At 57.5% G+C, this 57,671-nt stretch carries 49 protein-coding genes (1 of these 49 cut by a window edge); 13 read left to right on the plus strand and 36 right to left on the minus strand.

Annotated features, from left to right (window positions below; all coding sequences use genetic code 11):
* Window positions 1-36: 36 nt before the first annotated feature.
* Window positions 37-723 (minus strand): GntR family transcriptional regulator, encoded by a 687-nt coding sequence (locus ACQ5BM_RS25515; protein WP_429817421.1) that lies wholly within the window; start codon window positions 721-723, stop codon window positions 37-39.
* Between the two features lie 88 nt (window positions 724-811).
* On the opposite strand from ACQ5BM_RS25515, the gene ACQ5BM_RS25520 reads away from it, so the two are divergent.
* Window positions 812-1,975, plus strand: coding sequence for a mandelate racemase/muconate lactonizing enzyme family protein (locus ACQ5BM_RS25520; RefSeq protein WP_429817648.1), 1,164 nt, complete (start codon window positions 812-814; stop codon window positions 1,973-1,975).
* A gap of 139 nt (window positions 1,976-2,114) precedes the next feature.
* On the opposite strand, the gene ACQ5BM_RS25525 is transcribed toward ACQ5BM_RS25520, so the two are convergent.
* The 8 genes from ACQ5BM_RS25525 to ACQ5BM_RS25560 form a co-directional block, all read right to left on the minus strand.
* A complete protein-coding gene (locus ACQ5BM_RS25525) occupies window positions 2,115-2,741 on the minus strand; it encodes a DUF1349 domain-containing protein (RefSeq protein WP_429817424.1) in 627 nt (208 codons plus the stop codon).
* A gap of 483 nt (window positions 2,742-3,224) precedes the next feature.
* Window positions 3,225-4,520, minus strand: coding sequence for an NAD(P)/FAD-dependent oxidoreductase (locus ACQ5BM_RS25530; protein ID WP_429817426.1), 1,296 nt, complete (start codon window positions 4,518-4,520; stop codon window positions 3,225-3,227).
* Window positions 4,521-4,539: 19 nt separating this feature from the next.
* Window positions 4,540-4,737: a tautomerase family protein gene (locus ACQ5BM_RS25535; protein WP_429817428.1), complete on the minus strand. Its 198-nt coding sequence runs from the start codon at window positions 4,735-4,737 to the stop codon at window positions 4,540-4,542.
* A 46-nt stretch (window positions 4,738-4,783) separates the two neighbouring features.
* The gene (locus ACQ5BM_RS25540; RefSeq protein ID WP_429817649.1) at window positions 4,784-6,139 is read right to left on the minus strand and encodes a Glu/Leu/Phe/Val family dehydrogenase; all 1,356 of its coding nucleotides are present in this window, start codon (window positions 6,137-6,139) and stop codon (window positions 4,784-4,786) included.
* A gap of 172 nt (window positions 6,140-6,311) precedes the next feature.
* Entirely contained in the window at window positions 6,312-7,004 is a 693-nt protein-coding gene (locus tag ACQ5BM_RS25545; RefSeq protein ID WP_429817430.1) for a dimethylsulfonioproprionate lyase family protein, read from the minus strand.
* Between the two features lie 129 nt (window positions 7,005-7,133).
* Entirely contained in the window at window positions 7,134-8,255 is a 1,122-nt protein-coding gene (locus tag ACQ5BM_RS25550; RefSeq protein ID WP_429817432.1) for a tyramine oxidase subunit B, read from the minus strand.
* Between the two features lie 41 nt (window positions 8,256-8,296).
* Window positions 8,297-9,571, minus strand: a complete 1,275-nt coding sequence (gene eno, locus ACQ5BM_RS25555) for a phosphopyruvate hydratase (protein ID WP_429817434.1) — start codon at window positions 9,569-9,571, stop codon at window positions 8,297-8,299.
* A gap of 1 nt (window position 9,572) precedes the next feature.
* Window positions 9,573-10,991 (minus strand): glycerate kinase type-2 family protein, encoded by a 1,419-nt coding sequence (locus ACQ5BM_RS25560; RefSeq protein ID WP_429817436.1) that lies wholly within the window; start codon window positions 10,989-10,991, stop codon window positions 9,573-9,575.
* Between the two features lie 194 nt (window positions 10,992-11,185).
* On the opposite strand from ACQ5BM_RS25560, the gene ACQ5BM_RS25565 reads away from it, so the two are divergent.
* Window positions 11,186-11,866, plus strand: a complete 681-nt coding sequence (locus ACQ5BM_RS25565) for a GntR family transcriptional regulator (protein WP_429817438.1) — start codon at window positions 11,186-11,188, stop codon at window positions 11,864-11,866.
* A 188-nt stretch (window positions 11,867-12,054) separates the two neighbouring features.
* On the opposite strand, the gene ACQ5BM_RS25570 is transcribed toward ACQ5BM_RS25565, so the two are convergent.
* The 9 genes from ACQ5BM_RS25570 to ACQ5BM_RS25610 form a co-directional block, all read right to left on the minus strand.
* Window positions 12,055-13,782 carry a dihydroxy-acid dehydratase gene (locus tag ACQ5BM_RS25570; RefSeq protein WP_429817440.1) on the minus strand — a complete coding sequence of 576 codons (1,728 nt, stop codon included), beginning with the start codon at window positions 13,780-13,782 and terminating at the stop codon, window positions 12,055-12,057.
* A 119-nt stretch (window positions 13,783-13,901) separates the two neighbouring features.
* Window positions 13,902-14,729 carry a transporter substrate-binding domain-containing protein gene (locus ACQ5BM_RS25575; protein ID WP_429817442.1) on the minus strand — a complete coding sequence of 276 codons (828 nt, stop codon included), beginning with the start codon at window positions 14,727-14,729 and terminating at the stop codon, window positions 13,902-13,904.
* A 285-nt stretch (window positions 14,730-15,014) separates the two neighbouring features.
* The gene (locus ACQ5BM_RS25580; RefSeq protein ID WP_429817444.1) at window positions 15,015-15,839 is read right to left on the minus strand and encodes an SDR family NAD(P)-dependent oxidoreductase; all 825 of its coding nucleotides are present in this window, start codon (window positions 15,837-15,839) and stop codon (window positions 15,015-15,017) included.
* An 80-nt stretch (window positions 15,840-15,919) separates the two neighbouring features.
* Window positions 15,920-16,588, minus strand: coding sequence for an amino acid ABC transporter permease (locus ACQ5BM_RS25585; protein WP_429817446.1), 669 nt, complete (start codon window positions 16,586-16,588; stop codon window positions 15,920-15,922).
* 4 nt (window positions 16,589-16,592) lie between these two features.
* Entirely contained in the window at window positions 16,593-17,261 is a 669-nt protein-coding gene (locus tag ACQ5BM_RS25590) for an amino acid ABC transporter permease (RefSeq protein ID WP_429817448.1), read from the minus strand.
* Window positions 17,262-17,276: 15 nt separating this feature from the next.
* Window positions 17,277-18,044, minus strand: coding sequence for an amino acid ABC transporter ATP-binding protein (locus ACQ5BM_RS25595; RefSeq protein WP_429817450.1), 768 nt, complete (start codon window positions 18,042-18,044; stop codon window positions 17,277-17,279).
* 171 nt (window positions 18,045-18,215) lie between these two features.
* The gene (locus ACQ5BM_RS25600) at window positions 18,216-19,055 is read right to left on the minus strand and encodes a sugar phosphate isomerase/epimerase family protein (protein WP_429817452.1); all 840 of its coding nucleotides are present in this window, start codon (window positions 19,053-19,055) and stop codon (window positions 18,216-18,218) included.
* Entirely contained in the window at window positions 19,052-20,785 is a 1,734-nt protein-coding gene (locus ACQ5BM_RS25605) for a hydantoinase B/oxoprolinase family protein (RefSeq protein ID WP_429817454.1), read from the minus strand. The genes ACQ5BM_RS25600 and ACQ5BM_RS25605 overlap by 4 nt, the downstream gene beginning before the upstream one ends.
* A gap of 22 nt (window positions 20,786-20,807) precedes the next feature.
* Window positions 20,808-22,880 carry a hydantoinase/oxoprolinase family protein gene (locus tag ACQ5BM_RS25610; protein WP_429817456.1) on the minus strand — a complete coding sequence of 691 codons (2,073 nt, stop codon included), beginning with the start codon at window positions 22,878-22,880 and terminating at the stop codon, window positions 20,808-20,810.
* A 417-nt stretch (window positions 22,881-23,297) separates the two neighbouring features.
* On the opposite strand from ACQ5BM_RS25610, the gene ACQ5BM_RS25615 reads away from it, so the two are divergent.
* The 5 genes from ACQ5BM_RS25615 (at window position 23,298) to ACQ5BM_RS25635 (ending at window position 29,081) form a co-directional block, all read left to right on the plus strand.
* On the plus strand, window positions 23,298-23,948 hold the full coding sequence (locus ACQ5BM_RS25615) for a TetR family transcriptional regulator (RefSeq protein ID WP_429817458.1): 651 nt from the start codon (window positions 23,298-23,300) through the stop codon (window positions 23,946-23,948).
* Between the two features lie 810 nt (window positions 23,949-24,758).
* The gene (locus ACQ5BM_RS25620; protein WP_429817460.1) at window positions 24,759-25,781 is read left to right on the plus strand and encodes a LacI family DNA-binding transcriptional regulator; all 1,023 of its coding nucleotides are present in this window, start codon (window positions 24,759-24,761) and stop codon (window positions 25,779-25,781) included.
* Window positions 25,782-25,824: 43 nt separating this feature from the next.
* Window positions 25,825-26,889, plus strand: a complete 1,065-nt coding sequence (locus ACQ5BM_RS25625; protein WP_429817462.1) for a sugar phosphate isomerase/epimerase family protein — start codon at window positions 25,825-25,827, stop codon at window positions 26,887-26,889.
* A 282-nt stretch (window positions 26,890-27,171) separates the two neighbouring features.
* On the plus strand, window positions 27,172-27,933 hold the full coding sequence (locus tag ACQ5BM_RS25630) for a sugar phosphate isomerase/epimerase family protein (protein ID WP_429817464.1): 762 nt from the start codon (window positions 27,172-27,174) through the stop codon (window positions 27,931-27,933).
* Between the two features lie 11 nt (window positions 27,934-27,944).
* The gene (locus tag ACQ5BM_RS25635; RefSeq protein ID WP_429817466.1) at window positions 27,945-29,081 is read left to right on the plus strand and encodes a Gfo/Idh/MocA family protein; all 1,137 of its coding nucleotides are present in this window, start codon (window positions 27,945-27,947) and stop codon (window positions 29,079-29,081) included.
* Between the two features lie 199 nt (window positions 29,082-29,280).
* Here the strand turns inward: ACQ5BM_RS25635 and ltnD are convergent, their stop codons facing one another.
* The 6 genes from ltnD to ACQ5BM_RS25665 all read right to left on the minus strand — a co-directional run bounded on the left by ltnD (window position 29,281) and on the right by ACQ5BM_RS25665 (window position 36,283).
* Window positions 29,281-30,183, minus strand: a complete 903-nt coding sequence (gene ltnD, locus ACQ5BM_RS25640; RefSeq protein ID WP_429817650.1) for an L-threonate dehydrogenase — start codon at window positions 30,181-30,183, stop codon at window positions 29,281-29,283.
* Between the two features lie 484 nt (window positions 30,184-30,667).
* Window positions 30,668-31,744, minus strand: a complete 1,077-nt coding sequence (locus ACQ5BM_RS25645) for a Gfo/Idh/MocA family protein (RefSeq protein ID WP_429817468.1) — start codon at window positions 31,742-31,744, stop codon at window positions 30,668-30,670.
* 4 nt (window positions 31,745-31,748) lie between these two features.
* Window positions 31,749-32,636, minus strand: a complete 888-nt coding sequence (locus ACQ5BM_RS25650) for an ABC transporter permease (RefSeq protein ID WP_429817470.1) — start codon at window positions 32,634-32,636, stop codon at window positions 31,749-31,751.
* Between the two features lie 86 nt (window positions 32,637-32,722).
* Window positions 32,723-33,649, minus strand: a complete 927-nt coding sequence (locus tag ACQ5BM_RS25655) for an ABC transporter permease (RefSeq protein ID WP_429817472.1) — start codon at window positions 33,647-33,649, stop codon at window positions 32,723-32,725.
* A gap of 44 nt (window positions 33,650-33,693) precedes the next feature.
* The gene (locus tag ACQ5BM_RS25660) at window positions 33,694-35,196 is read right to left on the minus strand and encodes a sugar ABC transporter ATP-binding protein (RefSeq protein ID WP_429817474.1); all 1,503 of its coding nucleotides are present in this window, start codon (window positions 35,194-35,196) and stop codon (window positions 33,694-33,696) included.
* A 67-nt stretch (window positions 35,197-35,263) separates the two neighbouring features.
* The gene (locus ACQ5BM_RS25665) at window positions 35,264-36,283 is read right to left on the minus strand and encodes an ABC transporter substrate-binding protein (protein ID WP_429817476.1); all 1,020 of its coding nucleotides are present in this window, start codon (window positions 36,281-36,283) and stop codon (window positions 35,264-35,266) included.
* A gap of 548 nt (window positions 36,284-36,831) precedes the next feature.
* Here ACQ5BM_RS25665 and denD point away from each other — a divergent pair.
* Entirely contained in the window at window positions 36,832-37,818 is a 987-nt protein-coding gene (gene denD / locus ACQ5BM_RS25670) for a D-erythronate dehydrogenase (RefSeq protein WP_429817478.1), read from the plus strand.
* Between the two features lie 377 nt (window positions 37,819-38,195).
* On the opposite strand, the gene otnC is transcribed toward denD, so the two are convergent.
* The 6 genes from otnC to ACQ5BM_RS25700 all read right to left on the minus strand — a co-directional run bounded on the left by otnC (window position 38,196) and on the right by ACQ5BM_RS25700 (window position 43,936).
* Entirely contained in the window at window positions 38,196-38,858 is a 663-nt protein-coding gene (gene otnC / locus ACQ5BM_RS25675; RefSeq protein ID WP_429817480.1) for a 3-oxo-tetronate 4-phosphate decarboxylase, read from the minus strand.
* On the minus strand, window positions 38,855-40,120 hold the full coding sequence (gene otnK / locus ACQ5BM_RS25680; RefSeq protein ID WP_429817482.1) for a 3-oxo-tetronate kinase: 1,266 nt from the start codon (window positions 40,118-40,120) through the stop codon (window positions 38,855-38,857). Before otnK ends, otnC begins: the two co-directional genes overlap by 4 nt.
* 185 nt (window positions 40,121-40,305) lie before the next feature.
* Complete coding sequence (gene gfa, locus ACQ5BM_RS25685) at window positions 40,306-40,869, minus strand: S-(hydroxymethyl)glutathione synthase (RefSeq protein WP_429817484.1); 564 nt, start codon at window positions 40,867-40,869, stop codon at window positions 40,306-40,308.
* A gap of 51 nt (window positions 40,870-40,920) precedes the next feature.
* Window positions 40,921-41,757: an S-formylglutathione hydrolase gene (gene fghA, locus ACQ5BM_RS25690; RefSeq protein ID WP_429817486.1), complete on the minus strand. Its 837-nt coding sequence runs from the start codon at window positions 41,755-41,757 to the stop codon at window positions 40,921-40,923.
* 2 nt (window positions 41,758-41,759) lie between these two features.
* A complete protein-coding gene (locus ACQ5BM_RS25695) occupies window positions 41,760-42,887 on the minus strand; it encodes an S-(hydroxymethyl)glutathione dehydrogenase/class III alcohol dehydrogenase (RefSeq protein WP_429817488.1) in 1,128 nt (375 codons plus the stop codon).
* 53 nt (window positions 42,888-42,940) lie between these two features.
* Window positions 42,941-43,936 (minus strand): LacI family DNA-binding transcriptional regulator, encoded by a 996-nt coding sequence (locus ACQ5BM_RS25700; RefSeq protein WP_429817490.1) that lies wholly within the window; start codon window positions 43,934-43,936, stop codon window positions 42,941-42,943.
* 407 nt (window positions 43,937-44,343) lie between these two features.
* On the opposite strand from ACQ5BM_RS25700, the gene ACQ5BM_RS25705 reads away from it, so the two are divergent.
* The 4 genes from ACQ5BM_RS25705 to ACQ5BM_RS25720 all read left to right on the plus strand — a co-directional run bounded on the left by ACQ5BM_RS25705 (window position 44,344) and on the right by ACQ5BM_RS25720 (window position 47,343).
* The gene (locus ACQ5BM_RS25705; protein ID WP_429817492.1) at window positions 44,344-44,790 is read left to right on the plus strand and encodes a nuclear transport factor 2 family protein; all 447 of its coding nucleotides are present in this window, start codon (window positions 44,344-44,346) and stop codon (window positions 44,788-44,790) included.
* A gap of 62 nt (window positions 44,791-44,852) precedes the next feature.
* Entirely contained in the window at window positions 44,853-45,827 is a 975-nt protein-coding gene (locus ACQ5BM_RS25710; RefSeq protein WP_429817494.1) for an acetamidase/formamidase family protein, read from the plus strand.
* A 498-nt stretch (window positions 45,828-46,325) separates the two neighbouring features.
* Window positions 46,326-47,093, plus strand: coding sequence for a 2-oxo-tetronate isomerase (gene otnI, locus ACQ5BM_RS25715; protein WP_429817496.1), 768 nt, complete (start codon window positions 46,326-46,328; stop codon window positions 47,091-47,093).
* A 67-nt stretch (window positions 47,094-47,160) separates the two neighbouring features.
* Complete coding sequence (locus ACQ5BM_RS25720; protein WP_429817498.1) at window positions 47,161-47,343, plus strand: cupin domain-containing protein; 183 nt, start codon at window positions 47,161-47,163, stop codon at window positions 47,341-47,343.
* 211 nt (window positions 47,344-47,554) lie between these two features.
* Here the strand turns inward: ACQ5BM_RS25720 and ACQ5BM_RS25725 are convergent, their stop codons facing one another.
* The 3 genes from ACQ5BM_RS25725 to ACQ5BM_RS25735 form a co-directional block, all read right to left on the minus strand.
* A complete protein-coding gene (locus ACQ5BM_RS25725; RefSeq protein ID WP_429817500.1) occupies window positions 47,555-49,003 on the minus strand; it encodes an aldehyde dehydrogenase in 1,449 nt (482 codons plus the stop codon).
* A gap of 93 nt (window positions 49,004-49,096) precedes the next feature.
* Complete coding sequence (locus ACQ5BM_RS25730) at window positions 49,097-50,443, minus strand: aspartate aminotransferase family protein (RefSeq protein ID WP_429817502.1); 1,347 nt, start codon at window positions 50,441-50,443, stop codon at window positions 49,097-49,099.
* Between the two features lie 104 nt (window positions 50,444-50,547).
* Entirely contained in the window at window positions 50,548-52,005 is a 1,458-nt protein-coding gene (locus ACQ5BM_RS25735; protein ID WP_429817504.1) for an APC family permease, read from the minus strand.
* A gap of 130 nt (window positions 52,006-52,135) precedes the next feature.
* Here ACQ5BM_RS25735 and ACQ5BM_RS25740 point away from each other — a divergent pair, with 130 nt between their 5' ends.
* On the plus strand, window positions 52,136-53,167 hold the full coding sequence (locus ACQ5BM_RS25740) for an AraC family transcriptional regulator (protein WP_429817506.1): 1,032 nt from the start codon (window positions 52,136-52,138) through the stop codon (window positions 53,165-53,167).
* 389 nt (window positions 53,168-53,556) lie between these two features.
* On the opposite strand, the gene ACQ5BM_RS25745 is transcribed toward ACQ5BM_RS25740, so the two are convergent.
* From ACQ5BM_RS25745 to pcaF, 3 genes are all read right to left on the minus strand, one after another.
* The gene (locus ACQ5BM_RS25745; protein WP_429817508.1) at window positions 53,557-54,987 is read right to left on the minus strand and encodes an NAD(P)(+) transhydrogenase (Re/Si-specific) subunit beta; all 1,431 of its coding nucleotides are present in this window, start codon (window positions 54,985-54,987) and stop codon (window positions 53,557-53,559) included.
* A 19-nt stretch (window positions 54,988-55,006) separates the two neighbouring features.
* Window positions 55,007-56,593 carry a Re/Si-specific NAD(P)(+) transhydrogenase subunit alpha gene (locus ACQ5BM_RS25750; RefSeq protein WP_429817510.1) on the minus strand — a complete coding sequence of 529 codons (1,587 nt, stop codon included), beginning with the start codon at window positions 56,591-56,593 and terminating at the stop codon, window positions 55,007-55,009.
* A gap of 96 nt (window positions 56,594-56,689) precedes the next feature.
* On the minus strand, window positions 56,690-57,671 hold the 3' portion of the coding sequence (pcaF, locus tag ACQ5BM_RS25755) for a 3-oxoadipyl-CoA thiolase (RefSeq protein ID WP_429817512.1). The gene runs 227 nt beyond the window's last position; only the last 982 of its 1,209 coding nucleotides appear in the window; the start codon falls outside the window, past its right edge — the gene reads right to left on this strand; the stop codon is at window positions 56,690-56,692.

Genomic DNA, 57,671 nt, shown 5'->3' on the forward strand with positions numbered 1-57,671 from the left:
AGTGGTGGCAGGCTACTGGCAGACTCCTTTGCAGTCCTATGCAGATTTTACAGAGGGGTTGCTGCGCAGGAGTGTAACCAGACCTTCACGAATGTGATCGATGTGCCAATAAATCAACTGCGCTCCTCGTTCGAACTCACCTTGCTCGCAAAGGCGCAACAACTCCGCGTGCTCGGCGACGGCGCGCTCCCGATCACCACGGATATTCGAGAGCTGAATCCTTGTGTGGCGATCGCATTCCATCAAGAGGTTTTGCACCGTCAGGATAATTCGCGGACTGTCGGCGTGACAATAAAGCAGAAGATGAAACTCGGTATTTAGCTCGTTCCAGACATCCATCTCAAGCTCATCAATCGATTTTGCGTAACGGTCCAGTACCGCGTGCAGGGCTGTGAAATCTTCATCAGTCAGACGGGGTGCCGATCGTTTGAAAAGAAACGGCTCCAGAAGGATCCGCATGTTGAACAGTTCCTCAATCTCGTCGGCCGTCAACTGGGCGACGACCGCGCCGCGATGTGGAAGGATTTTGAGGAGCCCTTCGCTTTCTAGCTGGACCAAGGCCTCGCGGATCGGAATGCGGCTCATACCGAGATCGGCCGCCAGGCCATCCTGCCTGAGCTGGAGCCCTGGCGAATATACGCCCGAAAGAATCCTGTTACGAATTTCCTCGGCGGCAGCCGACGCCATCGTCTTGTGTTTTAGACCTTTGCCAACTGAGGCCATTCGCCAATCCCGCGTTTCCTAATCTGCCTATAGCTTGAGCGCGCCCTCCCCTCAATGCCAAGGGGTGCGATGCGGCACAAGGTTGGTCGTGCTTGACGTCCCGATTTTATATTTTATACAATTATCGAAAAGGAGAAATCGTATGAAAATCATCGGAATTGACGTTTTTAGTTATGAAGTCGGGTACGCCCATGGCACCTACATCATGTCGGGTAACCGCATCGCAACGGCCGAGGATGGGACGGTCGTGCGCATCCGCACCGACGAGGGTCTCAGCGGTTGGGGCGAAATCACCACGCTTGGCAAGATCTATCTTCCGACCTTTCCGGATGGGATCCGCACCGCTCTCAAGGACCTTAGCGCGGCCTTGATCGGTGCAGATCCAACCAACATCGGAAAGATCGCCCGCATCATGAATGGCACGCTCATGGGCCAGGAATTTGCCAAGAGCCCGATCGACATCGCCTGCTGGGACATTCTGGGCAAATCGCTGAACCGGCCAATTTCGTCGCTGATTGGCGGCGTCCTAAACGAGCGCTTTCCAATTTACGAAGCCGTGCCGCTCGATCGCCCGGAAGTAATGGCGGAATTCATTGGCGAGCGCCGCCGCGCAGGCATCAATCGCTTCCAACTGAAGGTCGGCAACAATCCGTTCGACGACATTGCCCGCACGCGCGCCAGCGTCGAGGCGGGCGATTCCGAGACCGTGATTGTCGCCGATTCCAACGGGGGCTGGTCGCTGGCGGCCGCCAAGCTGGCTCTGCAGGGCCTCAACGGCCTGCCCGTCTATGTCGAGCAACCCTGCCGCAGCACGGCCGATTGCATTCTGGCACATCGCGGATCGACCACCCCGCTGGTGCTCGACGAATCCATCGTCAGCCATGACGAGGTGTACCGCGCCAAATACCAAGCCAACGCTGTCTCGATCAACCTGAAATTCGGAAAGCTAGGCGGCCTGACGAATGTTGTAAAGGCCCGCGACCTCCTGCAGGAACTGAACATGGCTGTGTCGGTAGAGGATATGTGGGGCGGCGATATCATCACGGCCGCGACCTCGCATGTCGCGGCTACCACCCGACCGGAATCGCTGCTGATGACGCCGTTCTTCAACGACTGGACGGATGGCCATCTGGCAAACCACATGCCCCGTTCATCGAACGGCTTCGGCTCCGCGCCACTCGGCGCTGGCCTCGGCATCGAGATCGATGTTTCGCGGCTCGGTGCGCCGCTGTTCACGGTCGGCGCGAAATAACGGAGCGAACTGGGTAACGCATGGAGAGGTGGGCTCGGCAAAACGGGGTCCGCCTTATCTTCTCGTCACCTAAGGACCAGTGAAATGTTTGAGGTGATGCTCCAAAGTGCATCAGAAAGGAATCCAGGTTCGCGAAGCGTCAACTACCGTTTCTAAAGTCCGCAAGCGAAACGCCCGTTAGCGAACAGGCGCTGAATGAAACATTGCAGCCGTCTGCGGTCGGTGATTGAGCCTCGAACCCGATCTGAAGATTTTTGTCATCAATTTCGAACGCAAATATGCGGACGAGAGTCCACGATTCATCGTTGTTCGTAGCATGGAAGGCAAAAACGCCATCCTTCCGGGAAATGCGCAGCTTCACCTCTCTGCCGTCGACGATGAAGGCATTGGCGTCGTCGGACGTGCCGCCTTTGTTGACGACGGAAACGACCATCGGCTTCAGATCAGGGGAATACTCGAAGCAAAGTTTAGCCCAGTGAGTCTCGTTGATTTTCAAAAACAAGACGCCCGCATCGAATGCTGCGGCGAATTCTACATTAACCGTGGCGCCGAACTGAAAGTCGCCTTCGAGGGGATTTGTCATCAACAGCGCGGCATTGTGGCGGCTGGCGGTCGCCGTCGGTTGGCCACCCTTGTGCGGATCGATAAAGATGTCGCTCAAGGCGGGGGCACGCACGCTTATCCGACCGGCCTCACCGTCGATCTCCCAGACTGTTCCCTTAGAAGGGGTAAACTCTCTCGGTTGGCTGCTGATGATCAGTTGCATTGGTAGCTGCCCTCAATGGTGATGTCTCTCCCGGCCATCGCTCAACATACCGCGAAGGAAGCCTCCACCATCGAGGTTCGTAGCAATCATTTGGCCGCAATCAGTTCTACGAATGATATTGGCGGCACCAAGCTCGCGTGCCCCCTCCTCCACTTCGTCAGAGAGTTCATAGGCAGGCTCCTTGAATGGAATGCTCGTTTAAAAGCAGCCCAGCCGGTTCTGAAATCCTCTGGCGTCATATGCACTGGCACCATAATCGCATCGATCCCTCGCGCTTCGAATAGTGGATTCATCACCTCCGGGGTTCGAACGTGATCAATCGGGTGAGCGACCATGTAGAAGATTTTCGTCTTGCCAGAGATCATTTCTCGCACCTCCATCACAGCCCTTTTCTATGACGCGCCGAATACCCTGGATCGGTCGGTGACGGCGCACAAAGGTAGCTGTCGCCGGCGCTGATCACATGATGAGTGGACGCCTCGGCTAAAGAGGTGCGAGTGCCGCGACCTGCGCCGCCCTCAAACTCTCCGGGCTATGGTCGCCAAACCGCGAAGCATTAAATGGTCCGAGTTCCAATGATGGTCTCCGGCCAGTAACCAAGTCGGCAACGATTTTCGCAGTTGTGGCTCCCAACGTCATCCCGATCTGACCATGCCCAAAGGCCAAAACCACGTTCTGATGATGCGGCGCGCATCCAATGACCGGCATCGAGTCGGGCATCGAGGGATGAGGACCCATCCATTGCTTGCCGCCGGCGATCTGCAATCCCGGCAAGATATCCAGTGCCTTTCGCGTGATGATGTCAGCACGGGATAAGTTCGGCTTAGAGTCGGGGTGGGCAATCTCGATTGTACCCCCAACGCGGATCCCGCTCTGCATCGGGGTCACAACGAAACCGCCATTCGCGTAAAGCACCGCATTGTTCAGTTTTATCCCCGGATGCGGAAGATGGTTGTGGTAGCCTTGCAGCGCAGCCACCGGGATTCGGATGCCTAAACTCTTTACCAGCCTTCCGCTCCATGCCCCCGCACAGACGACCAGTTGTTTCACCTTGACAAACTGGCCGTCGGCAAGACGCACTCCAGTGGCTCTTCCTCCGTCGACTTCGATGCAGTCGGCGTTTCCGATGCGGATCCGTCCACCATACGATACGAAGAATTGCGTCAATCTTTGCCATACGAGGCCAGGTTCGCTAAACCGCAACCATCCCTCCAAAAGGGCACCGCATGTGATCCTGCCCTGAAGCGCTGGCTCGATTGATCGAAGATCACTCAAGCCCAGGAAGCGATGCTTGAGGCCGTGCCGCGCACGTAGGTCCCAGGTGAATTTGTCCTTTTCATAGTCAGCCCTCGAATTGAAGGCCATGATAGTTTCAGTAGAAATGAGCGATCCTGCAATGTTAGTCTTTTCGAGAAGCTCTCGATAATCGTCTTCCGCGTGTTGTAGCAGCGGCGCCAAAGCGTTCGCGATCTCGAGAACCCTGGAGCGCCTACCGGCCCAAAGGAATTCCATCAGCCACGGTATCTGACCTAGAAAGTCGCGAGGGCGGACGAATAGTGGGCCGTGAGGGTCGAGCAACCACTTCGGAATCTTAGTAAGAATTCCAGGCCTTGCTAGCGGAACGACCTCGCCTGCCGCTAAGATACCGCAGTTGCCGTAAGTGGCTCCTTCTTCGGGCAGACCCCGGTCAATGATTTCGACGGAGTATCCTTCCGCCTGCAACGCGATGGCGGAGCAAACACCTATAATGCCGCCACCGATAACCGTAATGTCCGCCACGTCGGTATCCCCGTTGGATCTACTGGTTGGAAATCTGACTTTCCGAGAAAACGCCGCCTACGGCCCAATTCTTGCGCTCAACGTCCACGAACACGATTTGGACGTCGTCTCGGGAGCATTTAGCGATGCGTGAGAGTTCGCGCGTAAAGACCTCGGCGACTTCCTGTTTTTGCTCCTGGCTGCGGCCGGCGAGCCAATCGACACGGATGACGGGCATTTTCTTCTCCTAAGACGCTGGCGACATGGGACCAGCACACTCGTGCTCAGATACCGATGGCCTGGTAAGCATCGGCGATTTTTCTGATTGCTATGACATAGGCTGCGGTGCGGAACGTCTTGATATTCGGAGACGAGCGCTTCACCTCCGCAATGTTCTGGTAGGCATTGCGCATCACGTCCTCCAGCCCCGACCTGACCAGATCGATTTCCGCGCCACCCTCAAGAAATTCATCGCGGATGTCGCTGGGGAATGTCCGCTCCGTCATCGCTTCCAGAGCGTGAGTGATATGAAGGTTTCTTCGCTCGCGGCGGCGGCGCTCCATCAGCCCGAAGGGGATGTGCGTGATGTTCTTGACCCATTCGAAATAGCTCACGACGACACCGCCGGCATTAACGAAGAGATCAGGCAACACGACGACGCCGCGGTCCGCAAGTTGCTGTTCGGCCTCGAAGCTGACGGGACCGTTTGCACCTTCGGCGATCAATTTCGCTCTAATTCGACCGACGTTTTGGAGCGTGATCGCGTTCTCCATGGCAGCCGGAATGAGGACGTCGCAGGGCAGTTCCAAACCTGCCGCACTGTTGGCGATGCTTTCAGCGCCAGGAAACCCGAGGATGCTCCCGTGTTCGCGATGATGGCGCTTGAGATCCTCGATCGGCAATCCATCGGCGTTAGTGACATACCCGTCACGCTCAACGACTGCGACAATCTTGGCACCGTCGTCTTCACTCAGGAACTTGGCAGCGTGATATCCGACATTGCCAAACCCCTGGACAACCACAGACATGGTCCGCAAATCCCTGCGTCCATCGATGCCATTTTCGGAGGTGTCGCGAAGATAACTTTGAATAGCGTACTGAACACCCCGGCCTGTAGCCTCGGTCCTTCCAGCGATGCCTCCGCGAGCAAGCGGTTTGCCAGTTACGCAGGCATTAGCGTTCATAACATCGGATGGGCCAGTGCGCTTGTACTCATCAGCCATCCAAGCCATTTCTCGTTCGCCGGTTCCCATGTCGGGCGCTGGGACGTTACGCCCCGGGCAAATAAGGTTTCGCTTGGCTAGTTCTTGGGTGAAGCGGCGCGTGATGCGCTCTAGCTCGTGGGCGTCCCACTCGGTGGGATCAATTTTGAGAGCGCCTTTCGATCCTCCGAACGGTACATCGACAACCGCGCACTTTAGGCTCATGAGCGCCGCAAGCGCCTCGACCTCCTCCTGGTCGGAAAGAATGGAGTACCGAATTCCCCCCTTTGCCGGCTCGACGTGCTCACTATGCACCGAACGCCACCCTGTGAAGCTGAACATTCTGCCGCGCAGCCTGACGCCGAAGCGGACCGTGTAGGTGGAGTTGCAAGCTTTAATCCGCTCAGCGAGTCCCTCGGTGAGAGATAAATGAGTCATTGCATTGTCGATGTAGGCCTCAACGCTCTGAAGAAACGGGACGTCACTGGGATTGTCTCGAGGGGCACTTACGGCATCCATATTGCAGTCCTCCACGTTGAGGTCGCGGCGTTAAAGTCGGAAGCGGCAAGCAGGCTTCCGCTTCAAGTGGATCAAAAGCGAGCGGAAACAGTCAGCTTGCAAGCCTCTGGCACCACAGGGAAAGAAGCGGTTGCGACGTGCAACGCATCGCAAACTCACGACCTGCAGCGCAGATGAGTGGAGAACTAATTTGGTTGCGTTTCCACTCGCCGCTGATCGATTTGTATTCTCCCGGAGAGAGAGGGAACATCACCCGCGGGAACCGCACAACGTAATCCGGAAAGCGGGTGTACGGCGCCATGATCGTGATGCCGAGCAACACGTGCTCGCCTTCATTCATCTTGCTGGGCGCGCCTAAAATGGCATGGGCGTGATTGCGCTCAAAATTCACGCTGGCAAACGGGCCGCTCTTAGCGGAATACCAGACCAGCCCATCTTCAAGCTCACTCAACGCTGCCGCCAGAAATCGGGAGTTTGGACCTTCGTCCGCCAAAGTATTCAGAGCCTTCCTGAACTCGGCACGAAGCGGCAGCTCGGAACGCGAAAATCCGGTTACGCTGCGAACGCCGGTGGACTGAAGGAGATTGAGCATCTTACAGGCCGGAAGCGTGCCAGGAACGCCAAGGTTTTGCCCCAGAAGGCTATCCTCCATCGCTCTGATAACTTGTTTCAGAGCCTTGGTCCGCTTCCCGCGGGAGCCATCCTCAACATGTAACTCAGATATGGATGGACCGAAGAAATGATCCGTGCAGGTTGCTTGAACAGGGTCGGCCAACGAAAGCATGAGCAGTCCTCACAATGAATTGCACTCAATCGGCAGAGCAGCGCGCCATGAACTAGCATTAGCGGTGGGTCTCCCGGTTCGTTGCACTAGGCGGCCACGCCGTCTTCTCCCGACGTGACCGCCGTTCGATCAAGCGAGCGCCGGCTTGTCCCAAAGATTAAGGGACTGCCCGATCCCCTTCTTCTTGGCGTTCTCGTACACCTCGAAGCCCCAGCTGATATCGAAGACGGCCATTCCGCAAGCGATGAAGATGACGCGGTCCGTCGCGCTTTCGCGTCCAGGCTTCTTGCCATTGACGACGTCGCCGAGGCCGGTCGAGTCCTTAAGGGCCGGCAACTTGCCAACGTCGATCAGGCGGAAGAACGGACCACCAATCACGCCGCCGTAGTAGGCTTCCTTGTTGCCTGAAGCAATGGCGTCCTCGACGTAAGCCTCCTGAAGGGCCGTATGGTCGTAAATGATCTTCGCACCAGTGAGGAAGGATTCGTCCGTGTTGAACGGGCCGGAGACCAGGATGGTCGCGCCTTCCTTGATCCACTCGTCCTTGAAGTAAAGCGGCTTGAGGCGCGAGGCCGCGACGGTGATGACGTCAATGTCGCGGAACCCCGCCTCGGCCTCGTCGACGCCGACCGCCTCGACCTTGTAGGTCTCCGCGACCCAGTTGGCGAGTTCGTTGGCCTTATCCAGAAAGACGTCGAAGCAGACGACCTTCTCGACGGCGCCAAGCTGCGTCATGATGGCGCTGAAGCAGGCCTTGTTGATCGGGCCGCATCCGACAATGGAAACGATCTTCGCATCCTTATTAGCGAGATGCTTGGCAGCGACACCGGGTACGGCGCCGGTGCGGGCGGCGCTGAGCAGGTTCGCCGACATCAGCGCCAGCGGCGCACCGGTGTCCTTGTCGTTCAGCATCATTGTCAGGATCGAGCGCGGCAGGCCCTTCTGGGTATTGGCGTGATTGGAGCCATACCACTTGTTGCCGCAAACGTCGAAGCGGCCGCCGAGATAACCGGGCATGGCGGCGAAACGGCGGTCCGGGCCGGCGACGGGCATGTTCGGGAACTTCGTCTCCTTCGGAAAGACGATATTGAGGCCGTGGCTGTTGTGGTTGGCGCCGCCCATGAGGTAGTCGCCCTCGCCGAGTAGGCTGAAGGTCTCCTCGCAGATCTCCACGCAGCGCTTTGCGTCGTTGACGCCGGCGGCGATCATGTCGGGTTCGGAAAGATAGAGGAAATCGATTTTCGTGGACATTGATGGGCTCCGTCTGGATGAGGGTTCGATCGGCTGCGGTCTCAGAATTTCAGGAGAGGCTTGATATCGTAGAGGCGGCTTCCGGCGCTGCGGGCATTGGCGCGCATCAAGAAATTCAGCTTCTCAATGCGCTCACCTGAGCGAGGCGCCCCGTTTTTCTGGAACGGAACTTGGAGACCGACGGAGAAGTCCATCACTACGTCGTCCACGACGCCGCCGGACCGCCCGGACGGCACCGCGATCATCCCGTGATCGACTGCATAGCGATAGGCGTCCATTGCCTCGGTGATGGTGCCGACCTGATTGGGCTTCAGGATAAAGCCTGCAACAGCCTTGGTGTCGAAGGCTCGCTTCAGGAATTCAAGCCGAGTCACTGTCAGGTCGTCACCAAGGATAATGGTTCGGCCGAGCTCTCGGTTCGCCTTTGCGTAACCTTCCCAATCATTCTCATCGAGCAGGTCTTCTATGAAGACGAAATCGTATCTTTCCGTCAGGCGTTTCGCGTAGCCGATCATTTCGTCGCTTGTGACGCGCGCGCCCTTAAGGAGATAAGTGCGGCTTTCGGCATCGTAGAACTCGCTCGATGCGCAATCGAGCGCGAAGGCAATGCGTCCGGTGTAGCCGCAAGCGTCGATAGCTTTCTGCATTAGATCGAGAAGCACTTCCGGATCGTCGGAGGGCGCTGCGTAACCGTAGGAACTGGCGACCTGCGGCTCGTGGCCGAGATGCTTCGTAAGGACATCGGCGAGCTTCTGGAACACCGTGACCGCCATCTCGATGGAGACGTCGACGCTGTCGGTTCCGTAGGGAACGATCAGGAACTCGTTGAACGACTGGACGAAGCCATCATATTTTCCGCCGTTGATGACGTTGAAGCAGGGGACTGGGACGGTCTTGATCTCGCCACCAGCGATGTGGTTGTAGAGCGGAACGCGGCGTGCATCGGCCGCGGCACGGAACGCGGCGATAGAGGTCGAGTAGATGGTATTGCCCCCGAGGTTACGCTTGTCCGGGGTACCGTCGATCGCGATCATCTTCTCGTCTATAGCGCGCTGATCGAAGACATTCATGCCGATCAGCGACGGGCCGATGACCTTCTCGACCGTCTTTACCGCCTTGTGGACGCTGAGGCCGCCGTAGCTCGAGTTGTCGCCGTCTCGAAGCACGAAAGCCTCATGCATTCCAACTGACGTGCCGGTGGGCGCTGCGCCGCGGCCGACAGCTCCGCTTTTCGTACGGATTTCCACCTCCACCGCTGGGCGGCATTTGCAGTCGATGATCTGCTGGGCGAAGACCGAGACAATCCTGTCGTCCATGTTACTGGCCCTCCTTCAGGGCTGGTACGTAGAGAATGTTGAGGTCGCACAGGTTGGTGCCGGTGTTGCCGGTGAAGACGGCGGAGCCGATGGCGTCGAGCGCCTCAAAGCAACTGTGCTCGCGCAGCGTCTGGTAGAGATTGATTCCCTTCGCCGCAGCGGACTTCATGCTGACAGAATCGGTGATGCCACCGGCAACCTTAGCCGTCCCGTCGGTGCCTTCGCTGTCGATCGACAAGAGGCAAGCGCCCTTGGTCTTCGCGGCCGTGATCGCGAAGCTGACCGTCATCTCCTGGCCCGGTCCGCCGTGCCCCCGAATAATGCTATTGTCGAGGATCTGGGTCGTAACCTCGCCGGAACTGAGCAGTACGCAGGGCGCCTTAACCGGGTTGCCGTAGGTCTGAATCTCCCGCGCCATCGAGGCGAAGAAGGTGCCTGCGTCCTTGCTCTCCCCTTCCAGGAAGGAGGAGACAATGATGGCCGGCATGCCCATTTCCTCACAGATTTCCTTGGCGTAGATGCATGAATCCGGAAGGGTGTTCAGCAGGAAATAGGTGTTGTTCGGAAAGGCCTTGGGCGTTTCCTTGTCCGGCCCTGCATTCATCAGGTAGTCGACTACGCTCTTTGGCAGGCGATCGAGGACGTTATAATTGATGATGGTGGCGCGCGCGTCGTCTAGCGTCGTTGCGTCGGGCCCAATGGGCGTGCTTTTGTAGGCGGCATAGGGGACCGCGATGTCGTTGGTCGCTGGCGACCCGACGGCGTCGCTTATGCCAAAGCCGATCAGTTCCGCCCCTATGTCCTGAATGCGCTTAGCCAGCATACCCCCGTTCAGCGCGGATATATGCCGGCGCACCGCGTTGATTTCGTAGATTCCGGCGCCGGATTTCAGCAGGACGTCGGTCGTGTCGATCTCGTCCTGCAGTGAAATGCCGTCGATCGGGCAGGACATCAAAGCGGAACTGCCGCCGCTGATGACTCCAATAAACAGGTCGTCCGGCCCGGCCTGGTCGATGATCTCGATCATCTTCTTCGAGGCGCGGAAGCCTGCCTCGTTCGGCAGAGGATGGCCGCCAACATAAACCTCGGTCTTGTTGAAACGGTCAGTTTCCTCGTGAACCTTGACAATGGCTATGCCTCGCGTGAGGCGGTCGCCAAGGACGTGATCCACCGCCATGGCCATATGGTTGCAGGCCTTGCCCGCGCCGAAGAGATAGACGTTTCGCTTCTTCGACAGGTCCCAGGACTTCGTGCCGATGCGGAGGATATCGCCCTCGAGTCGCATGATGCTGCGGATGCGCTTGTAGCTATCGAGCCGTTCAAGGGTCCGGTCTGCGATTTCAAGGACGATCTGACGTGAGTCCGTGTCCCCGTGAGCGACGATCTCGTCAGCGTTTCGAATCTTGTTCGCCTTGAACATTCAGAGGGCTCCTTAGACTTGGAATGAACCGTGAGGGTTGAGCAAGCATCCCTCGAAGGGACCAATCTCATCAGCGAATGAACTTATATGCCCAAAGGCTATTGTCGACAATAGCCTTTCGCGAAAAAATTCGATAAGGTTCTCTTGTTCGCCCCTTTTGGGAACGATAAATCTCAAGTCTCTGTGGACCGGCGATGACCCAAATGAAGCTACCGAAAATCGAAAAGATGCCTGCGGAAGTCCGAGCACTCGGCGCCTTGAGGTCGCAGATCGTGGATGGGTCTATCCCACCGGGATCGCGCCTGACAGAGGTCCAACTTTCCGAGGGCATGGGCCTGTCGCGTGCCACTGTCCGGACGGCATTGCATCAACTCGGCAAGGAAGGTCTCGTCAGCCTGGTTCCCTACACCGGTTGGACGGTAGTGGAGCTTACCCATCAGGACGTCTGGGAGCTTTACACCCTTCGAGGGGCTATCGAGCGTCTAGCAGCCCAATTTGCTGCCACAAGTGCAGATATGGAATCGATGTCGCGAATCGGGGACGCATTCGAACACCTGAAGGATTCGGTCGGCGACAGCTCGGAAAGGATAGCTGAAGCCGATTTCGGCTTTCACAAATCGATTATTGATGCCTCCGTTCATAGCCGGCTGAAACAACAGTATAAGCTGATTGAGCAGCAAATCCGCGTGTTCATTCGTTCAAGCAATCTCCTGATTGAAGATCCTGCCGAGATCATCGCCCAGCACGAACCCATCTGGAACGCAATTCGCGAGCGAAATGCAGATCTTGCCGGTACGTTAGCGGAACAACACAATATCACCGAAGGCCAGAAGCTCACTGGTTCATTACCGAACCCTGGCGCTTCCAGCGATTGAGCAATCTTCTTGTAGCCCAAGCTTGATTGCAGGGCTCTGCGTAGCAAGGCCCAATTCTAGAGGTGTCTTGGCCTGCCGCCGCATCCGCTGTCAAAAAACGCAACATCCTATTCCCAGGCGCAACCCTGGGAATATTATTTTCTTCGATGAAGAAGGCGGTCCGGTTGAAAACCGGAAGTAGCTGAAAACTAGAAAGGTCGCCGCGTTGGAGCCTCGTTCCCGCTTCGCCCAACCAAGAAGTCAAAATCAAGACCCTTGTCAGCCTGCAATACATGCTCAACAAAGAGCCGCTCGTACCCTCGCTTGTGGCTGATGGGTGCGAAAGATGCTTCCGATCGCCTTTGTTCGAGTTCCTCATCAGTTAGATTAACCGACAACGTTCCCTCTTCGACGTCCAGAGAGATAAGATCACCGTCTTGGATCAAAGCTAGGGGGCCACCGATTGAGGACTCCGGAGCAACGTGAAGAACCACTGTTCCGTAAGCAGTGCCACTCATGCGGCCATCTGAGATTCTGACCATATCGGTGACGCCCTTTTCGAGGATATGCTTGGGCAAGCGGATATTTCCGAGTTCAGGCATGCCCGGATAGCCTTTGGGGCCGATGCCCTTCAGAACGAGCACGCACGTCTCGTCGATATTGAGAGCCGGATCGTCGATCCGTTTGTCAAGATCTTCCACGGATTCGAAAACGACGGCCCGTCCCGTGTGTTTCATCAGATGCGGGCTGGCAGCAGATGGCTTCATCACAGCGCCGTTAGGCGCAATATTGCCCCGAATGATGCGCAGAGCATTTTGCGGCTTAATCGGCTTGTCAAACGGCGCGATGACGTCTTCGTCCAGACTCTCGACGCCGGCGAGCTCCTCCCTAAGCGTCTTTCCGCCCGCGGTCTTGGCATCCAGGTGAAGCCTCTCACCAAGCGACGCCATCACAGCGGGTAATCCACCTGCGGAGAAGAATTCCTCAGCCAGATATTTGCCATTCGGAAGGATGTTGGCAAGGAGCGGGATTGATCGGCTATTCGCCTCGAAGTCGGCAAGGGTTAGTTCGATTTCCAGTCGCCCTGCCAACGCCAGCAAATGAATAATAGCGTTCGTGCTGCCGCCGAGCGCAGCATTAACACGAATTGCATTCTCAAGTGCCGATCGATCCACGATCTTCGAGAAGGCAAGATCCTCCCTGACCATCTCGACAATGCGCCGTCCGGACAATTGGGCGGAGCCCTTTCTACGCCCATCGATGGCGGGGATAGCGGCAGAACCCGTGAGGCTGAGGCCGAGAGCCTCTGCCATACAGCCCATCGTCGTCGCCGTCCCCATCGTGTTACAGGCGCCGTTACTGCGAGACATCCCGTATTCCGACGCAAGGAAAGCGTCCTTCGTCATACGGCCGGCCTTGTATTCGCCGTGCATACGGAAAATGTCGGAACCCGAGCCGACCGGTCGCATCCCAACCCGACCGCTGAGCATGGTTCCACCATGGACGACGAGGGTCGGAAGATCGACGCTTGCTGCTCCCATCATATAGGCAGGCGCGGTGTTATCGCATCCCGTGAGCAGCACTACTCCGTCGAGCGGGTTTGCGCGCAATGTCGCCTCCAACTCCATGCTCATCATGTTGCGGAAGAGCATCCCGCTGGGACGCATGATGGAGTCGCCGATTGACATCGTGGAGAAGACGAGCGGAAACCCGCCAGCTTCAAGGACGCCGCGAGCAACCCATTCCGCCAATTCTGTGAGATGCGCATTGCAAGGGACCAGGTCGGATGCCGAATTGGCGATGCCGATCACAGGCTTGCCTTCGAACATGTCCGGTAGCGCCCCGCGGGCTTTGAGGTGGGTGCGGTGCTCATACCCGGTATTGTCGATACGCTTGAACCATGCCTCGCTTCGGAGAGGCTTCTTATCGGCGGTCATCACATTCTCCATTCGAAGCAGCCCTCCCCGCCATTTTTGAGAGCCAGGAGTTTGCCTTCGCCGTTGATCCGATCAGTATAAACGAGGCGCTGCCCAATCGCAGCGCCTCGCGAGATATGCTACTGCTTGATTTCGCTCGCAAGCTTGTCGATGTATCCGCGCGCAATGCGGTCCACTTCGCCGATCGCCGTCTGCTCCTGGATGAAGAAGTTGAGCGATTGGATATCCGAGTAGGATGCATCACGCCGCAGGCCGAATGCGATGCCCTGCTTCGAAATGGCCGGCTCTGGATTGAGCGTTACCCACCGGTCCTTGGCAGTCGCGGAAAAGAGCGCATTGCTGTCGCTGTCGTCGACGAGAATGTCGCCTCGCTTGGAGGAAAGGGCCAGACGAGTCGCGTCGATATCAGGCAGACGAAGGATCGTTGCATTCTTGATCTGGCGCGTCAGCGTTCCGTCGATTGCCGTGCCCGACATGATAATGATATTTACTCCGGCAACGTCGAGGTCGGCGATGGACTTCGGCGCCGTGGAGAACTTGGGATTTGCCTTGTCGTAGACGCCGGAAACTTCGTACTGAACGACGGGCTGACTGAAGGCGATCGCCATAGCCCGCTTGGGGTTCTGGTTCAGAGCAAGCGACAGGTCCCAGCGATTGGCTTGCAGGCCGGCGACGATGTTGTCCCATGTCGTGTCAACCAGCTCGGCCTTCACGCCAAGCGCGTCTTCGGCGAACTTCTTGCAGAGGTCCACGAATGTACCACTGTACTCGCCACTCTGAGGATCGCGGATGACGTGCGGAGGGGCAACTGCGGCGCCGCACCTGAGCACTCCCCGCTTCTGGATCTCCTGCCAATAACCTTCAGTGGACTGTGCAAGAGCTTGACTTGCACCGGCGAGAATCGTCGCTCCGAGCATCAGCCCTGTGATCAAATTTGCAAGTTTCATTTCGAATTCTCCCAATTGATGTGCTGCTGTTACGTCGATGGATTGCGTTGCGTATGCATCTTGTCAGTTCCCGTTTCTCAGGCGGCTCCCTTTGGTTTTCTTGTTCTAAGGGTTGCCTTTATTGGAACCCCGCCCAAGGCAACCATGATCTTTGCACCAATAATCATTGTCGACAATAGCCAATGCCGATTCCGTGCAAATGTTTCCTACATTGCTGACCCAAATCATAGGTCATATGCAGGAGAAGTTGCATGCCAGCGGCGGGTCACACGCCGGCATGTCCAATCAGTCAGGCCGCGCAGCCGCGCTGCTGTAGGCCGTATAGACCAGCCAACCAGCGTCGATCGGCAGAGTGACACCGGTAATGGCGGATGCGGATGGCGAGCACAGGAAGAAGATTGCATCGGCAACCTCTTTTGGCTCCACGAACCGACGCAATGCCGACTTGGCAATGACGGCAGAGGGATCGCGTTCGCCTCGTTCGATGCGCTGCTTCATCGCAGTCGTCATCGTATATCCGGGCGCTACCGCATTTACACGCACGCCCTGTGGGCCAAGTTCGGCGGCCATGATCTCGGTAAGCATCTTCAGCGCCGACTTACTCATCGCGTATGCCGGCTGTGGCCAAGGCTGAAAAGTAGTGAGCGAGCACAGGTTTACGATGGCTCCACCGCCGGATTGGGCCATCTGTTCACCGAAGGCGCGCGCCGTCAGGAGGGTCCCGCGCAGGTTAACGTCGATGATCCGATCGAAATCTTCGATTGGCATTTTCGTCACGCGAGTAGCGTTTTGCAGGATCCCGCCGGAGTTCACGAGTGCGGAAACGGGCCCATGCTCTGCATATACCTTATCCTTGAATTGCGTCACGGCCTGCTCGTCAGATACATCGAGATGAAGATAGCTGACCGTCTTCGCGGCTGCCCCTAGTTCAGCGGCAATTGCGTTTCCCCGCTCATCGTTGATGTCGGCGATAACAACTCGCCAACCAGCTGCCGCGAAGCTCCGCACGCTAGCTTCGCCAATCCCGCTCGCACCACCGGTTACGACCGCAAGCTGGGACGTGTTTTGTGCACTTGCCATTGACTTACCTCCATTGAAATCTTCAAACATTTTGCTTCATGCCGTCCCAGTCAATTGCACCTGCGGCGCAGTGTGATCTCGGCGCACGGAAATCACATACTTCGACTGCCTCAAACGGCCATTTTGACCAGCAGGCGACGTTCAGCAGCGTTGACAAGGCGAGTAAGTGACCAACCGATGACGAAGTAGACGAGAGCAGCGGTTGTCAGGACTTCAACGGGCCTGGCCGTCACGTTCGAGATGTTTTGAGCGGTGTACATGAGTTCCACAACGCCGACAGCCGAGACTAGCGCGCTCTCCTTGAAGAGGCTCACCAGGTTCGACATCAGGTTTGGTATTGCCCGAACTATTGTCTGTGGCGCGACCACATACACCATCTTTGTAAACGGGCTCAAACCAAGTGCCTGACATGCATCGTGCTGATCTTGCCCAATCGATCCCAGAGCAGATCGAAAAGACTCGCTCGTAATCGCCGAAGTATAGAGCGTCAGGGCAATGACGGATGACGTGACCGGGCCGAACTCGACATCGAAGATTATCGGGAAACAAAAGAATACCCAAAACAAGGTGATCAGCACCGGAGTACCACGAAGCACCTCGACATAGAGGGAGCAAAACCACCGGATCGGCCAAGCTTTGGATTGTCGTCCAATGCCAATTAGGAATCCGAACAATACGCTCGCCAAGCCACACACGATCGTGAGTTCGAGCGTCAGGATTAAACCCTTCAGCAAGGCGTCGCTGTACTTCAGCACAATCGAGAAATCTAGACCTTGCATGATGTTACACCTTGTTCATACGTTCTAGCCGGTGCTCAAAAAAGGCGGCTAGACGACCAAAGGGGATAGCGACAACCAGATAGAAGGCCGCGAGAAAGGTGAACGTCTCGATCGGGCGGTATGTCTGGGTAGAAAGCAGCTTTCCCTGGTACATGAGGTCGGCAACGCCAACGAGTGCGACCAGAGAGCTTTGTTGAAAAATGCCGATGGCATTGGTGATCAAGACCGGGGTTGCGGTTCTTAACGCCTGTGGCAGTACGACGTACCGGACGTAGTTCCATCGGCCGAGACCAAGCGCGACACCGGCATCCCGCTGGGCAGCGGGAATGGATTGGATTGCGGCCCGAAATGCTTCACCGTTGAACGCCGTTTGATTCATACCAAGGATCAAGACGCCCATGAAAATAGGCGACCAGAACACATCGAAGATCATCGGAATACAGAAGAAGAACCACACGACCTGAACGAGCACCGGCGTGCATCGAAACAGATCAATGTAGAACCTTGCTATCCACCTGACCGGGGCGATCCGGGAGTTGGATAGCAGAGCGAGAGGAAATCCAGCGGCTAGCCCGATAATGTTTGCCCAAACCGTGAGCTGGAGGGTGATTTTCAACCCCTCGAGAAGCGCGGGCCAGGCATTGAGAACGAAAAAGAAATCGATGTTTTGCATGGCAATGGGCCCATCTCAGCGATCTGCATGCAGCACGTTGTGAATGAAATCACGCGCCCTGGCGGTTTTCGGCGCATGAAAGAACTCCTCGGGCGTCGCGTCATCGGCCACGATACCGCCGTCGCAGAAGACAACCCGAGTTGCGATCTTCTTTGCGAACCACATATCGTGTGTGACGATCATCATGGGCATGCCGCCGTCTGCGAGCTCGGTCACCATGCTGATGACTTCGTTCACGAGTTCGGGATCCAGTGCCGACGTCACTTCATCGAACAACATCAATTTCGGATCGAGCATCAAAGCCCTCGCGATCGCGACACGCTGTTTCTGTCCGCCGGAGAGTGCGGCTGGATAAGCCTTCGCCTTCGCCTTGAGCCCAAACCGATTCAGTAGTTCGAGGGCGCGGCCCTCTGCCTCGTCACGTTTGACGCCGCGTGACCGTATCGGCGCCAGAGTGAGATTGCCAAGCACGGTAAGGTGAGGAAAGAGCGTATAACTCTGGAACACCATTCCAATCTGCTTTTGCATTTCGGCGTTGATGATCGTCTTTTTCTGGTCGCCGACAATGTAGCTTTTGCCGTCGATTCTGATCTCGCCACCTTGGACATCCTCAAGCCCCATGACGCAGCGGAGGAGTGTGCTTTTCCCTCCGCCGCTAGGCCCAATAACCAAAAGTCGGTCGGTCTTCTTCATGTCCAGATTGAGGTCGTTTAGTACCTTGATCTGCCCACAAGCATAGCTTTTCTTGAGGTTGCGTACCGAAATGAAGCTTTGTTCTGTCATCAGGACCTCCTGAAGCGAAGCCTGATTTTTCAGGCGATTAAGACTCGATTGGCCCGAGAAGCGTTGTGGGCCGATGTAAGCACTGGAATGCGGATACTCAGAGCATAAATCTGTCTAAACACCGGCCTGCCATGATACAACTACTCGCAACCACCGATCACGAGTGCCGCATTATTTGCGCGGGCCCACGAATGGACCGCAACGCTCGATGGCAATACGTACAGTCTCTTCGGGATCGCGTTCCCACCAGTCCAACTCGGAAAAGAGTTCCAGTTCAAACGGGCCGTCGTAACCGATGTCGTCGAGCCAGCCACGAATGGTGGCAAAGTCGATCACCCCATCGCCCACCATCCCGCGATCGCGCAGGTTCCGCGTCGGGACCAGCCAGTCGCAATAGTGGAATGTCTGGATGCGGTCCTTCCCAGCGCGCCGAAGCTCTCGCTCGAAGGCGGGGTCCCACCAGCAATGATACACGTCCGCAACCAAGCTGGTCGCCTCATCGCCTAATTCTTCGATGAGATCATTGGCGTCCGTGATGAGGTTGAGCGCGCTGCGATCGCCGCAATACATCGGATGCAGCGGCTCCAGTCCAAGCTTCACCCCTGATGCCGCCGCATAGGGTGCAAGTTCCGCCAAAGCGTCATGAATGCGCCTGCGCTGGCCGGGCAAGTCCTTGTCGCCTTTGGGAACGCCACCCACCACCATGACGACGCAGGGCGCGCCAATGGCCGCTGCCTGATCGATGATCCGGCGGTTCTCAATAATCTTGGCACGGTACTCGGCCGGATCCGTTTCACTAACCCATGCACTCGTGCAGAGCGAAGCAACCCACATCTGTGCATCGCGCAGGTGCTTCGCGGTTTCCTCAACGCCGTAATCGTCAAGAAAATTCCGCCACACTGCGATGCCCTTAATTCCATGACGCGAATAACCTTCTATCGCTTGGGGCATGGACCATTTGGGGGTTGTGATCTGATTGATCGCAAAGCGGGTAAGATCGTACTGAGTCACGCGAAAGCCTCCTGTGCGCGTCGTGCGCCGGTCGCAGCTACATTTATGGTGAAACCATCTGCCTCAAAGACGACGCCGTGGTGGTCGCGGGCATAGGCGGGACTGATCTTGCCGTTGGAGAGGTCATCGGCAATCAGTTCAAGAGAGCGTTTGAGAGGATCACCGTATCCACCTCCACCTGCCTGCTCATGGCGGACCACGACATTGCGGCCGATGGTGCGGGTGATTTTCGCGGGTAGGCGAACGTTTTCGCCTTCCGGATCAAGGATATTGACGCAGGGTGCTGCAGGCTTGCCGCCGAACAGACCGTAGGGCGCATGATCGTGCCGGTCCGCACGAATCTGCAGGACGGCTTCCTCGGCAAGCAGACGGTAGGTACGTATGAGCCCGAGGCCCCCACGATACTCGCCGGCCCCGCAGGAGTCTGGCCGCAGGCTGTATTCGTCCATCATAAGCGGGTAGCGGACTTCCAGCGTTTCCACCGGCAGGTTCGACATGTTCTGCGAGGGGTTAGTGACGCCCTCAACACCGTCCTTGTTCCACCGGCCGCCCCAGGCGCCGTTGATCATATCAACCAGAACGAAAGGTTCGCGTGTCTGCTTGTCCCAGCCGCCGAAGGCCAGAACCGTGTTGCCGCCCTCGCCCGCGGCCATGACCTTGCGTGGAGCAATCTGGGCGAGTGCACCTAGAACGGTATCGACGACGCGGTAGCCGGTCAGAGCACGCGCAGCAACCGGCGCCGGCATCTGCGGATTGAGGATCGAGCCTTCCGGAGCGGATATCGTGATGGCGCGATACACACCGGCATTATTCGGCACCTCCGCATCGAGCGCGCAGCGAACGGAAAGGTATGTGGCGGACTTGACAAAAGAGAGCGTTGAGTTGATGGCGCCCTTAACCTGCGGCGAGGAGCCGGCGAAATCGACATAGAGGTGGTCGCCCTCGACGGTCAGCTTAACCTTGATCGGAATGGCATCCGTGGAGAAGCCGTCGCCGTCGATGAAGTCTTCGAAGTCATAGTCGCCATCCGGCCAAGAGCGAATTGCCGCGCGGGTGAGTTGCTCACCGTAGTCGATAAGATCGTCGAAATAGCTGTCGAGCTCTTCGGCACCATAGCGGTCGATCAGGCGAAGCAATTCACGTTCACCAAGATTGCAGGTGGCGAACTGTGCTTCCAGGTCGCCGAGGACCAGTTCGGGCAGGCGCACGTTCTTGGTAATGATGCGCATCAGAGTTTCATTGAGGACGCCCTTTTCGTAGAGCTTCATCGGCGCGATGCGCAGGCCCTCCTGGTAAATCTCGGTCGAGTCCGCGGCATTCGAGCCCGGTACGCGGCCGCCGACGTCGCAATGGTGAGCGATGACGACTGAAAAGCCCTGCAGCGAGTCGGCATGGAAGATCGGCCGGATCATGAAGATGTCCGGAAGATGCATGCCCCCTTCATAAGGGTCATTGAAGATAATGACGTCGCCCGGCGCGAGATCGTTGGCGTAGCGCGCCATGATCACTTCCATCGCGTCAGGAACTGCGCCGAGGTGCAGAGCGACTGTCTTTGCCTGAGACAGGATGCGCCCTTGCTTGTCGCACAGCGTGACGGAGTAATCGAGCACGTCGCGCACGATTGGCGAGCGGGCGGTTCGCATCACGGCGAACGCCATGTCATCCACTATGGTGTCGAGCGCGTTCTTGATGACTGCGAAGGTGATGGGATCGTTGTGTTTCTGAGCCATGAAGCTATTCCTTCCGAAAGACTCAAGCAAGGGTCGCGACGACGTTGCCGAAGGCATCGAGATCAGCGGTCGCGCGCGGCGGAATGACGATCGTGGTGTCAGGGCTTTGGATGATCAGCGGTCCTTGCACGCCGCCCTGAAAGGTGCTGCGCTGGTAGATCGGCGTGTCCACCCAGCCCTCGGTGCGCGAGAAATAGATCTTGCGGGTTTCAGGAGCGGCATCGGTCCTTTCCGGCGCATGGGGTACAAAGCTCAGCCGGTTGCCGGTATTGCCGCTGGCGTTGAGGCGGATATTTACGATTTCTACGGTGTCGTCTGAGGCATAGCCGTAGATGCCCTTATAGGCATCGCGGAAGGCGGCGCGAAGCGACACGCGGTCGCCCTCGGAGACCGTCTCCGGCAGGGCGATCGGTAGTTCGAAGTCCTGGCCTTTAAACCGGAGGTCCGCTTCGAAACCGCATTCGACCTGGTCGGCCGAGTAACCTTCTTCCGCCAGCGAGGCGATGGCCTCCGCACGCATATCCTTAAGCAGGCTGTTGACCTGGTCGATCGGCAGCTGGTCCAGCATGCCGTTCAGGCTGCGCAGGAAATAGCGTTCCACCTTGGCGGCCAGCATACCCGTCGCCGTGAAGACGCCAGGAGATTTCGGAAAAATAACGCGTGAGATGTTGAGCGTGCGGGCGAGGTCGCAGGCGTGCACCGGGCCAGATCCGCCGAAGGCCAGGATCGCGAAGTCGCGGGGATCAACGCCGCGTTCTACCGTGACGGCCTTGATCGTGCGGGCCATGTTGATGTTGACCACTTCACGGATGCCGAAGGCGGCGTCTTCAATCGACAGGCCCAGCCTGTCGGCGAGGTCGCGCTTTATGGCCGCGCGGGCACCTTCAACGTCAAGCTTCATGCTGCCGCCGGCAAGCGCCGAAGGCAGAAAACCGAGGACGACGTTGGCGTCCGTTACGGTCGGCGACTGGCCGCCGATGCCGTAGCAGACCGGCCCTGGATCGGCGCCGGCCGACAGCGGGCCGACATGCATGAGGCCGCCTTCGTCGATGCTGGCAATGGAGCCCGCACCGCTGCCGACTTCGGCAACGTCGACGGTCGGCACGCGCATCAGATAGCCACCGGCCTTGATGAAGCGGCTCGGCGTCGAAATACCGGCACGGAACTCGTATTCGTTGGCACGCGACAGTTCGCCCTTGTGGATTAGCGAGGCGGAGGCGGTTGTGCCGCCCATGTCGAAGACCACGAGATCCTTCTCACGCATGGCTTCGCCGAGGCGGCCAGCGCCAACCACACCGGCGGAGCGGCCCGAGGATATGAAGAAGACCGGCTTTTCTTGCGCCATTTTTGCGCTCGAAAGGCCGCCGTTGGAGTTGCTGATCAGAAGCGGCGCCGAGACGCCGATTTCCCGCAAGCCATTTTCGAGGCGTTCGAAGTAGGCGCGCAGCGAGGGTAGGACATAGGCGTTCACGGCTGTCGTAGAGGTGCGCTCGTATTCGCGGATTTCCGGCAAAACCGAAACGGAAGCGGTGACCCACATGTTTGGGAAGTGCTTGCTCATCACTTCTAGCGCGCGCGTCTCGTTTTCCGGATTGCGGTAGGAGTTCAGGAAGCAGATAGCGACGGATTCAACGCCCTCGCTTTCAAAGAAGCGGCCGATGTCGATGACTTCCTGTTCGTTGAGCGGCTTGAGGACGCGACCATCGGCGGTCGAACGCTCGTCGACTTCCAGGCGGTAACGACGCGCAATCAGCGGCACGGCCTTTTCCCAGCTAAGGTCGAACATAGTCGGCGTGCGGACGCGGCCAATTTCTAAGACGTCGCGGAAACCCTTAGTCGTGATGAGGCCAGTCTTGGCGCCGACCTTTTGAAGGAGCGTGTTGGAGCCGACCGTTGTTCCGTGAACGACCTCAGCCACCTTGCTGACGTCCAGTCCAGCCGTCGCCGTAATCTGGCGAATACCAGTCAGGACTGCCTGTTCCGGCTTGGCGGGCGTAGAGGGAACCTTGGTAAAGAAGGTCTCGCCAGCGTCGCCAAAGAGCACCAAGTCGGTGAAAGTCCCGCCAATATCAACGCCAATACGTGCGTTGTCCATCGTATGCCTCCTGCGCATCAGCGCCTTTTAGGTCGAGTTCTCCCGCCAGCCGGCGTGAGCCGTCTGTTGGGCAGTTTGTGAGTGCTGAGTACTTGGTTAGTGCGAGCGGGCCGACGCGTGTCAGCGGATCTCGAACGTGTTCCCACCCAGGTTCATTGACGCACCCCTTTTTGTTCGTTATAGAACTATTTAGTTTATTAAGGAGAGAGCTAGTCGCTTTCTCGGAAGGAGTCAACAGAATTTTTGTGGAGGACAAGAAGTCAGTTCGTTTAAGTTGGAATATCAGAAACTTAACTGTCGCACCGGTGCCAACCCCGCGCAGAATCTATCGATTTGCGTGGCGGCGTGGTTTCGGATTAATTGTTTGCTTTGAGGCCCCTGCTCACGGGGCATTCACAATGTTGATTGGATCGGGGAATGCGTGTCGAGGACGAGGTTGGAACCAAGAAGAAGAGAATTCGCGATCCGCGCCGGACGCAACAGCACATAATTGAGTGCGCTATCGACGAGTTTACCGAGCGCGGATTTGACGGCGCGCGCATTGACGCGATTGCTGAGCAATCTCAGACCAACAAAAGTCTCATCTACAAATACTTCACAAGCAAGGATGAGTTGTACATAGCAAGTCTTTCTCATACCTATGAACGACTTCGCGCATCGCAACACGAGCTTGATCTCGATGAGAACGATCCCGTCAACTCCATGCGAAAGCTTGTCGAGTCGACTTTCAATACATTTGCCAATAACCCGCAGATTGTAAGAATGATGACTCACGAGAACGTACAGAATGCACGTTTTTTGAAGCAAGCACTCAGTATCAAGCTGCTGTACACACCCCTTCTCGAAAAGCTCAGCAGCGTGATTAAAATTGGACAACAAAAGGGACTGTTTAGAGAAAATATCGATTTAAAGCATCTGTATGTCTCGATTTCGGCGCTGGGGTACTTCTATTTTTCGAACACACATACACTATCGATTGTCCTGGACGAGGATTTTCAGAGTTCGAAACATATTGCAGACCAACGCGAGCAAGCGGTAGATATGGTGCTCGCGTACCTGCGCCGTTAGCGCTACTCCGTGATCGAATGCACTGCGGCTCGGCGAACTGTACATACGCCCTGATGCCAACCGAAGGCGAAGAAAACCAGCATATAGACACTAGTCGTGTACGTTCGCGTAAAGGGGCGCGTCGATGTCCCAATCGATTGGGCAAACCGACCCTCAGTTCCGTAGAAGTTGACAGATTGCAAAGCCGGGCTTGCGGAACCGAGCGTTGAGGATATCGCATACGCCGTTCTCTTAGATTGCGGGACGATTGTTGCGAGTGCGTCGTCAAGCTTCCATATGCTAGCCGGAACGGAAACTTCACCGCCCCTAGGGAGATGCCATCCGCTCCAACAATAGGAGCGGCTAAACTTAGGTCGTCGGGAAAGTAGCGCCCTCCCCCGTGGGTGCCAAATATCGGCGGTGCGTGGTACATGCCCGCCGTGCTTCTATACGAGAGCTGGAAGGACAGGGGTTTCCTCGAACGGTTGGACTCGTTCGTCGGTTAGCACGGCGATCGATGAGCGGCTACTCCGTGAAATTCGGTCATGGGCAACATGCCCTAGACAATATCGCTCGATTGTGCCGCACGTAGCGCCGCGCCCCTACCTCTCAAACGACGCGAACCGAATAAACGATTCCAACTTTGCTGACGATATGTAACTGTTTCATATCGACATATCACAGATAGGCAGTGATTTTCTCTCTAAATAGGCATATCACTTACATCTTGACCTTTATGATGTAACCGGTTACATCACGTGCAGAGTAGTTGAACGCCATGTGCCCGCTACGCAAGTCGACCGGCGGGCGAGATTTAAGTTAGGTTTTCAGATGACGGATCCCGGCAGTGCCAACATTAGACAAGTAGCCGCGATCGCCGGGGTTTCTATCGCGACCGTATCGCGCGCACTGCAGCATCCCGAGTTGGTAAAAGCCGAGACCAGAGAGAAAGTCTTGGCTGCGGTTCGGCAAACGAATTTCGTGTCGAATGCGCAAGCCCGAACTTTTCGCCAACAATCGACCAAAACCGTGATTGTGCTCGTGCGTGACATCGGCAATCCGTTTTACCTTGAGATCTACAAAGGGATCGATGGAGTAGCACGCGAGGCTGGCTACAGAGTCCTTCTCAGCGATGCACGAGACGACGAAGCACAGGTCCAACAACATATTGAGATGGTTCGGCAGAAGCAGGCGGACGGGCTCATTCTCATGGTAGGTCATTTTCCCGCTGAGCTGACCGAAAAAATTGATCAATTGCCGCCCCTTGTCATTGCTTCGGAGGCCTTCCCCGGACTCGATCTCCCCACTGTCAAAGTGGACAATGCCCAAGCGTCACGGCAGGCGATCGCCTATCTGGTTGACGAAGGTCACCGTCGTATCGTGCACCTGGCAGGGCCTTTGCCTGAGCAACTGGCCCTTGAAAGGCTTGAAGGCTACCGGATGGGTCTGCGCGAGGCTGGCATTTCTTATAATGATAAACTCGTCGTGCCCGGAGACTACAGCATCGAGGCAGGTCGCTCAGCGGTGCGCCGGTTGAGGGAGGCCGGCGCCGAGTTTTCAGCAATCTTTGCCGCCAGTGACCAGATGGCCATCGGAGCCATCAGCGAACTGCGTCGGCTGGGACAGAAAGTTCCGGAGGATATCTCCGTTATTGGCTTCGACGATATAATCTTGGCCGACGCCGTAGACCCTCCACTCACCACTATTCGGCAGCCTCGTCGAGAAATCGGCAGACAAGCGATGTCCATGATGATCGCGCAGTTGTCCGGGGAAAAAACGACAAAGGTTGTGGAACTCACAACGGAATTGGTGGCGCGGGAATCCGTTAGGCGCGCGCGAGCGCTCGACTCTTGAACCATCACTAAATCCAACTTCAAACTCGCATTGGATCACGACCATGAAAACTATCAAAGGGCCTGCAATTTTCCTCGCCCAGTTCGCGGGCGACGTGGCCCCCTTCAATTCCCTGGATGGAATTTGCCAATGGGCGGCAAGCCTAGGATATAAGGGTGTACAGATCCCGACGTGGGTGTCTAGCTTCATCGACCTAGAGAAGGCCGCCGATTCAAAGACCTACGCTGACGAGGTCAAGGGAATCGTCCAGAGCCACGGTCTCGAAATTACCGAGCTTTCCACCCATCTCCAAGGTCAACTTGTCGCTGTGCATCCGGCTTATGACACTGCGTTTGATGGCTTTGCCCCTTCTCACTTGCGCGGCAATCCGAAAGCGCGTCAAGAGTGGGCAGTGCAGACGATGTTGCGGGCAGCCAAGGCATCTCAGAACCTCGGACTGAACGCACACGTTACCTTTTCAGGTGGGTTGGCATGGCCATTCGTTTACCCCTGGCCTCAGCGCCCGGCCGGATTGGTGGAAGAAGCTTTCGACGAACTGGCCCGCCGATGGACTCCTATCCTCAATGCATTCGATGAAGCTGGCGTCGACCTTTGCTATGAACTTCATGCCGGCGAAGATTTGCACGATGGCGTCACCTACGAAATGTTCCTTGAGCGGGTGAACAACCACCCCCGCGCGAATCTGCTCTTTGATCCAAGTCACTTCGTTCTTCAACAACTGGACTACCTCGACTTCATCGACATCTATCGCGATCGCATCAAGATGTTCCATGTCAAGGATGCCGAGTTCAATCCGAGCGGCCGGCAAGGCATCTACGGTGGGTTTCAATCATGGGTCAATCGAGCTGGTCGGTTCCGCTCGATAGGTGACGGACAAGTAGATTTTCCAGCCATTTTTGCGAAAATGGCTGCCAACGACTTCGGTGGATGGGCTGTGCTCGAATGGGAGTGTGCACTCAAGCACCCCGAGGACGGTGCTCGAGAAGGTGCAGAGCTTATCAAAAATTACATCATCCGCGTGACCGAACGAACGTTTGATGACTTCGCCGACGCTGGGACGGATGCGGCTGCCAACCGTCGGATGCTTGGGTTGAGCGCGCACACCTGAGCCTCGCTGGTAGGCGTCCGTGCTTTTGGCCGTCTACGGCACATCTGCCCTGCCCTCCCCGGGTCGCAGATGGCGTTGGGAACCGTCCGACACCAGAGGTTACGCGAGAGCAGCGTGCGAAGCGGTGCAAGTGTCGCTCAGCCCACAGGCGCTGCACCGAGAATGTCAATGTCAACGCATCCAACTTTAACCTTGTGGCCTGGCGGAGAAGAGCACGCTCGCGCTTCGCGGGCCAAGGCTTTCAATCGGGGCACGTCAAGCCCTTACTTAAGGAACTGACCGATGACAAATGTCTCTTTCCAGCTCTACAGTGCCCGCAATTTCCCACCGCTCGGCGATACGCTGGCGCTTCTCGGCTCGCTTGGCTACAAAGAAGTTGAAGGCTTTGGGGGCCTTTACAGCTCGATGGATGGGGACGCAGTCAACAAACTGAGGGCCGATCTCGATGCAAATGGGCTGAAGATGGCCACCAGCCATTTCGATATTATCCAGCTCGAGAACGAGCCTCAACGAATCCTCTCCATTGCCGAGACGCTTGGCATAAGTTCGATCTTTGCGCCGGCCCCCGTACCGGACAACTGGCCAAAGGACGCGAGCCAATGGGATGCCTTTGGCGTGCGGCTTGAACAGGCCTCTAGGCCATTCAAGGATGCTGGTCTTGAATTTGGCTGGCACAATCACGGCTTCGAATTCGAAGCACTGCCGGACGGCTCCTTGCCGCATGACCGCATGTTCGAGACTGCACCCAGCCTCTCCTGGGAGATCGATGTCGCCTGGGTCATCCGCGGTGGCGCCGACCCGAAGAAGTTCATCGAGGTTTACAAGGACCGCATCACCTCTGTGCATGTCAAGGACATCGCGCCGGCCGGTGAAAATATCGACGAAGGCGGCTGGGCCGATGTCGGCTATGGTACCGTCGACTGGAAGTCACTGTTCGTTGCTTGCAAGGCCACAAAAGCGAAACATTTTATCGTTGAGCACGATAATCCATCCGATCTGGTGCGCCTCGCCACGCGCTCTATCAAGACCATTAACGCATTCTGAGGAGATACACCGTGACGAAGGAATATGGCGTAGGTATCGTCGGCTGCGGAAACATTTCTGAAGCCTATTTCAAGCTGGTCCCGCTGTACAGGAATCTCAAGGTCATGGCCTGCAGCGACATCGACATGGCGGCCGCTAAGGCACGCGCCGAGCAATTCGGCGTCGAAGCGCAGGAGATCGATGCGCTGCTCGCCAATCCCGCTGTTGAGGTGGTTCTTAACCTAACAATCCCTGCAGCACATTATCCCGTCTCCAAGCGTGCTCTGGAAGCCGGCAAGCATGTCTATTCGGAAAAACCTTTCGTGCTCACCGTTGAGGAAGGCGCGGATTTGAGCAGAATCGCCAAAGCAAGAAACCTGCGTGTCGGCTCTGCGCCGGATACCTATCTCGGTGGCGCGCATCAGCTCGCCCGCAGCCTGATCGACGCCGGCAAAATCGGCAAAATCATGTCCGGCACCGCCCACGTACTTGGGCCGGGAATGGAAATGTGGCACCCGAACCCAGACTTTTTCTTCCAGCCCGGCGGTGGTCCAATCCTCGACTTGGGCCCCTATTACGTCACGAACCTAGTGAACCTAATCGGTCCGGTGAAGCGTGTCGTCGCTTTTGCCAACAGGGCCAAGGACGAGCGCATCATCAGCAATGGCCCGCGCAATGGCGAAAAGGTGCCGGTCAGCGTCATGACGAATGTGCATGCGATCCTGGAGTTCTTCACCGGCGCGCAGGTGTCACTAATGGCAAGCTGGGACGTTTGGGCGAGCCGTCATCAGAACATGGAACTCTATGGAACCGATGGCGCAATTTTCCTACCGGATTCAAATTATTTCGGAGGTAAGGTGGAAGTCGCCGGCACGGACAATAATCTCAAGCAAGTGGACGGGTGGGATCATCCGCTGACTGCAGAGAACTACGAATTTAGTTGGGGTACGCTGGCCAACTATCGCGGCGCCGGCCTCGCGGACATGATGGTTGGCGTCGAGACCGGCCGCGATCATCGTTGCTCGCTCGACCGCTCGCTGCATACGATTGACGTCTTGACGTCGATTCTAAGGTCTGCCGACGAGGGTAGGACTATTAACATTGCCACGACCTGCACGCAGCCGGCAGCTTTCGGGGTCGAAGAAGCGCGGTCGCTACTGCGTAGGTGACGACTTGGCAATGACGACGGCAGTGGCAGTGGTGGAGAGACGCACACCGGTGTCACCGCAGTTCCCAGAACGCTGAAGCCCTGCATTGGTTGAAGCCGGCGGCGCCGCAGGGCGGCCGCAAGGAGGAGCTACTGCGAGCGATCCACAAAGGACACCGGGTTCAACACTGCCGCCAGATTAGCGGCGAACTTGGCATACTTCACTTGGTCTTTTCGGGGAGCGCCACACCAGAAAGTTGGGCGTAGAGCCGAGCGAGCGAGGAATCATCGTCCCGGCCCATGCCTGCGCCGCTGGCTGCAAGATACATTTGCAATGCAGCCGCGCTGAGCGGAACCGGATAGCGCTCAGTCCGCGCCATATCCTGGATGATGCCGAGATCCTTGACGAAAATCTCAATGGCGCTGAGCGGCGTGTAGTCGCCGGCAAGCACATGGGGGATGCGGTTTTCAAACATCCACGAATTGCCGGCGGACGCCGTGATCACCTCATATACTTTGTCGAGGTCAAGTCCCAGTTTCGCGGCAAGCGAGATCGCCTCGCAGGCGGCGGCAATGTGAACGCCCGCGAGCAACTGGTTGATCATCTTGAAGGCGGCGCCGGCGCCAGCGGCATCACCGAGTTCATAGACTTTGGCAGCCATCGCATCGAGGGCGCGCCGGGCGGCGCTGAAAGCAGCCTTTGTCCCTGAGGCCATGACCGTCAGCTCGCCACTCGCGGCGCGCGCCGCTCCCCCCGAAATCGGTGCGTCGAGATAGTGAACGGCTCTTGTCTCGAGCTGCGAGGCGAGCTTGCCGGCCACGGCGGGATCCATCGTTGCGGACGAGATGAATACGGTCCCAGGACGCATAACATCTGCTATGCCGCCCGCACCAAACAAGACGTTTTCCGTCTGCGCCGCGTTGACGACCACCGAAACGACGATGTCGGCTTCTTTTGCCGCTTCTGCGACGTTGGAAGCGGCGCGGCCGCCTGCCTGCACGAAGCGAGAAACGGCATCTGCGGAGATATCGACACCGATCACATCGAAGCCAGCCTTCCTGAGCGAGAGGGCCATGCCCATGCCCATTGCTCCAAGGCCAACTACCAATGCCACCTGGAGCATTTCCTCGTTTGTCAATGGATTTGTCATATAGTGGTCCTTGAAAGATGAGCCTTGCAGTTTCTCAACAGCAAGCGCCAACAAGCAATCGTTCAGTGGTTCCTAGTCTAAACGAACTGCCGCGACAGAACCTACAGCCACGGTCCGCATAAGGAAATGCATTCCACTGAATTTCGGAGGACTGGGTCGGGGCATAGTCTTCATTCGTCTCTGAGCCTTCTGATCCCCTCTTGGGCACACGATCCTGCCGAACACTTCACAACTCTAAGCGGTTCTCGAGGTACTACATGACTGCAACGGAGAGCAAAAGCAGCGGCGCCCGGTTCGGCGTGGGACACTCAGCCCATTTGGGTGTGCCAGAATGGTGTGAATGTCATAGATAGATCCGATATCCACCTGAATGTTCGCGCTGTTACATGCTCAAGGTTAAGATTGAAACAGTTTCATTGGGAGAGAAAGGGCCCCGCGGGGGCTTACGGCGGGTGGCTTAAGGTAGCAAAGGCAAAGTGCGCTTCTCGCGGACCGACTGGGCGGCAGTGTCGACGATGCGTTGCGCGATCAGACACAACTCTGGATCGAGCGGACCAGTGATGGGTGCGCCGCTCCTGATACAGCCTGCGACATACTCGATAGCGTTGCTACGTCGGTCGGGCAACGGATCCACCGGCACCGAGGTTGGTGTCGGCTGCGCGCGTGTTTGCAGCGTGACGTGATCTCCGTAGTCAAGGCTGGCAATGGTTCCGTCCGAACCGACAAACACAAACCCGCACGATGGTTGGGGTTGAATGGTCCACGGGTCGGTGAATGTCCCCCACCGCGTTTCCATCTTGGAGAGCCCAACCGCGTAACGGCAAACGGTGATCGAGTGCTGATCGACTTCGATGCCCGGAGTAACGTCGACCGTACAGGTCACTTCCACGGGTGCGTTGCCATTCATATACCAGGTGCCGAGTGTTGCACCATATCCCAGATAGTCGAGCAGACTGCCGCCGCCCGAAGCCTTACTGTACCACCACGACGTAGGCTTCTGCTGCTCGACCTCTTCCGGAGAGACTTCGACCTTATCGGCAAGGTGATAGAGTGGACCGCGATTTCCGTCATAGAAATGCACTTCCTTCAACGAGCCGATCACGCCCTCCTCAATGAGGCGCTTGGCTGTCACATGGCTTTGAACCCAGGCAAGTGGCCAGTTGATTGCCAGGATTTTGCCGGTTGGCTTCATTGCTGCGATCATACGCCTCGCATCAGCGACCGAAGCTGCGAAAGGCTTCTCGACAAGCACATGAACGCCGTAAGCCGCCAAGCGCTCGGTGTAATTTGCATGTTCAGCGGTGGCCGCGCAGAGAATAGCGATGTCCGGCTTTGCCGTTTGCATGCAGGCGTCGAAGTCGGTGAAAATTTGGCCTTCGGAAATGGAGAAGTTTTCGATAGCGCTTGCCATCTTGTTGCGATCGGGATCAAAGATCCCAACAATTTCTGTGTCGGCGTTGCTGTGCACGAGCCGCAAGAGATCGCCCATGTGCATGTGATCGAAACTAATACCGGCGACTCGAAGTTTTGCCATCGCCCTAGTTCCTGTCTGTCGCGCGCACGTAAATGGCGGTGACCAGCAGTATGATGAGCCCGAATATGATCCGCCGCGCGCCCTCAGGCATCTGTAACATGGTGAGCATGGTGGCAAGCACCGCAAGGATCAGCGCACCGACAATGGTGCCGCCATAACCGCCACGCCCGCCAAAAATAGAGGTACCGCCCACCACCGCCGCAGCAACCGAAGGAAGGTCGAGAGGTAAAGCGAGTGACAGCGAGGCCGTTTTTACGACACCGAGATATAGAAGGCCGGTAAGTCCCGCAATGAACCCCGACAGCGCGTAGAGAGCAAGATGCACCTGCCACACTCTGACACCTGAGAGGCGTGCTGCCTCTTCATTGGCGCCGACGGCATAAAGGAGCCTTCCAAAGCCGGTCCGGCGCTGGCCCCAGATCAGCAGTGCAGCAAAGGGCACGAAGAGCGCCAATGCATTCGGCACGCCCCAAGTGCGGCCGGTCCCAAGCCAAACCAGGAATTCCGGGATGCGTGTACCGCTCGAAATTACATAACGCTGATAAACGAGCAAGCATCCGACGCCGATAAGGCCTGTGCCAAGCGTCATGATCAACGGATGCACCCGGCAGACGGCAATGCCGAAGCCGCTGAGCAGGCCGACGAGCACGGCGCAAAGCAGGGCCACCGTGATGGCCGCCGGCGCGCCAAGCTGTGGCGCGAGCGTGGCGGTGACGAATGCCGAGATAGTTGCAACGGTACCAGCCGATAGATCTATGCCTCCGGTCAGCATCGTAAGTGTCTGGCAAGCGGCAAGCATAGCAAGCGGAATGGCAAATCGGACGGTGTTGCCGAGCCAGAGCGGGTTCACGATACCGGGATGAATAAGCTCGAGGAGAGCAATCAGGCCCATGAGGAGCGCGAGCAGAGGAATGAGTGGGTTGCCAGCCACTGCGCGCTTGAAGTTTTGCAGTGTCGGTGCTTGCGCTATTGAGTTGCTCATTGTCTTGCTGTCCTTGTCATGAGCACGGCGCCGATCATCACAACGACTACCATGATTATCCCTTCGATGATGACTGTCACGTTTGGATCAACAGCGAGCAAGGTGAGATCGAGTCGCACCAATCGCAGGACGAAAACCGCAAGGATCGGTCCAAGAATGGTGCCGCGCCCGCCGCCAAGAACCACACCCCCCAAAACCACGGCCGCCACGCTCGCAAGAAGATAGGGGCCTGGGATCGGCTCGCCTATCCCTGTGCTCATGGTAACCGCAAGTCCGCCGAGTGCCGCAAAAAGCCCGGCAAGCGAGTAAGCTGCGATGCGTACCCATCCTACAGGGACGCCGGACCTAAAGGCAGCCATTCTGTCACTGCCGATGGTATAAAGCATGAGGCCGAGCTTCGAGCGCCGGATGGGAATCCAGATGGCGGCAACGCAAACCACGAGGAATACGAGCGCCTTCGGCAACCACCCCGTCAGTCCCGGGGGTATGCCGGGCAAGCTCGCGCCGCCAACAACGAGACTACGAAGCCAGGACGCGGCCGCTCCACCCGGAGCGTTCAAGATAAGGAGGGCCACGCCTTGCCAGACGAAGAGCATGGCAAGTGTTACCACGATATCTGGCACGCGCGTTACGACGATGAGCGCGCCATTCAACGCGCCCATGGCGAGCCCGAGAAGCAACACGAAAACAACGACGAGGACCGCTTCGGTCTCGCTGACGCCGGTCATCAGAACGGCCGCGGTCACACTAACTACCGCCATCATGGCAGCAATTGAAAGATCAATCCCTCCGGCGATGATGACTATCGTCATACCAGCCGTCGCGAAGGCGAACGGCAGCGCGGCGCGAGCCAGCGATTCGAGGCCGGAGAAGCCAAAATCGGCCTGAAGGACTTTTGCGAGGGCTGCAAGTACCAGCAGCATTACGGCGAGTCCCAAGACCCATCCATGTCGAGAAACAAGTCGGTTCATGCGTGCACCGCCGCTTTTTCACTAAGTCCATGGGCGGCGCGGAGAAGGTTCGCTTCCGTGGCCTCCGACGCGCTGATGACATCAACCACGCGCCCATTGAATATCACCACAGCACGGTCGCAGGCAGCCTGGATCTCGCCGAGTTCCGATGTGTAAAAGAGGACCGATGTTCCTTGTGAGGCCAACTCCCGCACGAGATCGTAAATTTGACGTTTCGTGCGCACATCGATGCCGCGCGACGGATCGAACAAAAGCAGCGTTTCAATGCCGCTGGCTATCCAGCGCGCAATCGTTACTTTCTGCTGATTGCCGCCCGACAGTCGGCGTACTTCGCCTTGGGCGCGCATGTCGATCTGCATACGCTCGACGGCCCGGTTTACGCGTCGGGCCTCATCGCGCATTGCGACCGGTCCCCATTTTCCGATGCGCGCAAACTGCGGAATTGCGATGTTTTCGCGCACCGAACGGGACATCGCCAGTGCATGCGCACGATCGCCAGGAACCAAGCCTATTCCCAGAGCGATCGCGTCGGCGGGATGATGGAACGAAACTGGGCTGCCGTCGACTTCAATTGTTCCCTTAGCGGCACGCCTGTTTCCGGAAAGCGCGTCGAACAGTTCGTCCTGGCCCTGTCCTTCGAGGGCGACAACGCCGAGTACTTCACCCTTGTAAAGATCAAGCGAGACGTCTTCGAGCCGCGCGCCGGTTCCGAGATTGCGCACACGCAGCCGGGGGATTTTGTCCTCCGCCGTCTTTCTTGTCTCACGTGCCTCGAACACTGCGGCGCTGATGGCGGCGCCAAGCATCAGTTCAACAGCACGCTCTTCCACACCTGGCACGATCGCGAGATCGCCTACAGTGGCACCGTCGCGCAGGATGGTGGTGCGATCGCAAATGCCGGCTATCTCTGCGAACCGGTGTGAGATGTATATGATCGAACACCCGTTATCCGCCAGCTGACGGACAACTTTCAAAACGCGCTCGACAAGATTGGACGGTAGAGCAGCGGTCATTTCGTCGAGTAGAAGTACGTCCGGCTTGCTCGCGATCGCGCGGGCAAGATCGAGAATGCGCAGCGTTGCGAGCGGCAAATTCTTGATAGTCTCATCGAGATGGAGATCGATAATGCCAAGTTCACGCACCCAATGCTGAAACGGTTCAGCAGAGATGTTGCAGAGGCGCAGGTTATCTCCGACGGTCAGATCGGGGATGAGGGATGGTTCTTGATAAACAGGCACCAGGCCAGATCGTCGCGCTTCTGCGGGAGACCCGACATGGGCCTCACGCCCATGGATACGAACATGGCCGCCATCAGGCTTCAACGCGCCGGTAAGGATTTTGACGAAGGTCGACTTACCCGCGCCGTTCGCCCCCATCAACGCGACAACCTCGCCGCGGTTCACGCGGAGCGATGCGTCGCGAAGCGCTACGACGGCGCCGAAGCGCTTGGAGACGGAGGCTGCATCAAGGACCGGTGTTTGGACATCGGCTTTCATCATACGGATCTCTACGTGCAACTGTGTAATAGAAATGGGGCTTCCGGCATTTCCCGGAAGCCCCGCCCAATCACTCACCGGGACCTTTGCACGCGATGATTTGGTCCATCGAGTAGCGCGTCCAGCCCGGGATCGAGACGCTCACAGGCCATTCCGGGCTGAGGTTCGGGTTCTGGCTGGCAGCGATCAACGCCTTGCCCGCATCGGTCGTGTTGTCCCAAACAACAGGGTCGACCAACACGGTCTTATCGGCCGGCTTCTTGCCGTCGAGAATTTGGATTGCGAGAGCAACTCCAGCACCGCCGACTGAACCGGGATTAGTCACGGCCGCACCCTTGAGGTCTTGTACCGTCATCAATTGCGAGACAAAGCCCGCAGTGTCGGCACCTACGATGGGCACCAGCGGCGTGCCAGACTCGGTGAACGCATCAACGATCACGTTGTCGACGCCCGAGGTCCAAACGCCATCGAATTTCATACCAGAGGCTATGATATCGTTGATCTGCTGCTTGCCCTGATCCTGCTGCCAGCCGGTAAAGACTTCCTTGGCAACGGTGATACCGGGGAATTCCTTCAGCGCGCGTTTGAAGCCCTTGTCGCGGTCGTTGTCAGCACCCGCGCCCGCAGCGCCCCGCATGTAAACCACCGCACCTTTGCCGCCTAGTTTCTCGAATAGCCATTTGGCGCCGAGATACGCATATTGCTCCTGGTTGTTTGAGAGAATGTAAGCGGACGGCTCGGTCACAGCCTGATCGACGGCGACCACGACGATACCTTTATCGGTCGCTTCCTTGATCGCGGCGTTGATGCCATCGGCATTCGCGGGATTGATTACTATCGCATTGACGCCTGCCTGGATAAGATTGCGGATATCTTCAAGCTGGCCCGCGGCATCGGTGTTGCGGTGAGCAATGTTCAACGAGTCGACTTTGCCCGAGGCGAGCGCTTCGGCTTTCATCGCACAGACCATCTCTTCGCGCCAGCCGTTACCCTGCACAGAGTTTGAGACACCGATCTTGTAACCGGCCTGGGCGCTTGCAGTCCCCATCAACAAGCCTGCCAAGGCCGTGCCAATCAATAGCTTCTTCATGACTTCCTCCAAGTCTTTAAGGTACTTCGTTGCAATGGATCCAAGAACATCCGGTGGCGACCAGACCCTCTCTGGTAACGACCGTCCGTCGCCAAATCTCCCATTCACAATCACGGCTGCCGGCTAAGCGGTAGACCCCCAAATCCCAGCAATCGCGAGGTTGCCCTCTTCAGACTCAAACTGAGCCCATGAAGGCGATCTTCACTCGATCTGCCGTCATCCAGTCGGCTTTGTGAAAATCTATCTCAGCGCTAACATAAAATACTTGCCGAGAGCAAGAGAAAAATGTTAGCGCTGAGATAAATTGAAACGGCGCGGCGGCGCCGTTCTTTTTCCGCACCTGAAGGAGGACGATGATTATGTCACCACAATGCTCGCCGTTCTGACAATCCTGGTCGGCGCCAGCAAGAAACCTTGCTCAACAACCAACGTTGACGGTGGCATTGAATGGTTCGACTTCGCGAAAGTCTTCCAAGGAACAACCACTGACTGTGGGGTCAACCCATTACATCTAAAATGTCACTTCTTGTTTATGAAAGGCGAAACCTATGCACGTCATGATCATCGGCGCAGCTGGTATGATTGGGAAAAAGCTCGCTCGCCAAATCTGTGGCGACCATTCGATTGGAGCGAAAATCGTTTCACGACTGACCTTAGTCGATGTCGTGGCGCCTCAAGCGGACACGTCATCGAAAATCGAGCAGATGTGCGTCACAGCTGATCTGTCCACGTACGGCGCGGCGAAACGTCTGATAGCCGGCCGTCCTGATGTCATTTTCCATCTCGCTGCTATTGTTTCCAGTGATGCGGAAGCGGATTTTGAGAAGGGCTACCTAATCAATCTGGATGGGACGCGTTATCTGTTTGAAGCCATTCGACACCAAAGCGATATCGAACCGTACTGCCCTAAAGTAATCTTCACATCATCGCTCGCAGTCTTCGGCGTTCCGCTACCGGACGAGATACCAGACGATTTTGTTTTGGCACCCTTGTCATGTTACGGGACGCAAAAAGCGATTGGTGAGCTACTCTTAGCGGACTATTCAAGACGCCGGTTTCTCGACGGAATCGCTCTTCGACTACCGACCATTTGCGTCCGGCCAGGCAAACCAAACAAGGCAGCATCTGGCTTCTACTCGAGCATCATCCGCGAACCATTGATTGGGGAGGAAGCAGTCCTGCCCGTTCCAAGAGAATTGCGTCATTGGTTTGCAAGCCCACGATCAGCGGTTGGCGCGCTGCTCCATGCAGCTGAGATCGATCTGGCGCCGCTCGGTGCGCGGAGAAGCCTGAATTTGCCGGGTGTCTCAGCCTCTGTCGGCGAGCAAATTGAAGCCTTGCGGCGTGTTGCCGGGAACAAGGCCACCACTTTGATTAAAGAGGTTCCTGACGCAGCCATCCTCCGAATTGTTTCATCCTGGCCAAAGGCGTTCTCCGCTGAGCGGGCAAAAAGCTTAGGTTTCAAGGCAGAAGCTTCCATGGACGAAATTATCCATGCGCACATTGAGGACGAATTGGGGGGCGCCCTCGGCTAACTTGAGACAAGCCCGGGCGTGGGCCGCCTTGATCGAGCAAAAAATGATACCGACCGGCCGGGCATCATGAGCGCGCCGGCCGCTACGCGGCCGGCCGTAACGGACTCGACCACACCGCAGGCAGGAGGTTTGCCGTTTGCTTACTGATGCCGATCGCAAAGTAAAGCCATAAACCTGGTGCTTACCGTGCGACAGACTGAGTTTGGCCTCACGTTACATCTTCACGCGTGCACCCAGTTCATACAAATGTCAGGCGGCCAAAAAACCATCGATTCAGCCGGTGCAGCGGCCTCCAGAGCGAATGCCCTCATGGTGCGAGCAAGTTCCGTCAACAGCAACGACCATGCTAGTTTGCGTCAGAGAGGCTCGATCCGCTCTTACTTTTCCGTCGCGCTATTTTCTCTTTGCAACAGATAGCTGCGCTGCAGCGGCGTAAGCGGCCTGAGGTTTTCCGATCTCAACATCAAGAAAAGCTTTGCTGTCTCCTCTAGTTCCTCGGTCGCATACTGCGCGTCTTTCAATGTTTTACCGGCCACCACGGGTCCGTGGTTGGCGAGCAGTACCGCCGAACTGCTTTTGGCCCTCTCCCGCACCGCTTCCGCTAGTGCTACATCGCCAGGCGGGAAATACGGGGCCAAAGGCAACTTTCCGACGCGCATTACGTAGTATGCAGTCAGTGGGGGAAGCAGATCCTCAGGATCAAGTCCTTCGATCAGACTAACGGCCACAGCATGGGTCGAATGCAAATGCACCACTGCCCCGGCATCGATGCGTTCGCAATACATGCATTGATGCAGGAATGCCTCTTTGGTTGGTTTAGACCCGCCGATGTGCACGCCTTCTGCAGAGAACTTAGAGAGGGCCGATCCCTCCAGCGTACCAAGTGAAGCGTCCGTCGGCGTCATCAGGATTTCTCCATTCGACAGCTTCGCACTGATGTTGCCGGTTGATCCATATGTAAAGCAACGGTCGAAGAGCGAGCGGCCGATTGATACGATCTCGTCGCGCAAGCGGGTTTCTTCGGATAAGACTCCAATCATTTTATGAAATCCCAAGCTTTAATGAAAAAATCAGATCCGCCGAAGTTTCCGGACTTCAACGCCAGCGCCATGGCTTCGTCACCACCTACTGTCAATGTCCATGGTACACCTGGATCAATTTCTGGGCCTATGTGGAGCGCGGGTGGCGCGAGCGCGCCAACTACCGCTCCAGACGTTTCACCACCAGCGACAATAAGCTTGCGTACGCCGCGCCTCCGCAACTCAACGGATGTCCGTGCAAGGAACTTCTCCACGATTTCACCAGAATATTCACGACCTAACGCGACCTGGGAAGCCCGCACCTCATCTGGCTCCGCGCTCGAATAGACAAGTGGAGCTGTTGTATTTTGTGTCAGGACCCAATCCACGACCTTGTCCACTGATGTGGTCCCATCAGCAATTGCAGTTGGTTCAACCTTGAGGGCCGGCACCCCCGCCCCAATGGCGGTGTTGATTTGCAATCGCGTTGTTTCGGAACAAGATCCAGCGAGAATTGCTGCTTGGCCTTTTGGGGCGATAAAGGCTTCGACCCCTGCGACGTCTTTTAGTAGGCCGCGGCGCCGGAAGTTATCCGGCAATCCAATTGCGATGCCTGAAGCTCCCGTAATCAACGGGAAATCCGCTAGTGACTCGCCAATTACTCGGAGATCCTTATCTGAGAGGGCATCGACAACCAGCACCTGGCTACCTTCGCTGCGGGCAGAAGCATAGGCCCGAGATATCGCTTCAACACCTCCTGCAACGGCCTCATGTGGGATAAGTGCGACCTTGAGCCTGGACTGGGCCGCCATGAGCTTGACCAAAGATGATTCCAGCATCGGCGTTAAGGGATGGTTGCGCATCGGGCTATCCGACAGCAGTTTGTCGGTAACGAACAAATGCCCCATGTAAACGGTTCTTCCATTGGCGGGCAATGCTGGGCAGACCACGGTGAGACCTGCTTTCATTCTGGTGAAAAGAGCATCGGTAACCGGGCCAATATTGCCTTTTTTTGTAGAGTCAAAGGTCGAACAATACTTGAATAATATTTGCTGGGCCCCGGACGCCTGCAACCAATCCAGTGCCGCTAGGGACATCGAGACAGCTTCGGCAGCCGGTATTGTCCGCGACTTCAACGCAACAACAACGGCGTCGTAGCTGTTCAGATCCAAATTAGAAGGAGGTACGCCGACCGTCTGTATCGTTCTCATGCCTTCGCGCGAGAGCATTAGGGCCAGATCGGTTGCACCTGTGAGGTCGTCCGCTATTGCGCCAAGCAGCATCGATTGTTTCCTTATGTGATGAAGCGGCTGACAGCTCAAGCAGAGCTTAGCTACCATGGTCCTTGCAAAGGATTCGCTACGCCGCTCTGACCTCTGAAGGCGGTCAGTCCCTGACGCTGCTCCTCCCTCACTTGCAACATATGTTGACAAGCGACGCCGGCCATAGTCGGCCCGGCGTCGGAATATCACGCAGAAAGGATACCGCTCTTCTTTGCCGTCCAGGTCGCGATGTAGTCCATCAGACCAGGGTTGAGGCAATCATAAGGTTCAAGGTCGATCTCACGCAGCCTCGCGCGTACGCCGTCCATCTTGGCAGGATCGTAACCGCTTTCGATGATCGACGAGACGAAGGCCGCAAAGCCGGGCTTTGCCCAGCCCTCTTCCTGGAAGCGCTCGGGATGCACGAAGGACAGCCCCTTGAACGGATGGTCGCGCTCGACCGGACCGTACATGTGCACCCCGCAATCCTTGCAGGCATGGCGCTGGATGAGCGCAGCCGGATCGACGACGGCAAGCTTGTCGCCGTTTTCGAGGACCTCGACGTTATCCGTCGGCGCGACGGCTACGATCGAAAATGCTGCCCCCTTCGGCTTCCAGCACTTGGTGCAGCCGCAGGCATGGTTATGGGCGATGTCGCCCTTGATCTGCACCCTAACCGGATTGCTCGTGCAGTTGCATACGAGCGTGCCGCCCGAAAACGACGCATCCGTCGCCTTGAACCCGGAATCGATCGATGGGTGTAGTGTCATGCTTCTCTCCTTCCTCCTTTTTGGCCGCCAAAGATGGCCGACCGTCTGCAATCACTGCTTCAGTCGCTCCGCGTGCCAGCGGAGGTGATCATCCATGAACGTCGAGATGAAGTAGTAGGAGTGCCCGTAGCCCTCCTGCATGCGCAGCATCAGCGGAATGCCGGCTTGCCCGCAGGCCTTCTGAAGCTCGCCCGGGCGCAAGCCATCCTCGATGAAGCTGTCGGTTGTTCCCTGGTCAACCAGAAACTCGGGGAACCTGTGGCCGTCTTCGATCAGCAGACAGGCGTCATAGGCTCGCCAGCTGTCCTCGTCCTGCCCCAGATATTTACGAAATGCCGGGTCCGACCAGCCGGAGAGCGTGGGCCTGCTGATCGGGGCGAACGCGGAACAGCTGCGAAACCGCCCTGGGTTCCGCAGCGCGATCGTGATCGCGCCGTGACCTCCCATCGAGTGGCCGAAAATGCCCTGCCGGGTCATGTCGACGGGGAACTCCCCGGCCAAAAGCTTTGGAAGCTCGCGGGTGATGTAGGAGTACATGCGATAGTTCCGGGCATAAGGTGCCTCAGTCGCATCGAGATAGAAACCTGCTCCCTGCCCGAACTGCCAGTTCTCGTCTTCGTCAGGAACCTGGTCGCCGCGCGGGCTCGTGTCCGGACAGACCACGATCAGGCCAAGCTCGGCCGCTAGGCGACGGTATTCTCCCTTCTCCATGACGTTGGCGTGTGTGCAGGTCAGTCCAGACAGGTACCAGACGACCGAGCACGGCCTTTCCGCCGCTTGCGGCGGCACGAACACGGCAAAGGTCATATCGCAGGCACATTCGGCAGATTCGTGGGAATATACGCCCTGAACGCCGCCGAACGACTTCGCGGTAGATATCGTCTTCATTGTCAGTAGACCACGACGCCGCGGATACTTTCGCCCGAATGCATCAGCTCGAAGCCCTTGTTGATGTCTTCGAGCGGCATCGTATGGGTGATCATCGGGTCGATCTGGATTTTCCCCTCCATGTACCAGTCGACGATCTTCGGCACATCGGTGCGGCCGCGTGCACCGCCAAAGGCGGTGCCCATCCAGTTGCGACCGGTGACCAACTGGAACGGACGGGTGGAGATTTCCTGCCCGGCACCGGCAACACCAATGACGATAGATTTGCCCCAGCCGCGATGGGAGGCTTCGAGCGCCTGGCGCATGACTTTGGTGTTGCCGGTGCAGTCAAACGTGTAGTCCGCGCCGCCGATCAGATCGCCGTTGCGCTTTGTCATGTTGATGAGGAAGGGAACGATGTCGTCGCCGACTTCCTTGGCGTTGACGAAATGCGTCATGCCGAACTTCTCGCCCCATTCCTTGCGGTCCGGATTGATGTCGACGCCGATGATCATGTCGGCACCCGCGAGACGCAGGCCCTGCAGTACGTTGAGACCGATGCCGCCGAGACCGAAGACGATCGCGGTCGCGCCCATCTCCACCTTGGCCGTGTTGATGACGGCGCCGATGCCGGTGGTGACGCCGCAGCCGATGTAGCAGATCTTATCGAAGGCGGCGTTCGGGTTGACCTTGGCGACGGCGATTTCCGGCAATACCGTGTAGTTGGCAAAGGTCGAGCAGCCCATGTAGTGGTGGATCTTGTCCTTGCCGATTGAGAAACGCGAGGTACCGTCGGGCATCAAGCCTTGCCCTTGCGTCGAGCGGATCGCGGTACAAAGGTTGGTCTTCCGGCTAAGGCAAGAGTAGCACTCGCGGCATTCGGGCGTGTAGAGCGGAATGACATGGTCGCCCTTCTTCACCGACGTGACGCCCGGGCCGACATCAACAACGATGCCGGCCCCTTCATGGCCGAGGATCGCGGGGAACAGGCCTTCCGGATCGGCACCCGAAAGCGTGAAGTCGTCGGTGTGGCAGATGCCTGTGGCCTTGACCTCGATCAGCACTTCGCCAGCCCGTGGGCCTTCGAGCTGAACCGTCATGACCTCGAGTGGCTTGCCTGCCTGAACGGCAACGGCGGCGCGTACGTCCATCGTCTGATCTCCTCTATTGCTCTAAGCGCACGCAGCCGGTCGCAGGTGCGCGCTCATGCGGTTAATCCTTCAAGGATTGAAAAGCCCGTATCGACAATCTTCGGCTTTCCGTTTCGCGCTGGGTCTGCCAGCAGCAATTCCACCGCTGTTTTCCCGATGGCAAAACGATTTGAGAGTATCGTGGAAAGGGGCTTGGGCAACGCCTGCCCTATTTCCAAACCATTAAACCCGAAGAGAGCTAGTGTTTCGGGAACGGCAATTTGCGCCGAAAGGCAGTGCATGTATCCGCCCACTGCCATGTCATCATTTGAGAACACTACAGCGTCAACTTCTTTAGCTTGACTTAATAACTCAGCCAGCGTGGCTTTGCCCGCGGTTGTGGAGCTTGGTCCATCCGTTCTACATTGGGCTCTGAGGACCAAACCCGCCATTTTCAGTCCCTCAACGAGTCCCAGATAACGAGCGTGGGCACGCTTATCAGCATTCCAATCATGTCCAACGTAAGCAATCTTTGTGTAGCCACGTCCAACTAAGTGCTTGGCAGCCAACTGTCCCGCCTGACGGTGTGACATCCCCACGGCCACGTCTATCGGACGATGGTCGATGTCCATTAGTTCGCCGACCCGCACAGCGCTGTTCTTCAACATCCGCCGGGCGGCCGGTGTGTGTTCACAGCCTGTGGTGATGATAGCCGCCGGCTTCCAAGCCAAGAACGATGAAATCAGCACCTCTTCTTTCTTGAGGTCATAATCTGTGACCCCGATCATGGGCTGGTAGGGCGTGCCTGCGAGGCCAGCATGAATTCCGCGGAGCACTTCAGGGAACACAATATTGGACAAGGAAGGAAGAATTACTCCAATGATCGGAGATGATGCGGACGCAAGAGAACCGGCGGCTCGATTGGGAACATAACCTAGCTTGCGAATGGCTTCGTTGACACGTTTCCTGGTCTCCGGCGCGATGGATCCCTTATTGCGAATAACCCGTGAGACTGTGTTCTCACTGACATCAGCCAGGCTTGCCACATCGGCGAGTGTCGGGGACGACATGATCTTCAACCTCGTTCATCGATGCTGTCTAAAATTCCAGCGCATATGCGCCGACTTCGAATTATCTCAGCGCTAACATTTTTCCCTTGCTGCAGGCAAGCACTTTGTGTTAGCGCTGAGATAGATTTTCGATGACACCCCCATGGCGGCAGGTCGATTGAATATCGCGGTCATCGGGCTACTTGATTGGAGCCTTGAATGACAAACAACGATTGCTCCAGCTTAAGGTGGCACAATTCTATCCACTTTAACGCTGGCGGGCGGCGTGACGCTGCATGGTGAGCTTTGGACGTTTTGCCGATCGCAAGTCGCCGTAGTCCGGCGCTCGTCACGCTAGCAAATATGTTCGACTAGAATCTGATCCGCATTGTCGTTGCTGGCGTGCGAACAAAACCGAGGGTAATTACATGACTGAGACAAATCTCACCAAAGATTCGAGCGCCGGCGCATCTCGGCGCAGCCCCATACGCTCGGGCGAATGGCGGGACGAGGATCTGCGCGACTTCCTCGACGCTTTCAACAAGCATGACGTCAACCGGATTATGGACTACTTCTCGGATGATTGCGTCCTTGAGACGCCCCGGGGTCCGGAGATCTGGGGTAATCGCTACGAAGGCCAGGCAGCAGTTCGCGATATCTTGTCATATCGGTTTGGCTGGCTTCCCGACATGCACTACGGCCGGGAGGAGCATTGGGCTAAAGGCAAACTCGGGGTCTCGCGTTGGGTGCTCACCGGAAACTCGGTGGATGGCGACCGTATCGAGGTGCAGGGTTGCGACGTGATGCAATTAGACGATGCTGGCTTCATCTGCCACAAAGATTCGTATTGGAAAATCATCCAGCCCCGATCCTGAGATCTACCATACTGAGGAAATTCCAGCCTCACGAACGACACACTGCTATGGAGGAAATGAGTATGAGTGAACCCAAACGAGTGCGTCGCGAGGACGCCACGTCTTACGAGTTCGCGATCAGGGAGCCACAAATCACTGTTGCTCAGGGAGAGCCGTTCGTATTGGAAACACGCGACGCTCTTAATGGCCACATTCGCAAAAAAACCGATCACTTGAACGAAGCAACCCTCGGGAAGATCTTTACAGACGGGTTTTCTAACCCTGCAGCAGGGCCTGTCTTCGTGGAGGGCGCAGAACCGGGCGACACTCTCGTGGTCGACGTGCTCGAAATCATTCCTGCACCAACGGGCTTTATCGGCAACCAGGGTGGCGCAGGCGTGCTCCTTGGGTCGAAATACTCCGAACTATCAGCCCCGTTCACGGAACTTGTCGAGCATCGTGTCGGGGCAAGCGGAACGACCTCAGATGGTACCGGCCATGTGAGCAACGGCGCGGTATGGAATCTGGAGCCACATATCGGATGTCTGGGTGTCGTTCCGTCGAGGCCTGAACAGGGATACGACACGTTCACAATGCAGAGTCGGTTCGGTGGAAATCTGGATGCCACCGACATCAAGAAAGGTCACAAGATCTACTATCCCGTCGCGCAGAAAGGCGCGCTGCTCTACGCTGGCGACGTACAGGCGAGTCAGGCCACCGAGTTCGCAGGTTCGGCCAATGAATGCGAAGCGGAAGTGACGCTCGCTTGTAGTGTGATTAAGGGTAAGCAGCCGCCCTTCGTGCGGATCGAAACGCCGACCCACCTGATTCAATTGGCATCGCAGCGACCTTGGGAGGACGCAGTAAGACAAGCCCACCTGTGGTTGCTCGACTGGCTTGTCGAAGATCATGGAATGAAACCTCAGGACGTAATCACGCATTTCAATGGAAATCCGGATGTTCAGGTGCGAGTCTATTGCACATATCTCAGTGAAAAGACCAAGGGGTGCGTTGGGGTCCAGTTCCCAAAGGCTTCCCTAAAGCCCAACCAGCGCTGACCGCCGTATGTTCAAAAGAGCGCTAAGCGTCAATCACAGGCGGCGGACCGGTTGACACATGGAGTTCTTGTGTACGTACTCCGGGCCCACATGGGTACGGACGTTGGTCGCATGGTCAGCCCGGTTATGATTCACACCGGGCTGACCATCGCAGTGGGAATCGTACCTTACGCCATAGCTTTCATATTAAAACTTCCGTACCTTTCGGAAGGGCAACGCGCGTACTCGTCGAAGTGTCTGCCGTTTACGACCAAAGTGGCTATGCTTACTGAAATCCACCCACGAACGGCAGTGTCCAGTTTACGGCGATCTTGGCATAGTCTCCGATATGCGCGGGAAATGACAAATTGAACTGACGATTTGAGCGCTGGATCACAGCTTTTCGCGATAGCCGGAGTTGCCGGCGTGGGATGCCACGGCAACAACATCGCGCCACGATTTCTTGCGCAGATCGCCAGCTTTTGATCGCCGGCGCATGTCTCAACCGGAGAGGACCTTATGCCGAAGTTTGCAGCCAATCTAACATTGATGTTTAACGAGCTGCCATTCCTCGATCGGTTCAAGGCCGCGGCGCACGCAGGTTTTGGTGCAGTGGAGTACTTATTTCCTTACGACTATCAGCCACAGCTGATCGCCGAAAAGCTCGCTGATGCGTCTCTTCAACAAGCACTCTTCAACATGCCGCCTGGCGACTGGGCTGCAGGTGATCGGGGCCTTGCAAGCCTTCCCGAACGTAAAACTGAGTTTAGAGAAAGCCTCTCTAAAGCTGTGTCCTATGCCACCATTATCAGAACGCCGCTGCTTCACATGATGGCTGGCCTTGCTCCATCAGATCACCCTGATGCTATCGCAACTTATCGCGACAACCTTAGACGCGCGGCGGATGGTACCGGAGAGAATGGGATCGGCTTGGTGATCGAGCCAATCAACAGGCGTGACATGCCAGGGTATTTTCTCAATGACTTCGACCGAACCGTTGACTTGATCCACAACCTTGATCATCCGAACGTGCGGCTTCAGTTCGATATTTACCATCGGCAAATCATGCACGGTGATGTGATTAAAGCTCTGCGGGACTTGGCCTCCGTGATTGGCCACATACAGGTTGCATCTGTTCCTTGGCGCCAGGAGCCAACAACGGGGGAATTGAACGATCTGCTAATTTTTAGAGAGATTGATGCAATCGGCTATCGTGGCTTTGTCGGCTGTGAGTACCGCCCGATGGGTAAAACCGAAGATGGTTTAAGCTGGTTTCAGCGTGTCTAGTAGCGCCAACGGTGCTCGACTGCTGGTCCCATCACCTGCGGTCTTTCAAGCAAGAGGCCGGTGAACCATGCCCTATACGTACGACGCGGAAGAGTTCAAGATTCTCCTCGAAGGAGAATTGTCGGTGACCAACGCCCGCGGCGAGACATACGATATGAAGCCGGGCGACATCCTGTTCTTTGGCAAGGGGGAGAAGGTGAATTTCTCTTCCAAGTCGAAGGGATTGGCGTTCTACGTCGCCCAGCGCTGAACGTTTAGGCAAGGAAGCACGACGAGCAGGCACAATCGATGCATTTGGTCAGACGGAACGATTCCAAACTATTACTATATTGAGTAATCACCGTGGTCGACACCACGGTGGTTACTCTTGTTTTGAAGTCGTAAACGTGCGGAAGATGCGCGTTCTTGAACCTTCTGCCTCGCCCACCAGTGCATCTTAACTGGCTATCGGTTGTGGCCGATTAGAACGGATAGTGTTGGTGCGGGTCCTCGACGGTGATCCAACGAACATCCGTGAATTCGTTGAGGGCTGCCTTTCCTCCAAAACGCCCATACCCGGAATTCTTGACGCCGCCGAACGGCATCTGGGCCTCGTCGTGGACGGTCGGGCCATTGATGTGGCAGATGCCCGTTTGAATCTGCGCGGCGACCGCCATCGCACGCTGTACGTCGCGGCTGTAGACCGAAGATGACAGCCCGTACTCAGTTTCGTTTGCAACACGGATTGCCTCGGCCTCGTCCCTTACGCGGACAATCGGCTTCACAGGTCCAAAGGACTCTTCTTCGAAGGAACGCATGCCTGGCTTAACGTGATCGAGGAGCGTAGCATCGACCACTGAACCATGACGGTTACCGCCAGCCACGAGTTTGGCACCCTTCGCAACGGCATCTTCGATAAACTCTTCCATTTTGGTGGCTGCCTCCGGAGTGACCAGCGAACCAAGCACGACATGCCCGCGCGGATCCCCAGCAGGCAGCTTGCTCGCGCGCGCCGCAAGTTTTGCCACGAATTCGTCGGCTATCTTCTCGTGGACGATAATCCGTTCCGTTGACATGCAGATCTGCCCCATGTTTGCAAACGCGCCGAAGATAGCGCCATTCACGGCGGCATCGATGTCAGCGTCGTCGAGGACGATCATCGGCGCTTTACCGCCAAGTTCCAACAGTGCGGGCTTTAAATGGCGTCCACATAGCTCGCCAATGATGCGCCCGACCTTGGTTGAGCCTGTGAAGTTGACGCGTCGTACCTCTGGAGCGGCGATCAGAGCCTCTACGACCCTAGCTGCATCCTCCGGCGCGTTGGTGATGACATTCACGACGCCAGCGGGCAGACCTGCTTCCACGAAACAGGTGCCGATAAGGAGATGGAGACCAGGGCACGCCTCGGACGCCTTTAAGATCACCGTATTCCCGCAAGCAAGTGCCATCGCAATCGCGCGCGTTCCCAAGATGACAGGTGCGTTCCATGGGGCGATCCCCAGACAAACTCCCGCCGGCTGGCGCACAGCCATTGACAGCGTGCCGGGCTTGTCGGAGGGAATAATCTCGCCCTGTACCTGAGTGGTCATACTGGCGGCTTCCCTAAGAATGCCTGCAGCTAGCACGGTATTGAACCTCGCCCAAGGCGCGGTTCCGCCGGTTTCCTCGATCATCAGGCGGCCGAATTCCTCGGCTTTCGACTGGAGTATGTCAGCCGCCTTCAGGAGCAGTACGCGGCGCTCTGCCGGGCCAGTCTTCGACCAAGCCGGATATGCCGCCGCAGCCGCAGCCACTGCCGCGTTCACATCCTCCAATTCGGAAGCCGGGGCGCGGCTCGCAACCTTACCCGTGTAGGGATCAAGACGATCGAAGGTCTTGCCGGAAACGGCCGAAACGTACTTGCCGGCGATTATCTGTTGAAGCTCAAACATGCTTTCTTCCTCCTGCCCCATAGCTGAGCGCATCGACAACAATTGCGTAACCCGCGCTGCCGAGCGTTAGGCTCTGTGAAGCGAGTCCTCGCGTTAGTTGGACGCGTAGATTTCAGTGATGATGTTTTTCGTGGTTTCGATATACCCGGCGATGTCTTGCTCTGTCATAGGAAGAGTAAGGCCGAGTTGTCCGCGATGGACGGGGAAATAGCCGCGCGTCGCCATCTCCAACGCATAGATCATCATCTTTTCGTCATCGATCTTGTTCCAGTAATCCCTGTGGGTAGTAATCGTCTGGCCCGGCTCCTTGGTGAACGCGTAGCCGAGGACCGAAAAACCACCGAACACGACAAAAGGATAGTGTTTCTCCTCCGACCAGGAATTCAGTTCATCACGAACCGTGTTCGCCATCGTGTTGAGCTTCTGGTAGGCGTCGCGGTCCATGACCTTCATCGTTGCGAGACCGGCCGCACAGGCCATTGGGTGGCCATGGTGGGTGCCTGACATCATGACCTGGTTGTCTTCGACGACACGGAATATCTGCCGCGATCCCCCAACAGCACCGATTGGAAGACCGCCGCCAATCATTTTGCCCATGACCGTCAGATCCGGCTTGGTCTCGTAGAGGCTCTGCAGACCGCCGTAGGCGGCACGAAGCGTAATCGTTTCATCGAAAATCAGCAGGATGCCAAGCTCCTTTGCCAGATCGCCTAGCTTGCGCACGAACTCGTCGTCGAGGGAGACGATACCGCCGGCGCAGGACTGAAGTTCCATGATGATGCACGCGATGTCGCCGGCGTGCCGTCTCAAAATGCTTTCGCACGCCTTGTAGTCATTCTGGACCAGAGTGATGACGTTATCGATCTTGTAAGCCGGGATGCCGTCGGAGTCCGGAACCGACCTCGGACTGAAGTCAGGACCGGGAAAGTTGGCCGGGCTTGGATGCGTGGAGATGGCGAGGTCATCGCTGAAGCCATGATAACCGCCTTCGAACTTGGCGATCTTCTTCCGGCCGGTATACCCCCTCGCTATGCGGACCGCTCCGAGGCAGGCTTCACTGGCGGAACAAAAGAACTTTACTTGCTCGACCGACTCGATGCGCTCGCAAAGCAGTTGCGCAAGCTCCAGCTCATGGCCAGTTGGGTTGCCGAACGAAAAGCCGGAAGAAAGAAGCTCTTCGATAGCTTTAACGACCGCCGGATGATTGTGGCCCAGGACATTGGTGGAGAAATTGTTGTTGAGGTCGAGGAGCCTCCCACCGTCGATCGTATGGATATACTGCCCCTCGCCGCTCTTGGCGAAAATTGCATGAGGACCATAATTGAAGGTTCTTCTGCTGAAGCCGCCAGGAACGAAGTCTCTACCCTTCCGTGTCTCGATTTTGGAAAGATGGAATGCCTCAGAAAAGTTCTTGAGAGAGGTCTCATAGTCGAGTTTCATTTTTTGCTCCGTTCAGGGGACGAATTCCGTCCATCCTGGAATGGGTCATTGCCTTGGGTGAGCTTTGCCGCTCGGTTGATCGTCACCTGCGGTGCGAAGGCGGTTCACGTCTCGGGCTTCGCCTCGGCGAAGGTTTGATCGAGCCGGTCATAAAGGGTGGGGTTGGTGCGTCGGATGTGCAGGGCGATGAGAATGCCAGCCACCGCGATCAGGATTACGCATACTGGAAAGGAGGTCACGATCGGGCTCTCGCTGCCGGTGAGCAGCGGCAGGTTTCTCGAGACCTGAAAGAAGGCTGCAGCAAGGGCGATCCCGGAGACAGCCGGAGCGATCACCACGCGCATAGTCGAGAAGCCGCGTCGTCCCGCCCGGAAGAAGGAGAGAATGGAGATCGATACCAGGACTTGAACAGCAAGGATGCCGATGCCTGCGAAGGCCAAAGTCCAGGCATAGACAACCGCGTAGGGGTCCGCGCCGATCAGGGAAAAGCCTATGAGGACGGCGGCGACAAGAAGAGCCTGAACGCGGCCGGCTACATACGGCGATCCATTAGCGTGGTGGACGGACGAGAGGCCGGTCCACAAGAGGCCGTCCCGACCGAGCGCATAGAAATACCGGTTGAGCGTATTGTGGAAGGAGAGCAAGCAAGCAAAAAGGCTTGTCAGCAGCAGGATGTTCACGGCCACGGTGGACCAGCCGCCGAGCACTCCGGCGATCGCGCCAATATAAAAGTTCTCCATCGACTCGCCCGCCTTGGCGGCAACAGCGGAGGACCCATAATACTGAATGACTGCCCAGCTGACGAATGCGTAGAACAACGTGATGATTATGACGGCCGCAACGGTCGCCCGTGGAATTGCCCGGTCCGGATGAGCGGCCTCTTCCCCGAAAATGGCGGTCGCCTCGAAACCGATGAAGGCGCTAACGACAAATATCAGCGTCACGCCAAGTCCCGGCGCAAATACGTCGGACGGTTGCAGGCCCGCCGCGGTCAAGCCCTCGCTGCCACCACCGGTCAGAACTACACCGACTGCAAAGAGCGACAAGATCAGCAGCTCCGCGATCATGCAGATGCCGAGAAGCCGTCCGGAGAAAACGATATGCCGCTGGCCGCACCAGAGGACCGCCGCCAGTACGAGAAGCGACCAGAACCACCAAGGCAGACCGATCCCCAATGGCTCCAGAGCTGCACGCGCAAAGACACCGACTTGGGCGTAGACCCCGATCTGGATGGCGAAATAGGTCACCATCGCAAGAAATGCGCCCGCCACGCCGAATGGTCGGCCAAGTCCCTTAGAAATGTAGGCATAGAATCCGCCCGCGCTGCTCACATAGCGGGCCATCGCCGTGAATCCAGCGGAGAAGATGAGGTACAGCAGCCCCACCAAAACGAACGCGCCTGGAACACCGATGTTTCCAAAAGCAAAGGCAGGAGGTGTAGCGCCGACCACTGCGGCCATGGGCGCCGCAGCGGCCACGACAAAGAAAACAATATGCGCCACTCCGACTGAGTTAGCCGCGAGGCTTCGTTTCGCAAACTGCGAGTCTCGGTTATCTGGCATGTGAATCCCCTGACAAGTCTAATTGATTTTTGTTAGTGTATGATGCGCGCGCGTTACGCAGCGGGTCCATCACAGAGCGTGCCAGGAAGATGACAATATACGACAAATGCTGCAAATAGAGGGTCAGAGGTTGCTTGATAGCAAGCGCAGAGCGGCATCCGTTCGGGTGTTCGTTTTACAGGCGATCATCCAGAATCTCCCGAGAGCTGGCGCCCACTTGAAAGCGTTGCTCACACGTCACGGTCTTTCGGATGCGCGCATTGGCGATCCAAATGCACGTGTCGACATGCGTGATTACCTCGAGTTCTTTGAAGACGCCGCGAGGACGTTTGAAGACCCAGTGCTGGGTGCTCGACTCGGACTCGCGTTGCGTCCCGGAGATCTCTGGCCCATTGGATTGCTGCTGATGCAAGCAAGTTCGATCGGCTCGGCTCTAAGTTATTATGCACGTTACGCCACAGCGTTTCAGACGGCTACGACCTTTTCGGTCCAGATCTCGCCAGAAGGTTTGATGTGCAGTTATAAAGTCCATGACGACATAAAGCCAAAGAGCCTTCTCAGACAGGATACGGAATTCACTCTTGCATGCATATGCGGCCAGCTTCGGACGGCCTTCGACAGTAACTGGGGGCCGCTGGAGGTTCATTTCGAGCACCCGTCTGTTGGTCAAGAAGCCGCACTGCAGCGCATCTTCGGTGCGCCGGTTCGTTTCGGTCAGAATAGGAACTGCATAATCATTGACCCTCAGGACGCTGATCGACAATACAGGGTTGAAGACAGGGAGTTCATCAACATCCTCAACCAGCATATGGCCTCGGTCATAGCGGTGAGCAACGAGCAGGTGTCTGCTACCGAGCAAGTTAGGGCCCTGATAAGCGTCCGATTGGGAATCTCGCCGGTCGAGCTGCCCGACCTTGCCTCGGAAATGGGGATGACGCCGCGGACCCTCCAACGACGCCTCTCGGACGAGGGGACGTCGCTGCGCGCGATTTTGAGGGATTATCGGGAACAGATGGCGACTGCGTATTTGGCGCAGGGCAATGTATCAATGGAAGAGATTTCAGGCGCGCTTGGCTACGCCGAAGCGACAGTGTTCTCACGGGCATTCAAGGCCTGGACCGGCAGTAGTCCTGCGCGGAGGCCCAAAGTTGGAGGACAATAGTCAAGGCTACTTGCGGTGACTGGCCCAGCGGGAATGTGCTTGGAGCGCCGCGGTCCCGAGACGTAATTGAACTCTGGACGGCAACGGTCCCGCGCCCATAGGAGCAGCTTGTGGGCCGGTCTGTCTGTCCGCAACGAGATCCATCACGACTCCTGCGTGGCCTCCGAGGCTGCTTGAGGTAACCGAGGGACGAATGCAATGCTGCGGCGTCAATTGCTCTGCCGAGATCCGCATTGTCCGCAAGGAATGCTCGCCAAGCCCGGCAGGCACCGCTTCAGTTCGTCGGCCAGCCAATGATTTTGTCAATCTCATTGATCCCGGGAGATTGACGCGACGAACCGCATCGCCCATGTGGGCGTCCCGCGCAAACAGGACCGGAATCAGAGGAGTCAACAAGCCGTAAGCAGTTGGTCGATGCTCTTCTTGGCGTCGCCGTAGAACATGCGGGTGTTGTCCTTGTAGAATAGCGGGTTCTCGATGCCGGAGTAACCGGTTCCCTGGCCACGCTTGGAAACGAACACCTGCTTGGCCTTCCAGACTTCGAGCACTGGCATGCCGGCGATCGGTGAGTTCGGATCTTCCTGGGCGGCCGGATTGACGATGTCGTTGGAACCGATGACGATGACGACGTCTGTCTCGTGGAAGTCCTCGTTGATCTCGTCCATCTCGAGCACGATGTCGTAGGGAACCTTCGCTTCGGCCAAGAGCACGTTCATGTGGCCCGGCAGACGGCCGGCGACCGGGTGAATGGCAAAGCGCACGTTTTTGCCGGCCGCCCGCAGCTTGCGGGTCAGTTCCGATACCGACTGCTGTGCCTGCGCCACCGCCATGCCGTAGCCCGGCACGATGATGACGCTGTCGGCGTCGTTAAGTGCTGCGGCCACGCCATCGGCATCGATGGCGATCTGCTCGCCGGTGATTTCCATCTGTGGTCCACTCGTCGCGCCGAAGCCACCGAGGATGACCGAGATGAAGGAACGGTTCATTGCCTTGCACATGATATAGGAGAGGATCGCACCCGATGAGCCGACCAGCGCGCCGGTGACGATCAGAAGGTCGTTGCCGAGCGTAAAGCCGATGGCGGCCCCCGCCCAGCCGGAGTAGCTGTTCAGCATCGACACCACCACCGGCATGTCAGCGCCGCCGATGCCCATGATCAGGTGATAGCCGATGAAGAAGGCGGCGAGCGTCATGACCAGCAGCGTCCAGGTGCCGGCACCATTGACATAGAGTACCAGCAGCACGAGCGAGAGAAGCGCGGCGCCCGCGTTGAGCAGATGACCGCCCGGCAGCTTCTTTGCCTTGCCGTCGACCTTGCCGGCAAGCTTGCCGAAGGCGATGACCGAGCCGGTGAAGGTGACGGCACCGATGAAGACGCCGAGGAAGACCTCGACCTTCATGATCGACAGCTCTACCGGTTCCTTGTGCGCAAGGATCGCGGCAAAGCCGGTCAATGCAGAGCGGGCCGCCGCGTCGAGGCCGGCGACATCAGCCGCCTCGATATGAGCGTTGAAGCCGATGAAGACTGCGGCGAGACCGACGAAGGAATGGAGTGCGGCAACGAGCTGCGGCATCTCGGTCATCTGGACGCGGGAGGCGACGAAGTGGCCGAGCACGGCGCCGCCCGCAATCATCAGCGCGATGATGAACCAGTTGCCGACATCAGGTCCGAAGACCGTGGCGACAATGGCAAGACCCATGCCGGTCATGCCGTACCAGACGGCACGCTTGGCGCTTTCCTGGCCCGAGAGCCCGCCGAGCGAGAGGATGAAGAGAACGGCTGCCGCGATATAGGCGGCCGATACGATACCGATCATCATAATGTTTCCCCCTGCTCGATCAGGATTTCTGGAACATGGCGAGCATGCGCCGTGTGACGAGGAAGCCGCCGACGATGTTGATTGTGGCGATCAGCACCGACAGCGCCGCAAGCAGCACCACCAGCCAATTGCCAGACCCGATCTGCAGCAGCGCGCCGAGAATGACGATGCCGGAAACCGCATTGGTGACGGCCATCAACGGGGTGTGCAGCGAATGCGAGACGTTCCAGATGACCTGGAAGCCGACGAAGCAGGCGAGCACGAAGACGACTAAGTGGCTCATGAAGGCCGGTGGCGCAAAGGCGCCGACCAAAAGCAGCAGCGCCGTGCCGACGGCGAGCAGCGTCAGCTGGCTCTTCGTCTGGGCTTTAAAGGCCGCGGCCTCGGTGGCGCGTCTTTCCTCCGGTGTCGGCTCCTTCACCTTCTCCTTGGGTTTCTGCGCTGCGATCGCGGCGATCTTCGGCGGCGGCGGCGGAAAGGTGATCGCCCCCTCGAAGGTGACGGTCGCGCCGCGGATGACGTCGTCCTCCATGTTGTGGACGAGCTTGCCATCCTTGCCCGGCGTCAGGTCGGTGAGCATGTGGCGGATATTGGTGGCGTAGAGCGTCGACGCTTGCGCGGCCATGCGGCTCGGGAAATCGGTATAGCCGATGACGACGACGCCGTTGTCGGAGACGATCCGCTGATCGGCAACGGTCAGGTCACAGTTGCCGCCGCGCTCGGCGGCAAGGTCGACAACCACCGACCCCGGCTTCATCGCCGCCACCATGTCGGCAAGCCAAAGTTTTGGCGCATCACGGCCGGGGATCAGCGCCGTGGTGATGACGATGTCGATCTGCGGTGCAAGCTCGCGGAACTTGGCAAGCTGCTTTTCGCGGAATTCCGGCGAAGAAGGGGCCGCGTAGCCGCCGGTGGCAGCACCGTCCTGCTGACCTCCCCCCTCACCATCGGCGAAATCGAGATAGACGAATTCGGCCCCCATGCTCTCGATCTGTTCGGCGACCTCAGGACGCACGTCGAAGGCATAGGTCTGGGCGCCAAGCGAGGTGGCGACACCGATCGCCGCCAGACCGGCAACGCCGGCACCGATCACCAGCACCTTGGCCGGCGGCACCTTGCCGGCGGCCGTTACCTGGCCGGTGAAGAAGCGGCCGAAATTGTTGCCGGCCTCGATCACCGCACGGTAGCCGGCAATATTGGCCATCGACGACAGCGCATCCATCTTCTGCGCGCGGCTGATGCGCGGCACCATGTCCATGGCGATGACGTTTGCGCCCTTGCACTGCGCAAGCTCGAGAAGATCCTTGTTCTGGGCCGGGTAGAAGAAGGAGATGATCGTCTTGCCGGAGCTAAGCCTTTCCACTTCCTCCGCCGTCGGCGGCCGCACCTTGGTGATTACGTCCGCCTGTGCAAACAGCTCGTCAGCGCTATCCACGACAGTGACGCCCGCAGCGCGGTAGGCTTCGTCGGAAAAGCCTGCGCTAAGCCCCGCATCCGCTTCAACGAGACATTGATGTCCAAGTTTTTGTAGGTGCTGCGCAGTCTCAGGCGTGAGCGCCACTCGGCCCTCATTCAGTGCTATTTCCCTCGGGCTTCCGATCCGCATATCAGCTCCTAGTGCAGATGTGGACGGACTAACCGTGCCACTAAACGTGTGTGGAATCAGCCGCTGATAGGCAGCGTCCGCAGCGCCCTGTAAATCTCAGCCTGCTCGTTCCAGCGCGACGGCGATCCCCTGGCCGACACCGATACACATGGTCGAGAGTGATCTCTTCCTGCCGGTCAATTGCAATTCCAGCGCGGCGGTGCCGGTGATGCGAGCGCCCGACATGCCCAGCGGATGGCCAAGCGCGATGGCTCCGCCGTTCGGATTAACGTGCTCCGCGTCCTCGGCGATGCCGAGAGCGCGGAGCGTCGCCAGGCCTTGGGAGGCGAAGGCTTCATTGAGTTCGATTATGTCGAACTCGGCGGGCGTCAGGCCGAGGCGGGCGCAAAGCCGCTGCGTGGCGGCGACCGGGCCGATGCCCATAATCCGCGGTGGAACGCCGGCCATGGCGCCGCCGAGGATGCGGGCGATGGGCGTCAGGCCATATTTTTTGATCGCCGTTTCCGAGGCGATGACCAACGCGGCCGCGCCGTCATTGACGCCAGAGGCATTGCCCGCCGTCACCGTGCCGCCTTCCTTGCGGAAGGGCGTGCCGAGCTTGGCGAGCGCTTCCAGCGTGGTTGCGCGCGGGTGCTCGTCCTTCTCTACCACCACCGGATCTCCCTTTCTCTGCGGGATGGTGACCGGCGTGATCTCCTTCGCCAGCCGTCCGTTCGCCTGCGCCGCCGCGGCCTTTGCCTGCGAGCGCACGGCGAAGGCGTCCTGGTCCTCGCGCGAGATGGAAAAATCCTCGGCGACATTCTCGCCGGTCTCCGGCATAGAATCGACGCCGTACAGTTTCTTCATCAGCGGATTGACGAAGCGCCAACCGATGGTCGTATCGTGGATTTCCGCGCTGCGCGAAAAGGCACTCTCGGCCTTGGGCAGGACGAAGGGCGCGCGACTCATGCTTTCCACGCCGCCAGCGACGATCAGCTCCGCTTCGCCCGCCTTGATGGCGCGGCCGGCGGCGATGACGGCATCCATGCCGGAGCCGCAGAGGCGGTTGATCGTCGTGCCGGAAACGCTGACGGGAAGG

Source organism: Ensifer sp. B1-9 (genome assembly GCF_050474445.1).
Taxonomy (GTDB): domain Bacteria; phylum Pseudomonadota; class Alphaproteobacteria; order Rhizobiales; family Rhizobiaceae; genus Ensifer.

Excerpts from the sequence above, each read along its gene's own strand:
- ACQ5BM_RS25515 (WP_429817421.1), bottom strand. The coding sequence starts at position 723 with ATGGCCTCAGTTGGCAAAGGTCTAAAACACAAGACGATGGCGTCGGCT.
- ACQ5BM_RS25525 (WP_429817424.1), bottom strand. The coding sequence starts at position 2,741 with ATGCAACTGATCATCAGCAGCCAACCGAGAGAGTTTACCCCTTCTAAG.
- ACQ5BM_RS25535 (WP_429817428.1), bottom strand. The coding sequence starts at position 4,737 with ATGCCCGTCATCCGTGTCGATTGGCTCGCCGGCCGCAGCCAGGAGCAA.
- ACQ5BM_RS25540 (WP_429817649.1), bottom strand. The coding sequence starts at position 6,139 with ATGACTCATTTATCTCTCACCGAGGGACTCGCTGAGCGGATTAAAGCT.
- ACQ5BM_RS25545 (WP_429817430.1), bottom strand. The coding sequence starts at position 7,004 with ATGCTTTCGTTGGCCGACCCTGTTCAAGCAACCTGCACGGATCATTTC.
- ACQ5BM_RS25550 (WP_429817432.1), bottom strand. The coding sequence starts at position 8,255 with ATGTCCACGAAAATCGATTTCCTCTATCTTTCCGAACCCGACATGATC.
- eno (WP_429817434.1), bottom strand. The coding sequence starts at position 9,571 with ATGGACGACAGGATTGTCTCGGTCTTCGCCCAGCAGATCATCGACTGC.
- ACQ5BM_RS25560 (WP_429817436.1), bottom strand. The coding sequence starts at position 10,991 with ATGTTCAAGGCGAACAAGATTCGAAACGCTGACGAGATCGTCGCTCAC.
- ACQ5BM_RS25565 (WP_429817438.1), top strand. The coding sequence starts at position 11,186 with ATGACCCAAATGAAGCTACCGAAAATCGAAAAGATGCCTGCGGAAGTC.
- ACQ5BM_RS25570 (WP_429817440.1), bottom strand. The coding sequence starts at position 13,782 with ATGACCGCCGATAAGAAGCCTCTCCGAAGCGAGGCATGGTTCAAGCGT.
- ACQ5BM_RS25575 (WP_429817442.1), bottom strand. The coding sequence starts at position 14,729 with ATGAAACTTGCAAATTTGATCACAGGGCTGATGCTCGGAGCGACGATT.
- ACQ5BM_RS25580 (WP_429817444.1), bottom strand. The coding sequence starts at position 15,839 with ATGTTTGAAGATTTCAATGGAGGTAAGTCAATGGCAAGTGCACAAAAC.
- ACQ5BM_RS25585 (WP_429817446.1), bottom strand. The coding sequence starts at position 16,588 with ATGCAAGGTCTAGATTTCTCGATTGTGCTGAAGTACAGCGACGCCTTG.
- ACQ5BM_RS25590 (WP_429817448.1), bottom strand. The coding sequence starts at position 17,261 with ATGCAAAACATCGATTTCTTTTTCGTTCTCAATGCCTGGCCCGCGCTT.
- ACQ5BM_RS25595 (WP_429817450.1), bottom strand. The coding sequence starts at position 18,044 with ATGACAGAACAAAGCTTCATTTCGGTACGCAACCTCAAGAAAAGCTAT.
- ACQ5BM_RS25605 (WP_429817454.1), bottom strand. The coding sequence starts at position 20,785 with ATGGCTCAGAAACACAACGATCCCATCACCTTCGCAGTCATCAAGAAC.
- ACQ5BM_RS25610 (WP_429817456.1), bottom strand. The coding sequence starts at position 22,880 with ATGGACAACGCACGTATTGGCGTTGATATTGGCGGGACTTTCACCGAC.
- ACQ5BM_RS25615 (WP_429817458.1), top strand. The coding sequence starts at position 23,298 with ATGCGTGTCGAGGACGAGGTTGGAACCAAGAAGAAGAGAATTCGCGAT.
- ACQ5BM_RS25620 (WP_429817460.1), top strand. The coding sequence starts at position 24,759 with ATGACGGATCCCGGCAGTGCCAACATTAGACAAGTAGCCGCGATCGCC.
- ACQ5BM_RS25625 (WP_429817462.1), top strand. The coding sequence starts at position 25,825 with ATGAAAACTATCAAAGGGCCTGCAATTTTCCTCGCCCAGTTCGCGGGC.
- ACQ5BM_RS25630 (WP_429817464.1), top strand. The coding sequence starts at position 27,172 with ATGACAAATGTCTCTTTCCAGCTCTACAGTGCCCGCAATTTCCCACCG.
- ltnD (WP_429817650.1), bottom strand. The coding sequence starts at position 30,183 with ATGCTCCAGGTGGCATTGGTAGTTGGCCTTGGAGCAATGGGCATGGGC.
- ACQ5BM_RS25645 (WP_429817468.1), bottom strand. The coding sequence starts at position 31,744 with ATGGCAAAACTTCGAGTCGCCGGTATTAGTTTCGATCACATGCACATG.
- ACQ5BM_RS25650 (WP_429817470.1), bottom strand. The coding sequence starts at position 32,636 with ATGGGCCTGATTGCTCTCCTCGAGCTTATTCATCCCGGTATCGTGAAC.
- ACQ5BM_RS25655 (WP_429817472.1), bottom strand. The coding sequence starts at position 33,649 with ATGCTGCTGGTACTTGCAGCCCTCGCAAAAGTCCTTCAGGCCGATTTT.
- ACQ5BM_RS25660 (WP_429817474.1), bottom strand. The coding sequence starts at position 35,196 with ATGATGAAAGCCGATGTCCAAACACCGGTCCTTGATGCAGCCTCCGTC.
- ACQ5BM_RS25665 (WP_429817476.1), bottom strand. The coding sequence starts at position 36,283 with ATGAAGAAGCTATTGATTGGCACGGCCTTGGCAGGCTTGTTGATGGGG.
- denD (WP_429817478.1), top strand. The coding sequence starts at position 36,832 with ATGCACGTCATGATCATCGGCGCAGCTGGTATGATTGGGAAAAAGCTC.
- otnC (WP_429817480.1), bottom strand. The coding sequence starts at position 38,858 with ATGATTGGAGTCTTATCCGAAGAAACCCGCTTGCGCGACGAGATCGTA.
- otnK (WP_429817482.1), bottom strand. The coding sequence starts at position 40,120 with ATGCTGCTTGGCGCAATAGCGGACGACCTCACAGGTGCAACCGATCTG.
- gfa (WP_429817484.1), bottom strand. The coding sequence starts at position 40,869 with ATGACACTACACCCATCGATCGATTCCGGGTTCAAGGCGACGGATGCG.
- fghA (WP_429817486.1), bottom strand. The coding sequence starts at position 41,757 with ATGAAGACGATATCTACCGCGAAGTCGTTCGGCGGCGTTCAGGGCGTA.
- ACQ5BM_RS25695 (WP_429817488.1), bottom strand. The coding sequence starts at position 42,887 with ATGGACGTACGCGCCGCCGTTGCCGTTCAGGCAGGCAAGCCACTCGAG.
- ACQ5BM_RS25700 (WP_429817490.1), bottom strand. The coding sequence starts at position 43,936 with ATGTCGTCCCCGACACTCGCCGATGTGGCAAGCCTGGCTGATGTCAGT.
- ACQ5BM_RS25705 (WP_429817492.1), top strand. The coding sequence starts at position 44,344 with ATGACTGAGACAAATCTCACCAAAGATTCGAGCGCCGGCGCATCTCGG.
- ACQ5BM_RS25710 (WP_429817494.1), top strand. The coding sequence starts at position 44,853 with ATGAGTGAACCCAAACGAGTGCGTCGCGAGGACGCCACGTCTTACGAG.
- otnI (WP_429817496.1), top strand. The coding sequence starts at position 46,326 with ATGCCGAAGTTTGCAGCCAATCTAACATTGATGTTTAACGAGCTGCCA.
- ACQ5BM_RS25720 (WP_429817498.1), top strand. The coding sequence starts at position 47,161 with ATGCCCTATACGTACGACGCGGAAGAGTTCAAGATTCTCCTCGAAGGA.
- ACQ5BM_RS25725 (WP_429817500.1), bottom strand. The coding sequence starts at position 49,003 with ATGTTTGAGCTTCAACAGATAATCGCCGGCAAGTACGTTTCGGCCGTT.
- ACQ5BM_RS25730 (WP_429817502.1), bottom strand. The coding sequence starts at position 50,443 with ATGAAACTCGACTATGAGACCTCTCTCAAGAACTTTTCTGAGGCATTC.
- ACQ5BM_RS25735 (WP_429817504.1), bottom strand. The coding sequence starts at position 52,005 with ATGCCAGATAACCGAGACTCGCAGTTTGCGAAACGAAGCCTCGCGGCT.
- ACQ5BM_RS25745 (WP_429817508.1), bottom strand. The coding sequence starts at position 54,987 with ATGATGATCGGTATCGTATCGGCCGCCTATATCGCGGCAGCCGTTCTC.
- ACQ5BM_RS25750 (WP_429817510.1), bottom strand. The coding sequence starts at position 56,593 with ATGCGGATCGGAAGCCCGAGGGAAATAGCACTGAATGAGGGCCGAGTG.